Below are 46603 nucleotides of genomic sequence, written 5' to 3'. Positions count from 1 at the left end.
GCCAGCTTGTCGTTGTCGTCGACCGCGCCGACGGTCAGGGCGGCGTCCGCGCTGCCGGGCGAGCCGACGGAGCCGGGCCTGCCGTCGTTGCCCGCGGCGATCGCGAAGAGGATGCCCTTGTCCTTGGAGACCTTGTCGACCTGCGCTTCGAGGGGGTCGACACCGGGGGTGTCGACGCCGCCGAGGCTGAGGTTGACGACGTCGGCGCCTTCGGCGGCCGCCCAGTCCATGGCGGCGATGATGCCGGAGTCGTCGCCGTAGCCGTCGTCGCCGAGGACCTTGCCGTTGAGGAGCTTGGCGCCGGGTGCGACGCCCTTGAACTTGCCGCCGGACTTGGCGCCCGTACCGGCCGCGATGGACGCGACGTGGGTGCCGTGGCCGTAGTGGTCCTTGGCGGTGGCCGACTGCGAGAAGTTCTTCTCGGCGACCACCTGGTCCTTGAGGTCCGGGTGGGTGGCGTCGATGCCCGTGTCCAGCACGGCGATCTTGACGCCCTTGCCGTCGTACCCGGCGGCCCAGGCCTTGTCGGCGCCGATCTGCTTGACGCTCTTGTCGAGGCTCGCCTTGCGGACGCCGTCCAGCCAGACGTGGCTGATGCCGGACGCCGCGGTGCGGGCGCCTTCCTTGCCGCTGGTGAGCGCGGCCCACAGGTCGGTCGCGTCCTGCTTGGGCGTGGTGACGGCGTCGGCGTTCAGCGACTTCAGGGTCCGGCGGACCGTGGTGTCGCCCGCGGCGCGGACGTCGGCCCTGGCGCTGCCGGCGGCCCCCTTGTAGCCGACGATGACCTTGAGGCCCTTGTGCTGGGCCGCACGGTTGCGCTTCTTGTTCAACTCCGTGACGTCGAACAGGCGTTGGTCGACCTTGCCGTCCGCTATCAGGCGCCGCGCGTCGGCGGGTATCAGCAGCGTGTGGCCGCCGGTGCGCCGCAGCTGTACGGGTATGTGTTCCCGTCCCTTGGCGCGGTCGAGCCCGATCACACGGCCGCCGGCGTCGAGGACGGCCCGGTCTCCGGTGATCAGCGTGAGGTGGGTCGTGCCGGTGGACGTGCCGACCGGGCCCCCCGCCGTGGCCGCCTGTCCCTCCGTGGCCGGGTCCGCGGATGCCGGGCTGGTCATGCCCGCCGCGAGGGCCACGGCCACCGCTGCGGCGATGCCGGCTCCGTACGCTCTCTTCACTTGTCTGTGCAAGTCTCCCCCTGGAGGTTAAGGGGCAGCCGCCCCTCGGACATCGAAGTATGCCGAGAGGCGAACACCTGCTCAATAGTGAGACAGAAGTGCAGAGTTGGCGCGACCGAAATTCATTCCGCCGTTACGCCGGCTGGCCGGATCAGGTCAATTCCGGAATGCGGATCGACCCATTCCCCGGGGCCCCGAATACGCGAGAGCGGCCCGCACCCCCGCAGGGGCACGGGCCGCTGTCGTGCACGACGACGACCGTGGGCCGTGGATCAGACGGCGGAGCCGGCCTTCCACTGCGCCCAGTCCATGTTCCAGCCGTTGAGGCCGTTGTCCGGCGCGACGACCTTGTCGCCGGTGTTACGGACGTCGACGACGTCACCGGTGATGGAGTTCTCGTAGAACCAGGAGCCCGGGGTGCTCTTGTCGTTCGCGCCCTTGGCGTCCTGCAGGCCGATGCAGCCGTGGCTGGTGTTGGCGCCGCCGAAGATCGAGGGCGAGCCCCAGTAGTTGCCGTGGATGAACGTGCCGGAGTTCGACAGACGCATGGCGTGCGGCACGTCCTTGATGTCGTACTCGCCCTTGCCGTCGCCGTCCTTGAAGCCGACGGTCGCGCCGTCCATGCGGGTCTCCTTGAACTTCTCGGAGATCACCATCTTGCCGTTGTACGTCTTGTTCTGGGGCGAGCCCGCGGAGATCGGAATGGTCTTCACGACCTTGCCGTCCCGCATGACCTTCATCTGCTTCGTCTTGGCGTCGACGATGGAGACCTGGTTGCGGCCGACCTTGAACTGCACGGTCTTCTGCTGCACGCCGTAGACGCCGTCGGCGCCCTCGACGCCGTCGAGGTTCAGCTTCAGCGTGACCGTGGAGTTGCCCTTCCAGTAGTCCTCGGGGCGGAAGTCCAGGCGGTTGTTGCCGAACCAGTGCCCGACGATCTCCTGCCCGCCGGTGGAGGACACCTTGACCGCGGACTGGACTTCCTTCTTGTTGGTGATCGCCTTGTCGAAGTTGATCGACACGGGCATCCCGACACCGACCGTGGAGCCGTCCTCGGGGGTGAAGTTCCCGATGAAGCTGTTGGCCTTCGAGACGGTCGTGAACGCCGAGTTCTCGTGCGCCTTGCGGCCCTCGGAATCCTGGGCGGTCGCCGAGATCTTGTACTTGGTGGCGCGCTCGAGCTGGCCGGTGGGCTTCCAGCTCTTCTTGTCCGCGGCTATCTGCCCCTTGACGGCGGCGCCGCCGTCGGCGGGCGTCATCGTCACCTCCGTGAGGGTGCCCTCGCTGACGGTGACCTTGGCCGCGCTGTTGATGCTGGCGTTGTCGGAGCCGTTCTTCGGCGCGATCTTGATCTGGGCGGCGGAGGACTTCTTGGCGGCCGCCTCGTCGACCTGGTTCTGCGACTCCTTGCCGCCCGAAGCCTTGTCGCCGTCGTCGCTGCTGCACGCCGAGAGCACGAGCACGCCGCCCACGAGGGCGGACACGGCTGCGACGCCCTTGCGTCCACGCCCGAGCTTGCGACGCCTACTGTCCGTCATCACACGCATCTCCATAGTTGCCGAATCCCCAAGTCAACCCCCGAGAGTCCCCCGTAACCCCGCATAACGTCCTGCCCGGTTCGTCCCGTTCCACTATCGCGAAGAGTGTGGGGAACACCACGTTCGCGGTACTGGACTGACCCCGGCCGACCACCGTGCACGGTGAGACGACTGAACCCCGGGCGGCGGTTGCTGCCCGGGGTTCCCGTTTCCGGATTCTTCAATCCGGGCTACAGCTCGTCGTCCTCGGCGTCATCATCCTCGTCCGGCTCCCAATCCGGCGAATCGGGGTCGTAGTCGATCATCTCGCTGCTCCACGAGGCCTGCGTGAGCTCGGTCCCGGGCACCTGGCTGACCAGGTCGAAGGGGTCCACGAGGTAGGCAAGCGCCTCGGCGACGTCCTCCTGCACGGCGGCCTCGGCGTGCGCCCGCTCCTCCGAGGGCATCTGCTCGTCCTCGGCGATATGGCCGAGCGCTGCCGCGGTCAGCTTCTCGGCGTCACCGACCTCGACGACCATTTCGACCCTGAGCCGTACAAACCGTGATGTCTCGTCTCCACTCATACGACGGAGCGTACGGCCCGTCGGCTTCGCGACTTTCCCGCGACCCGCACCTTTCATTAGCATCGCCCCACACGGCCAATTCGCCAGCGCCACAAGGGGGATCCGATTCCGTGTCCGCACGCCGATCGTTGCTGACCACAGCCGCCGCCGGAGCCCTGCTCGGCGCCCTGTGCTTCGTCCCCTCCGCGAACGCGACCTCCCCCGCGCCGCACGACGCCCCCGCCGACACCCGTCCCGCGACCTCCGCGGCACCCCACCACGAGACGACGGCCACGGGCCGCCTCGCGGAAACGGGCACGGGCTTCGATACGACCCCGTACGTGATCGGCGGGACGGCGTTCCTGGGCCTGGGGGCGGGCTTCGTGGTGTTCTCGGTCCGCAGGGAGCGCGATGGGGGCGACGCGGCGTACTGATCGCTGGCTCGGGCTCCGCGGTGCGGTGCCGCTTCGCTAGTGCGGTGCCGCTTCGCTGGTCACTCCGGACGGTGTCCTACGGATGCCCGATATCCCCGCTGAGCGGGGCGGGGCGACTTCGAGTCCCCGGCGATGTGGCGGTACCGGGGCCGCCCGGCTTTTTGCGGAGTGTGGCGGTTCCGGGCCGGGAGTAAAGGGCGCCCTTCGGGCGTCGGCTGCGCCGATTCCGCTGCGCTCCACCCTTGACTCCCGTCCCTCCACCGCACGTTGACCTTTGACCCGGACGGCCAGGGTGGGGCGGCGGGCTGGCCTAGGAGGGTCATCCCCTTTCGCTGCCGGGTGCGGTCCGGCCCATCGTGTGCGAGTGCCACGGTTCGCGCTCGGCCAGCCGCCCGGCCTCGCCGCTCGGGCCATCCCCCTTCATCGCCGGGTGCGGACCGGCCCATCGTGGCCGACTGCCCCGGTTCGCGGCTCGGCCAGCCCTACGGCCTCGCTGCTCGGGTCATCGGCTCTCGCTGCCGGGTGCGGTCCGGCCCATCGTCGGTGGCCGTCACCGTTGCGGCTCGGTCAGCCGCTCGGCTCATCGAGTCACATCTCCGGGGGGGACCGGGTATCAACTTTTTGAAAGTTGCGAAGGGGGTCGCCGTGCGCCCCCCAGGTCACGCCCCGCGCGCCCCCGCAGACACCGCCCACCACGAGGTGTTGGGCGATCGGGCTCGCACAACTGGCGGCGCATGGAGCATGACGGGGGGCGCGCGACACACCCCTTCGCAACTTCCAAAAAGTTGATGACCCGGAGCCCAGGGTGCCAGTGCCTTGCGGCCGCGCACGGAGCCCGGCGACCGGCGCATCCGCCATAACGGGGGGCGCGCGGCAGGTCCCTTCGCAACTTTCAAAAAGTTGATGACCCATCCCCCCTCCCTCCCGAGTGGAGGGGCCGTGGTCCAGTCCGGGGTGCCTGCCGGCGCGCACCGACCGTGGCACCTACCCACGATGGACCGATCCGCACCCGGCAACGAAAGCCGATGACCCGAGCAGCGCGGCCGCACGGCTGGCCGAGCCGCGACCGTGGCACCCGCCCACGATGGGCCGGACCGCACCCGGCAGCGAAAGGTGATGACCCGAGCAGAGAATCCCGCCGCCCCACCCTGGCCGTCCGGGTCAAAGTCAACGTGCGGTGGAGGGACGGGAGTCAAGGGTGAAGCGGAGCGGAATCGGCGTAGCCGACGCCCGCAGGGCGCCCTTTACTCCCGGCCCGGAACCGCCACACTCCGCACAACACCGGGCGGCCCCGGTAACCGTCAACGTCCCCGGCCCACCGAAGCCCCCGCCCTCCCCCCACCCCTTGGACCCGGCCGCACCGAGCGATCGGGTGACCCTCGCGCGTGGCCGACATAGCAGGACGGGACGGCGGCTCATCATGCGGGTATGAGTATCGAGCTCCGGCCCAAGAAGTCCGGCACCCCGCGCGCCCGCCACCTCCGTATCGTCGGCACCGTATGCGCCATCGTGGCCTCGGCCGCCCTGGTCGCGGGGTGCGGGGACAGTGACAGCGAGACGTCCGCGTCGTCGGCGTCCGGCGCGGCCAAGTCCGCCCCCAAGGAGGCGCCCACCCCGTCGGAGAGCCCGTCCGGCAGCGCGTCCCTCACCCAGGACCAGCAGGAGCGCAAGGCGCTGCTCACCACCACCAAGGTCACCTACGACAAGGCGGCCGCCACGGCGTTGAAGAAGGTCGACGGCGGCATGCTGACCGAGCTGGACCTGGAGGGCGTGGACGACGACGACAACGACGACGCGAGCGCGAGTGCCAGCGCGAGTACCCGCGCGAGTGCCAGCCCCAGCGGCAGCGCGAGCTCGGCCGGTCCGCGGTGGATCGCCGACGTCGCCGAGAAGAACGGCACCGTGCACAAGGTCAGCATCGACGCGGTCTCGGGCGAGGTGATCAGCTCCACCCCGGACAAGGACCAGGACGCCGGCGACAAGCGCGAGACGGCCGACTGGCTCTCCCGCAGCAAGCAGACGGCGGAGCAGGCCGCCAAGGTCGCCACGGACAAGAAGAAGGGGACCGTCACCTCCGTCAGCCTGGACGACAACGACAGCGGCGGTCTGGTCTGGAACGTCGACGTCGTCACCGACGACTGGAACAAGACCGACTTCGACATCGACGCGGTCAAGGGCAAGGTCACCCGCGAGCACGTCGACCGCGACTGACGTGCCGCGTAAGACGTCGAAGGGGTGCCGTCAGGTCGGTCCGACCTGACGGCACCCCTTCGTAGTGTTGCTAGGCCAGCGCTCCCGTGACCGGCTCCACGGCCGCCACCAGCGCACCCGCCCGTACGAACGCGTCCGCCGCCGCCAGGTCCGGCGCGAGGAAGCGGTCCGGGCCCGGGCCCTCGACACCCGCCTTGCGGACCGCCTCGATGACCGCGCGCGTCGCGGGCGCCGGGGTGAGGCCCTCGCGCAGCTCGACCGCGCGCGTGGCGGCGTACAGCTCGATGGCCACGATGCGGGTGAGGTTGTCGACCGCGGTGCGCAGCTTGCGGGCCGCGGACCAGCCCATGGAGACGTGGTCCTCCTGCATGGCGGAGGAGGGGATGGAGTCGGCCGACGCCGGGACGGCGAGCCGCTTCATCTCACTGACCAGGGCCGCCTGCGTGTACTGGGCGATCATCAGGCCGGAGTCGACGCCCGCGTCGTCCGCGAGGAACGGCGGCAGGCCGTGCGAGCGGTTCTTGTCGAGGAGGCGGTCCGTGCGGCGTTCGGCGATGGAGCCGAGGTCGGCCGCGGCGATGGCGAGGAAGTCGAGCACGTACGCGACCGGGGCGCCGTGGAAGTTGCCGTTGGACTCGACGCGGCCGTCGGGCAGCACGACCGGGTTGTCGACGGCGGCGGCCAGCTCGCGCTCGGCGACCAGGCGCGCGTGCGCCATGGTGTCGCGGCCCGCACCCGCGACCTGCGGGGCGCAGCGCACCGAGTACGCATCCTGTACCCGCGGCGCGTCGTCCTGGTGATGCCCGGTGAGGCCCGAACCGCTGAGGACGGCGAGCATGTTGGCGGCGGAGGCGGCCTGGCCCGGATGCGGGCGGATGGCGTGCAGCTCGGGCGCGAGGACCTTCTCGGTGCCGAGCAGCGCCTCCAGCGTCAGCGCGGCCGTGATGTCCACCGACTTGTAGAGGTTCTCCAGATCGGCGAGGGCCATGATCAGCATGCCGAGCATGCCGTCGGTGCCGTTGAGGAGGGCCAGGCCCTCCTTCTCGCGGAGCTCGACGGGGGTGATGCCGTGCGCGGCGAGCAGTTCGCCCGCGGGCTTCAGCTCGCCGTCGGGGCCCTCGGCGTCGCCCTCGCCCATCAGCGTCAGCGCGCAGTGGCTCAGCGGCGCGAGGTCGCCGGAGCAGCCGAGCGAGCCGTACTCGTGGACGACGGGCGTGATGCCCGCGTTCAGGACGTCGGCCATCGTCCTGGCGACCTCGGGGCGCACGCCCGTGTGGCCGGAGCAGACCGTCTTCAGGCGCAGGAACATCAGCGCGCGGACGACCTCGCGCTCCACGCGCGGGCCCATGCCCGCCGCGTGCGAGCGGACGATGTTGCGCTGCAGCTGGGCGCGGAGGTCGGGGCCGATGTGGCGGCTGGCCAGGGCGCCGAAGCCGGTCGAGACGCCGTACACGGGCTCGGGCTTGGCCGCGAGCGCGTCGACGATCTCGCGGGAGGCGGCGAGCGCCGTCAGCGCCTCGTCGGAGAGTTCGATCCGTGCGTTGCCGCGCGCGACGGCGATGACGTCCGCCGCGGTCGTCCCGGAGGTCCCAAGGGCCACGGTGCCCACGCTGTGCATATCCATATTCAGCAGCGTACGGACTGAATCGCCAGGTGTCACGGGTGGAGTCGGTACGGGCCTCTTACACCGGACCCCGCCCCCGGAACTTCCGCCGCTCCCCCGCCGCGGGCGACCCCTCGGGCGCGTCCGCGAGGCGGATGACCGGGTCGTCCACGCCCTCACGCCCCGCCACCACCGGCTTCGCCGCGCGCGCCGCCTTCGCGCGGTACTGCGCCGCGTCGGCGAGGCGGAAGAGGCGGCGGGCCGAGCGCACCGGACCGATCGGGTCCCCGGTCGACGCGACACCGCACGCGACACCTTCCCCGAGCTCCAACTCGGCGGCGCGTACGCAGAGTTCGTCGGCGACCCGGACCACCTCGTCGGCGGTGGGACCCACGCAGAGGAGGCTGAACTCGTCGCCGCCGAGCCGTGCCGCCAGCGTCCCCGGCAGCATCGCGCCGCAGAGCGAGAGGACCGAGCCGAAGCGCTCAAGGAGCCGGTCGCCGACGGCGTGGCCCTGGGTGTCGTTGACCCGCTTGAGCCCGTTCACGTCACAGACGACCAGACTGACGATGGTCCCCGCGGCGAGGTGCCGCTCCACCGCCTCGTCGAGCCCGAGGTCGACCGCGCGGCGGTTGGCGAGCCCCGTCAGCGCGTCCGTGAAGGCCAGCTGACGGGCCTCCTCCAGGCGCTCGGTCTGCGCGATCCCGGCGGCCACCACCGCCGCGAGGACCGTCGCGAGGTCGGCGTCGGCCCGGGCGAAGACCGGGGCGCCCGGCGAGCGCGCCACGTACAGCTCGCCCCACGCGCGCCCGTGCAGCACGATCGGGGCGATCACGCAGCAGCCGCGGCCCCGGCGGCGCAGCGCGGCCACCCGCTGGTGGCAGTAGCCGGCGGCGCGGGCACCCGCGGGGCCCTCGGCCGTCTCGACCCAGGCGTGCGGCTCGCCGCCGCCCGCCCAGTGCTCGTGCAGGAACTCGGTGATCTCCGGGAACTGGTGCACGGGATACGCCTCGTTCTCCGGGAACTCCTCCTCGCCCGGGGCGCGTTCGCCCGCGTTCACCAGGACCCGCAGCCTGCCCATGTCCCGCTCCCACACGGACAGCGCGGCGAAATCGCCGTCCAGGGCGCGGCAGACACCGACGGCGGCGGCCCGCCAGGACTCGCGCGGAGTGTGCGCGGCGGCCATTCCCTGCGCCAGCTCCACCACGGCCCGCAGCCGGACGTCCTCTCCCATTTCCCCAGATTATGGGGTTTGCCGGATTTTAGAACTTCGGGGCGTCACGCACCCCTCCCCCGTACCGGCCCTTACTCGCCGGGCCACTGCGGCTTGCGCTTCTCGTTGAACGCCGCGACGCCCTCCGCCCGGTCCGCCGAGAACGCCACCGTGCGCCACGCCGCGTCCTCGACCTCCAGGCCGGCCCGCAGGTCGAGGCCGTGCCCCAGACGCAGGGCGCGCTTGGCCGCGCGCAGGCCGACGGGCGAGTTGGCCGCGATACGGGCGCCGAGCGCGAGCGCCTCCGTACGGGCCCCGCCCTCCTCCACGAGGAGGTCGACCAGGCCCAACTCCCTTGCCTCCGCGGCCTCCACGCGGCGCGCGGAGAAGATCAGCTCGGCGGCGCGGGCCGCGCCCACCCGGCGCGGCAGGAGCTGGGTGCCGCCGCCGCCCGGGATGACGCCGACGGAGACCTCGGGGAGGCCGACGACCGCGGTCGGATCGGCGACGATCATGTCGCAGGCGAGGGCGAGCTCGAAGCCGCCCCCGAGCGCGAAGCCGTGCACGGCGGCGACGGTCGGCATGGGCAGGTCGAGCACGCCGGTGTAGGAGGCGCGCGTGGTGGGGCGCTGGCGGCGCAGCTCGGCGTCGCCGAAGGAGTTGCGCTCCTTCAGGTCGGCGCCCACGCAGAAGGCCCGCTCGTGGGTGGAGGTCAGGACGACCACGCGGGCGTCCCCGTCCTCGGCGAGGGCGGCGCAGGCGGCGGCGATGGAGCGGGCCATCTCCGTGGAGACGGCGTTCATCGCCTTGGGCCGGTCGAGGACGAGCTCGACGACGTGGCCGTGCCGCCTGACCGCCACGTACTCCCCGTACCGCTGCTCGTCGCCCATGACGCTCCTCCACCTCCGGTTAACGACCGTTACCCGGCGATCATGTCAGCCGGGCCCGGGCTCGGGAAGGGGTCAGCCCCGGCGGGCGAGCAGCCACGGTTCGACGACGCCAAGGCCGCGCACGGGGCGCTGCCACATCGGCTGGAGCGCGAAACGGTAGGAAGGCGGCTCCTCGCCCTCCTTCTCCGCCTGGGCGGCCTCCTCCGCGGCGTCCGCCTCGGAGGCGGGCGCATCGCCGGTCCGCGTCAGCTCCTCCGCGAGGGCGCCGTCGACGAGGACGGCGTCCCGTGGAGCTATCGACGTGAGGCGGCTCGCGAGGTTCACGGTCGTGCCGAAGACGTCGCCCATGCGGGTCGTCACGGTTCCGAAGGCGATGCCGACGCGGAGCTCCGGCATCGTCTCGTCGTTGGCCATGGTCTCGATGAGCCGCAGCGCGATCTCCGCGGCGACGCCCGCGTCGTCGGCGGCGTAGAGCACCTCGTCGCCGAGGGTCTTGATCAGCCGGCCGCCGTGCGCGGCGACCAGGTCGGCGGCGGTGGTCTCGAAGGCCTCGACGAGCTCGCCGAGCTCCTCCTCCTCCATGCGGCGCGTCAGCCGCGTGAAGCCGACCAGGTCGGCGAAGCCGACGGCGAGCCGCCGGTCGACCATCTCCTCGTCGTCCGCGGCCTGCACCACCCGGCCGGTGGCGGCGGCGAGCTGGCGCCGCCAGACGTAGACGAGGAACTCCTCCAGCTCGGGCAGGAGCAGCTCGATCAGCGGATACGTGACCTCGGTGCGGGTCATGCCGGGCTCGGGCGGCTCGGTGAGCCCCTCCAGGAAGGAGTCGATCTGCCACTCGGCGAGCCGCGCCGTGGTCTGCCCCGTGGACCGCGCCACCTGCACGGCCATCGCCTCGCTGAGCAGGCCCGCCTCGACGAGACCGGCGAGACGGCGCAGAGCGAGCACGTCGGCCTCGGTCAGCGCCTTGGCCTGGCCGATGTCGGGGAAGCCCATGGCCCGCCAGAAGCGGGACGCCAGCTCCATCGATACGCCCGCGCTGCGGGCCGCCTGGAACGGTGTGTACCTGCGGTCGGCGCCGAGGATGAGCTGTTCGAGGCGCAGGGCCAGCGGGTCCCTCTCCGCCTCGCCCTCGCCCCTGTCGTCCACCTCGGGCACCTCGGGCACCCCGGAGACGTCCGGCACCGCACCCTCCGCCCCGCCGTCACGGGCGGCCGCGGACCCACCGGTACGGCCGGACCCGCCGTGGGAGGCGGGGTGCACACCCTCGCCGGAGCCCGTGTCGTCGACGGTCACGCCTGCTGCCCTTCCGATCTGCCGCGGTCAGGTATCGACCGGCGCCAACTTTACGGCAGGTGTGCCGCAGCTCACTCCCGACTCCCACGACCGGCTCATTGACGGCCGGGGGTCCGGGGGTCGCCCCCGGGCAAACACAGCACGGCAGGTGTGCCGCAGCTCACTCCCGCCCCCCCATGACCGGCCCCCGACCCGGCCGGAAGTCCCTGGGTCACCCGAAGCGGACGGCCCTCACTCCGCACCCCTCAGATGCACGATGTCCCCCGCCCCCACCGGCTCCTGCACGCCCTCCTCCGTGGCGAGAACCAGGCGGCCGTCGCCGTCCACCGCGACCGCCTCGCCCACGATCGACCGGTCGCCGGGGAGCTCCGCGCGCACGCGGCGGCCGAGCGTGGCGCAACCGGCGGCGTAGGCCTCCTGGAGCCGGGACGCCGCGGGGTCGCCGCCCGCGTCGCGCCACTCCCCGTACCACTGCTCCAGGGAGCGCAGGACGGCCCGCAGCAGCGGGTCACGGTCCGTGGTGCCCGCACCTGCCAGGGCGAGGGAACCCGCCGTGGGCACCGGCAGCTCGTCCTCGCGGAGCGTGACGTTGATGCCGACGCCGACGACGACGCCCCCGCCGGACGCGGACCCCGCCCGCTCCACGAGAATGCCGCCCGCCTTGCGCTCCTCGTCGCCCACGGTCACCAGGAGGTCGTTGGGCCACTTGAGTGCGGTGTCCACGCCGGCCACCCGGGAGAGCCCCGTGGCGACGGCGACACCGGTGAGCAGCGGCAGCCAGCCCCACCGCTCGACCGGCACCTCGTCGGGCTTGAGCAGGACGGAGAAGAAGAGGCCCGAGCGGGCGGGCGCGGACCACCGGCGGTCCAGGCGCCCGCGGGCCGCGCTCTGCTCCTCGGCGACGAGCACCGCGCCCTCGGGCAGCTCGTCGGCGCGCGCCGCGAGGTCGGAGTTGGTGGAGCCGGTGGCGGCCACCACGTCCAGGGAGGACCACAGACCGCCCTCCCGCAGCAGCGCCCGCCGCAGCGATGCGGCGCCGAGCGGCGGCCTGTCGAGGTCGGACCAGCGATTGTCTTCAGCATCTGGCGGCGTCATGCAAGCCACCTTAGGTGTGGTAAACGCCGCACTGCCGAACGGTATCGGCGCCGATACGCTACGGGTCAGTAGCCAGCCGCACCGCCGTTAGACAAGCCCCTTTGAGCAGGCAGGGAGCCGCATCCCGATGTCCGAGCCGGAAGAGCCCAACGTGCCCGCGTCAGACCGCAGCGCCGACCATGGCGCCATCGACATCCATACGACCGCGGGAAAGCTCGCCGATTTGCAGCGCCGCATCGAGGAGGCCAAGCACGCCGGTTCGACCCGCGCGGTCGAGAAGCAGCACGCCAAGGGGAAGCTGACGGCCCGCGAGCGGATTGAACTCCTGCTCGACGAGGGCTCCTTCGTCGAACTCGACGAGTTCGCGCAGCACCGTTCGACCAACTTCGGCCTGGAGAAGAACCGGCCGTACGGCGACGGCGTGGTGACCGGCTACGGCACGGTCGACGGCCGCCCGGTCGCCGTCTTCTCGCAGGACTTCACCGTCTTCGGCGGCGCCCTCGGCGAGGTCTTCGGCCAGAAGATCGTCAAGGTCATGGACTTCGCGCTGAAGACCGGCTGTCCGGTGATCGGCATCAACGACTCCGGCGGCGCCCGCATCCAGGAGGGCGTCATGGCCCTCGGGATGTACGGCGAGATCTTCCGCCGCAACACCCACGCCTCCGGCGTCATCCCGCAGATCAGCCTGGTCGTCGGCCCCTGCGCGGGCGGCGCCGTCTACTCCCCCGCGATCACCGACTTCACGGTGATGGTCGACCAGACCTCGCACATGTTCATCACCGGGCCCGACGTCATCAAGACGGTCACCGGCGAGGACGTCGGCTTCGAGGAGCTCGGCGGCGCCCGTACCCACAACAGTGCCTCCGGTGTCGCGCACCACATGGCGGGCGACGAGAAGGACGCCATCGAGTACGTCAAGTCCCTTCTCTCCTACCTGCCTTCGAACAACCTCAGCGAGCCGCCCGCCTTCCCCGAGGAGGCCGACCTCGCGCCCACGGACGAGGACCTGGCGCTCGACACGCTGATCCCGGACAGCGCCAACCAGCCGTACGACATGCACGGCGTCATCGAGCACGTCCTGGACGACGCCGAGTTCTTCGAGACGCAGCCGCTGTTCGCGCCGAACATCCTCACCGGCTTCGGCCGGATCGAGGGCCGCCCGGTGGGCATCGTCGCCAACCAGCCGACGCAGTTCGCCGGCTGCCTGAACATCGACGCCTCCGAGAAGGGCGCCCGCTTCGTCCGCACCTGCGACGCGTTCAACGTCCCGGTCATCACCTTCGTCGACGTGCCGGGCTTCCTGCCGGGCGTCGAGCAGGAGCACACGGGCATCATCCGCCGCGGCGCGAAGCTCATCTACGCGTACGCGGAGGCCACCGTCCCGCTGATCACGATCATCACGCGCAAGGCCTTCGGCGGCGCGTACGACGTGATGGGCTCCAAGCACCTGGGCGCCGACCTGAACCTCGCCTGGCCGACCGCGCAGATCGCGGTCATGGGCGCGCAGGGCGCGGTGAACGTGCTGCACCGCCGCACGATCGCCGCGGCCGGTGACGAGGCCGCCCAGGAGGCGACCCGTGCGCAGCTCATCCAGGAGTACGAGGACGCGCTGCTCAACCCGTACACGGCGGCCGAGCGCGGCTACGTGGACGCGGTGATCATGCCGTCGGAGACCCGGTCGCATCTCGTCCGCGGCCTGCGTCAGCTGCGCACCAAGCGGGAATCCCTCCCTCCGAAGAAGCACGGCAACATCCCCCTCTAGTCCCTCAGGGAGGGCTCATGATCAAGGTCGTACGGGGCAACCCGACCCCGGAGGAGCTGGCCGCCGCCCTGGCGGTGGTCCAGGCGCGCGCCGCGGCCCTGGCCGACGGAACGGCCGGCGCGCCCGCGCTGCCCGACTCCTGGGCCGACCCGGCGCGAGTGGCCCGCCACCGGCTCCCCGCCCCCTCGCCCACCGCGTGGGGCCGCACCTACTGGCCCGGCTAGGGCACTCGGGCCGGGGAACTTGAGTACGCGTACTCAGGCGCCCCGGCCCGTCCGCTCGCACCATCGATTGCATGCTGTGGTCGGACCCTGAGGACAACCCTCCCAAGGACATGCGGGACCTGCAGGCGAAGATGCGCCGCGCGGGCCTCGTGCTCGCCCTGGCCATGGTCGTGGCGATGTTCGTGCTCGGCATCCACTGAGCGCCCGGAGGGGGCGCGAGGGGTGCGGGGAACCGCGCGGCCAGCCACCCCCTGCCCGCACGAACGCGGCACATGCAGCCCGGCACAGCGCCTACGCTGACCCGCATGAGTGATCAGCCCCGCCGTCTCGTCCTCGCCTCCCAGTCGCCCGCCCGGCTCGGCCTGCTCCGGCAGGCGGGCCTCGCCCCCGAGGTGATCGTCAGCGGCGTCGACGAGGACAAGGTGTCCGCGCCCACCCCCGCCGAGCTCGCCCTCGCCCTGGCCGAGGCCAAGGCCTCCGTGGTCGCCGCGCGGCCGGACGCCAAGGGCGCGCTGGTCATCGGCTGCGACTCGGTCCTCGAGCTCGACGGCCAGGCCCTCGGGAAACCGGCCGACGCCGAGGAGGCCACCGCCCGCTGGAAGTCCATGCGCGGCCGCGCGGGCGTACTGCAGACGGGCCACTGCGTCTACGACACCGCCTCCGGGCGGTACGCGTCGGCGACGGCCTCGACGGTGGTCCGTTTCGGCGAGCCGTCCGACGACGAGATCGCCGCGTACGTCGCGAGCGGCGAACCGCTGCACGTGGCCGGGGCGTTCACGCTCGACGGCCGCTCGGCGCCGTTCATCGAGGGCATCGAGGGCGACCACGGCAACGTCATCGGCCTCTCGCTGCCGCTGCTCCGCCGCCTCCTGGGCGAACTGGGAGTGGGCATCACGGAGTTGTGGCAGCGGTAGACCACCGGGCCGCGCGAGACGGCTCGGACGTGGCCGCGCGAGACGGCTCAGGCGGGCTGCGGGGCGCCGTTCCCTGGCGCCCCCTCGCCCTCCGCGGCGCCGTCCCGCCGCGCCTTCTTCTCGTACGCCACAAGGGGCAGCACGATCAGGCCGAGCGCGACCATCATGAAGACGAACGCGGCCCAGCCCACCAGGCCGACGCAGAAGGCACCGAGCAGCCCGTGCACGACGGCGCAGCTGATCAGGAGCAGCCGCCCGAAGGTGCCGGGGGCGCGGTCGCGGGCGGCGGTGCGGGCCAGGACGACGGCGCACAGCGCGAGGTAGCCGCCGAAGAGGACGCCGGCGATCCAGGTCGAGACGGTCATCGCGTGCGGGTCGAGGCCCGCGAGGGACATGTCCTGCTTGTCGACGACGAGGCCGAGGAACCAGTTGAGGAGTGCGATCCCGACCGCCTCCGCGAGAAGAACGATCGCGCCCACCCAGGCCACCGGTCTGCGCGCCACGGCGCCCCACCCTCTTTCCGCTGCCGATCCGCTGCTGTTACCCCAAGTACGTTCGAGCCACGGTGAACGCTACTAACCGGTAAACCCCGGGACAAGAGCCGTGCCGCAGGCAAAGAATCATTGGGCCATTCGTAGGGACTCCACAAAGAAAGCGGCACCTCCGCAGCGCGGACGCACAGAGACCTTGACCACACCGGCGGGCTACGCTGCCGTGGAGAGACCCCGTCTACTCCGGTACGACAAGGGATTTCGCGGACCTAGCCGGCCTCGAGTCACACTCCGTGTGGGCAAGCTCACCATTGGGGACGGGTCGTAAGCCCGTGTCGGCAGTCCCTAAACTCGGCTTGTTTCAAGGAGGGAGCCATCGTGCGCAAGGTGCTCATCGCCAACCGTGGCGAAATCGCTGTCCGCGTTGCCCGGGCATGCCGGGACGCAGGGATCGCGAGCGTAGCCGTCTACGCAGACCCGGACCGGGACGCTCTGCATGTACGGGCAGCCGATGAGGCGTTCGCGCTGGGCGGTGACACTCCGGCCACCAGCTACCTGGACATCTCCAAGGTGCTGGCCGCGGCCAAGGACGCGGGGGCGGATGCCATCCACCCCGGCTACGGCTTCCTTTCGGAGAACGCCGACTTCGCGCAGGCCGTCATCGACGCGGGCCTGAACTGGATCGGCCCGCCGCCGCAGGCCATCCGCGACCTGGGTGACAAGGTCGCCGCGCGGCACATCGCGCAGCGCGCCGGCGCCCCGCTGGTCGCCGGCACCCCCGACCCCGTGTCGGGCGCCGACGAGGTGGTCGCCTTCGCCCAGGCGAACGGCCTGCCCATCGCCATCAAGGCCGCCTTCGGCGGTGGCGGGCGCGGCCTGAAGGTCGCCCGCACCCTCGAAGAGGTCCCCGAGCTGTACGACTCCGCGGTCCGCGAGGCCGTGGCGGCCTTCGGCCGCGGCGAGTGCTTCGTCGAGCGCTACCTCGACAAGCCCCGGCACGTGGAGACCCAGTGCCTGGCGGACAAGCACGGCAACGTGGTCGTCGTCTCGACCCGTGACTGCTCGCTGCAGCGCCGCCACCAGAAGCTCGTCGAGGAGGCGCCCGCGCCGTTCCTGACGCCCGAGCAGAACGCCGAGCTGTACGCCGCGTCGAAGGCCATCCTCAAGGAGGCCGGCTACGTGGGCGCGGGCACCGTCGAGTTCCTCGTCGGCGTCGACGGCACGATCTCCTTCCTGGAGGTCAACACGCGTCTGCAGGTGGAGCACCCGGTCACCGAAGAGGTCGCGGGCATCGACCTGGTCCGCGAGATGTTCCGCATCGCCGACGGCGAGGAACTCGGCTACTCAGACCCGGAGCTGCGCGGTCACTCCTTCGAGTTCCGCATCAACGGCGAGGACCCGGGCCGCGGCTTCCTGCCCGCGCCCGGCGCCGTCACCACGTTCGCGCCGCCGAGCGGCCCCGGCGTCCGCCTGGACGCGGGCGTGGAGTCCGGCTCGGTCATCGGCCCGGCCTGGGACTCGCTCCTGGCCAAGCTGATCGTCACCGGCGCGACGCGGGAGCAGGCGCTGCAGCGTGCCGCCCGCGCGCTGGACGAGTTCAACGTGGAGGGCATGGCCACCGCCATCCCCTTCCACCGTGCCGTCGTCAGGGACTCGGCGTTCGCGCCGGAACTGACCGGCTCCAGCGACCCGTTCACGGTCCACACCCGGTGGATCGAGACCGAGTTCGTCAACGAGATCCCGCCGTTCACGGCCACGGGGGACGCCGAGACGGACGAGGAGCCGGGCCGCGAGACGGTCGTCGTCGAGGTGGGCGGCAAGCGCCTCGAGGTCTCGCTGCCGTCCTCCCTCGGCATGACCATCGCGCGCACCGCGGCGGCGGGCGGCGCCCGTCCCAAGCGCCGCGCGGCCAAGAAGTCCGGCCCGGCCGCCTCCGGCGACACCCTCGCCTCGCCCATGCAGGGCACGATCGTCAAGGTCGCGGTCGAGGAGGGCCAGGAGGTCAACGAGGGCGACCTGGTCGTCGTCCTGGAGGCCATGAAGATGGAACAGCCCCTGAACGCGCACCGCTCGGGCACCATCAAGGGCCTCACCGCGGAGGTGGGCGCGAGCCTGACCTCCGGGGCGATGATCTGCGAGATCAAGGACTGACGGTCGACGTCGCGAGGTCTCCCGGGGCTCCGCCCCGGACCCCGCTCCTCAATCGCCGGAGGGGCTGATTTCTCAGCCCCTCCGGGTGATTCCAGCCCGCCCGGCGATTGAGGACGAACTCGGCGAAGCCGGTGATCGACCGAGCCCCGCTGCGGAGCACTCGCAACCACCCCGCTCCCGCCCCGCGTCCTCCCCCTCGTAGAGCCGAAGACCACGGGGGGACTTCAGTGAAACGCACGGGGGACATGTTCGGGCTGCTCGCCGCGGCGGGCGCCATCGGCGCAGGCGGCTGGCTCGCGGCGACCGCCGACGCCGGGCAGCGCTACGAGGCGGGACTCGTCCTGGGGCTGGCCGCAGGCCTCTCCGTGGCGCTCCTACGCCGCTTCACGCATCTGCCACTGGGCAGGCGCCGCCCCTACACCTTCGCCCTGCCGCTGCCCGCGCCCGACTGGCGCGCACCGCTGCCGGACCCGGGGTGCGACCCCGAGGCCCTGCGCCCGGACGCCGAGCGGCGCGCGGGACTCCTCAGCGACGCGGCCGCGCTCGGCGACGCGCTGCACCACACCTGCTCGCTCTCGGAGCAACTGCGCGCCGAGCTCGCCTCGTTCGCCGTCACGGCGGCCATCCAGGCGAGCAACTCGGTGATCCGCCCGGCCTGCGACGGACCGCTGAGCCCGGACCCCGCCTACGACTCCGCGTACGCCCTGGGGGAGCTGGTCGCGGCGGTCGAGTTCAGCCGCATCGGGATGCGCGCCCTGGCGGCCCTGGTGACGGAGCAGCCGCTGCGGCCCGACCCGCCCTGCTACTTCAACCCGCTGCACGAGCGCGGGCACGCGCGCGTGGCACCCCCGGGCGTCCCGGGCATCACGGACGGCGTCGAGGAGATCGCCGCCTGCCACGCCTGCGCCCGGCGGCCCGCACCGCTCCTGGTGCCGTCGACGGCGGGCCCGGTGCCGTACTACGAGAGCGACGCCGTCGACGTCCGCTGGCGGCTGCTCGGCTACGGCGCGGTGGTCCCGGACAACGGCGCCACGATGATCGAGACGGCCCGCGACGGCTCCCACCGCCCCGCCAGACCCGGGAAGGCTACCGAACCCGGGAAGGCCACCGCCCCCAGGCACACCACCGAACCCGGCCACACCGACCCCGGGCACGCCACCAAAAAGCTCCGCACGAAAGCGAGTTGATGATCATGAGCGAGTTGGCCGCAGGAGTGCTGAGCGGCGCGCTCATCGGCACCTGTGTCACGTATCCGCTGGTCCTGTGGCTGACCCGGAACCTGCGCGGCGGCGCCCTGCCGCCGCACCGGCGCGAGCGCAGGGCCAGGGCCGAGCTGGACGCGTTCTTCACCCGCGGGGAGCCCTGACCGGACCCGTCCGCGCCCCTGCCCTCACCCGAGAGGGCGGCGCGGTGAGTGGCATCCTTGAGGTACGCGTACGTTCACGAAGGGTGCGGGGATGACGACCGGCATGGGCCAGCAGGCGAGAGCGCCGCAGCAGACGGCACAGTCGGCGCGGGCCATGCGGGCCGACGCCCGCCGCAATTACGACCGGCTCCTCGCCGAGGCGCGCTCCGCCTTCGCCGAGCACGGCACGGGCACCTCCCTGGAGGACGTGGCGCGCCGGGCGGGCGTCGGCATCGGCACGCTCTACCGGCACTTCCCCAACCGGCACGCGCTGATGAGTGCGGTGTGGGAGGACGCGGTGAGCGATCTGCTCGCGCGCTCGCACGCGCTGCTCGACGACCCGCAGCCCTGCGCCGCGCTGGTGGCGTGGCTGCGCGCCATCATCACTCATGCGGGTGAGTATCGCGGCCTGTCGAGCGCCCTCATGACGGCGTCGCACGACGACACTTCGGCGCTCGCGCGGTGCAGCAAGCCCATGCGCGAGGCGGGCGCGGCGCTCCTTGCCCGCGCCCAGGAGGCAGGGGCCGTGCGCCCCGACGTCTCCATCTCCGACCTGCTCCAGCTGACCAACGCGATCTCGCTGGCGGCCGAAGAGACCCCGGACGATCCGGAGTTGGCCGACCGCCTGCTCACGCTGACCCTGCGAGGCCTGAAGGCGGACGGGCAGTCGACGACGTAACACCCTCGCCCCACCGCCACGCCACCCACCGCCAGACCACGCGCCGTCGCGCCACCTACCGTCGCGGCCGGGGACCCGGCACGGGCTCTCAGTGGCGGCGCAGGTCGGCGACGCGCGCGGCCCGCTCCCCGGGCGGCTGCTCCCCGAGGACGGCGCTCCGCAGCTGCTGGCCCGGTCCCGCCCCGTGGTTGCGGCGCTGCCCCGGCAGGGGCACGTCCCGGCGCTGCTGACGCCCCTTCTGGGCGGCCTCGGCACCGGGCCCCGCGCCGGGGCCGACGGCACCGCCCGCCACCGCGATCTGTACGCCCTGGTCGGCCAGGGCCTGCAGTTCCGTGGCCGCGCGGTCGTCGTGCCCCGGCGGCTCGTCGGTGACCAGGCGCGTGATGACGTCCGTCGGCACCGTCTGGAACATCGTGTCGGTGCCGAGCTTGGTGTGGTCCGCGAGGACCACGACCTCGGCCGCCGCCTGGACCAGCGCGCGGTCCACGCTCGCGGAGAGCATGTTGGACGTGGAGAGCCCGCGCTCCGCGGTCAGACCACTGCCCGACAGGAAGGCCCGCGTCACCCGCAGCCCCTGGAGGGACTGCTCGGCTCCGCTGCCCACGAGCGCGTAGTTCGAGCCGCGCAGGGTGCCGCCGGTCATGACGACTTCGACGCGGTTGGCATGGGCCAACGCCTGCGCCACCAGAAGGGAGTTGGTGACGACGGTCAAGCCGGGAACCCGCGCGAGCCGTCGGGCCAGCTCCTGCGTGGTCGTACCCGCCCCGACGACGATGGCTTCGCCCTCTTCGACGAGACCCGCCGCGAGATCGGCGATAGCCGTCTTCTCGGCGGTCGCGAGATGTGATTTCTGCGGAAAGCCGGACTCCCGCGTGAATCCGCCCGGCAATACCGCACCGCCATGTCGGCGGTCGAGGAGTCCTTCTGCCTCCAGCGCGCGCACGTCCCGCCGTACGGTCACTTCGGAGGTCTGGACGACGCGGGCGAGCTCACGGAGCGATACCGCCCCGTTGGCCCGCACCATTTCGAGGATCAATTGGCGACGTTCTGCAGCGAACACGAAACTGACAGTAACCCCAACGACCGTCTGCTTTCAGCAGTTTGCGCCGAATTACAGAAGTTGTTCGCACGACAGGGTGGGAAGTGGTATAGGTGCTTACGCCCGGCGCCTATGCCGCGCGAATGGGCGACAACACTCCGTGACCTGCGAAGAGTTGTTTCAGGCCGCAGCCCGGATCAACCCTCGCCCGCCGTCTTCCGCGTGTGGAGCTGACGCGCCACCTCGGCGATCGACCCCGAAAGCGATGGGTACACGGTGAACGCATTCGCGATCTGCTCGACCGTCAGATTGTTGTCGACCGCGATCGAGATGGGGTGGATCAGTTCCGAGGCGCGCGGTGCGACGACCACACCGCCGACCACGATTCCCGTACCCGGGCGGCAGAAGATCTTGACGAAACCGTCGCGGATGCCCTGCATCTTCGCGCGCGGATTGCGCAGCAGCGGCAGCTTGACGACACGGGCGTCGATCTTGCCGCCGTCGACATCGGCCTGGCTGTAACCGACGGTCGCGATCTCCGGGTCGGTGAAGACATTCGCCGAGACGGCCTTCAGATTCAGCGGCTGCACCGCGTCGCCCAGGAAGTGGTACATCGCGATGCGCCCCTGCATGGCGGCGACGGAGGCCAGCGCGAAGATCCCGGTCACGTCACCGGCGGCGTACACACCGGGGGCGGAGGTCCGCGAGACCTTGTCGGTCCAGATGTGGCCCGAGTCCTTCAGCTTGACCCCGGCCTCCTCCAGACCCATGCCGCTGCTGTTCGGGATGGCGCCGACGGCCATCAGGCAGTGGGTGCCGGAGATGACGCGGCCGTCGTTGAGCGTGACCTCGACCCGGTCCCCGACCCGCTTGGCGGAGGCGGCGCGGGAGCGGGACATGACGTTCATGCCGCGGCGGCGGAAGACGTCCTCCAGGACGGCGGCCGCGTCCGGGTCCTCGCCCGGCAGCACGCGGTCACGGCTGGAGACGAGCGTGACGTTGGACCCGAGGGCCTGGTAGGCGCCGGCGAACTCGGCACCGGTGACACCCGAGCCGACCACGATGAGCTCCTCGGGCAGCTCGTCGAGGTCGTACACCTGGGTCCAGTTCAGGATCCGCTCGCCGTCGGGCTGGGCGTCCGGCACCTCGCGGGGGTGGCCGCCCGTCGCGATCAGCACGGCGTCGGCGACGAGGGTCTCCTCGCTCCCGTCGGCGGCGCGCACCACGACCTTCCGCGAGCCGTCGGTGTCCTGCTGGCCCTCGAGGCGGCCCCGGCCGCGCAGCACGCGCGCGCCCGCACGGGTGACGGACGCGGTGATGTCGTGGGACTGCGCGAGCGCGAGCCGCTTCACACGGCGGTTGACCTTGCCCAGGTCGACGCCGACCACGCGCGCGGGGGTGTCGATGTGGGGGGTGTCGTCCGCGACGATGATCCCCAGCTCCTCGTACGAGGAGTCGAAGGTGGTCATCACCTCGGCCGTGGCGATCAGTGTCTTGGACGGCACGCAGTCGGTGAGCACCGACGCCCCGCCCAGACCGTCGCAGTCGACGACGGTCACCTCCGCGCCGAGCTGGGCGGCCACAAGAGCCGCCTCGTATCCGCCGGGTCCGCCGCCAATGATCACGATCCGAGTCACGTACTCCATTGTCCCGCACGCTTCAAGGTGCTTACGCGCCGGGGCCCTCCGTCCGTGGAACGCCCCCCGTCCGGGCGGTCCTCCCGCTACGTGAGGGGCGTACGTGATTGCTGCCGTACCCTCGACGACATGTCGCTCTACGCCGCGTACGCCGGCAATCTGGATCCGCGGCTCATGTCACGCCGCGCCCCGCACTCACCGCTGCGCGCGACCGGCTGGCTGACCGGCTGGCGGCTCACGTTCGGCGGGGAGCACATGGGCTGGGAAGGCGCGCTCGCCACCCTCGTCGAGGCTCCGCGCTCCCAGGTCTTCGTCACGCTCTACGACATCGCTCCCATGGACGAGGACTCCATGGACCGGTGGGAGGGCGTGGGCCTGGACATCTACCGGCGCATGCGGGTCCGCGTCCACACGCTGGAGGGCGAGGAACCCGCCTGGGTGTACGTCCTGAACGGATACGAGGGCGGGCTGCCCTCCGCGCGGTACCTGGGCGAGCTGGCCGACGCGGCGGAATCGGCGGGCGCCCCCCACGACTACGTGATGGAACTGCGCAAGCGCCCCTGTTAGGGCCCACGGCTCCCGCCCCCGTGCGGCCGCCGCCCTAGTCCACCCTCGTCGGCCCTCGTCGGCCCTCGCCCACCCGCGCCCGCCCTCGTCGGAAACGACAAGACAACGATCGCAATCCCGTAAGCATCGTCATCTACGCGCGTAGGCCATGAGCGGCTACTCTCGTCCGCGTGAACGCTTCAGTTATTCCGGACCACATCCAGGGCGACCCCTACGCCGCCGCCGACGACGCCGCCGCGCGTCTGCGTGAGCTGACGGGCGCCGAGACCCACGACGTCGCCCTCGTGATGGGCTCCGGCTGGGCGCCCGCCGTCGACGCGCTCGGCGAGCCCGAGGCCGACTTCCCCGTCACCGAGCTGCCCGGCTTCCCGCCCCCCGCGGTCGAGGGCCACGGTGGACGCATCCGCTCCATCAAGATCGGCGACAAGCGCGCGCTGGTCTTCCTGGGCCGCACCCACTACTACGAGGGCCGCGGCGTCGCCGCCGTCGCCCACGGTGTCCGCACCGCGGTGGCCGCCGGCTGCAAGACCATCGTCCTGACCAACGGCTGCGGCGGCCTGCGCGAGGGCATGCGCCCCGGCCAGCCGGTCCTGATCAGCGACCACCTCAACCTGACGGCGACGTCCCCGATCGTCGGCGCGAACTTCGTCGACCTCACGGACCTGTACTCGCCGCGGCTGCGCACCCTCTGCAAGGAGATCGACCCCTCCCTCGAAGAGGGCGTCTACGCGCAGTTCCCCGGCCCGCACTACGAGACGCCCGCCGAGATCCGCATGGCCCGCACGATCGGTGCGGACCTGGTCGGCATGTCGACCGTCCTGGAGGCCATCGCCGCGCGCGAGGCGGGTGCGGAGGTCCTCGGCATCTCCCTCGTCACGAACCTCGCCGCGGGCATGACGGGCGAGCCCCTGAACCACGAAGAGGTCCTCCAGGCGGGCCGCGACAGCGCCACCCGCATGGGCAATCTCCTCGGCAAGGTCCTCGGCCGCATCTGACCGCGGGACGGCCCCATCGACGACGCCTGGGCACAGCCCCCGTCACACACCCCCGACGGGGGCTGTGCCCACCGCCCAGCGGCACGATGACCGATGACCGATGGCCGATGACCGATGGCCGATGGCCGATGGCCGATGGCGGACGGACCACCGGCCCGCAGCCGCCGAACCGGCCTGAGGGGCCGTGGCGGTATGTCCGCCCGGAGCACAGTGGCCACGTGCCGAGGTGCATGACCACGACAGGGAACCGGGATAGCGAGGACGGACATACCGCCACGGCCCCGCCCCACACCCGAACCGAAGGCGACACCAGCCGCCGCCACCCCACCCGAGAGGTGAGCACACGTGCAGGACCACTCCGAACTCATCGCACGGGCCAAGGCCTGGCTCGCCGAGGACCCTGACCCCGAGACCCGCGAAGAGCTGGCCAAGCTCATCGACGCCGAGGACACCGCCGAACTGACCGCCCGTTTCGCCGGCACCCTCCAGTTCGGCACCGCAGGACTCCGCGGCGAACTCGGCGCGGGCCCCATGCGCATGAACCGCTCCGTGGTCATCCGCGCCGCCGCGGGCCTCGCCGCGTACCTCAAGGCGAAGGGACAGACCGACGGCCTGGTCGTCGTCGGCTACGACGCCCGCCACAAGTCCGCCGACTTCGCCCGCGACACGGCCGCCGTCATGACCGGCGCCGGTCTGCGCGCGGCCGTCCTCCCCCGCCCCCTCCCGACCCCCGTGCTCGCCTTCGCCATAAGGCACCTCGGCGCGGTCGCGGGCGTGGAGGTCACGGCCAGCCACAACCCGCCCCGCGACAACGGCTACAAGGTGTACCTCGGCGACGGCTCCCAGATCGTGCCGCCCGCCGACGCGGAGATCGCCGCCGAGATCGACGCGATCACGAGCCTCCACGACGTGCCGCGCCCCGAGGCCGGCTGGGAAACCCTCTCCGACGACGTCCTGGCGGCCTACCTGGCCCGTACGGACGCCGTCCTCGCCCCGGACTCCCCGCGCACCGCCCACGCCGTCTACACGGCCATGCACGGCGTCGGCAAGGACACCCTCCTGGCCGCCTTCGCCCGCGCCGGCTTCCCCGCGCCCACGCTCGTCGCCGAGCAGGCCGAACCGGACCCGGACTTCCCCACGGTCGCGTTCCCGAACCCGGAGGAGCCGGGCGCGATGGACCTGGCCTTCGCGACGGCGTCCCGCACGACGCCCGCCCCCGACCTGATCATCGCCAACGACCCGGACGCGGACCGCTGCGCGGCGGCCGTCAAGAACGGCGAAGAATGGCGAATGCTCCGCGGTGACGAGGTGGGCGCCCTCCTCGCCGCACACCTGGTAGCCCGCGGCGCCCGAGGCACCTTCGCCGAGTCGATCGTCTCCTCGTCCCTCCTCGGCCGCATCGCCGACAAGGCGGGCCTCCCGTACGAGGAGACCCTGACCGGCTTCAAGTGGATCGCCCGCGTGGACGGCCTGCGCTACGGCTACGAAGAGGCACTCGGGTACTGCGTGGACCCCGAGGGCGTCCGCGACAAGGACGGCATCACCGCCGCCCTCCTCCTCACGGAACTCGCGTCCGAGCTGAAGGAGCAGGGCCGTACGCTCCTCGACCTGCTCGACGACCTGGCCGTGGAGCACGGTCTGCACGCCACCGACCAGCTGTCGGTGCGCGTGGAGGACCTGTCCCTGATCGCCGACGCGATGCGCCGCCTGCGCGAGCAGCCGCCGACGGAGCTCGCGGGCCTGCCCGTGAGCAAGGCGGAGGATCTGACGCAGGGAACGGACGCCCTGCCGCCCACGGACGGCCTGCGCTACACGCTCGACGGCGCCCGGGTGATCGTGCGCCCGAGCGGTACGGAGCCGAAGCTCAAGTGCTACCTGGAGGTGGTGGTCCCGGTGGCGTCCAAGGCGGACCTCCCCGCGGCCCGAGCCGAGGCGGCGCGGACGCTCGCGACGATCAAGCGCGACCTGTCGGCCGCGGCGGGCATCTGACGGGAGCGCGGCACCAGCGGCGCACCCGAGGCGCACCCGAGGCCACCCGTGCGAGTGGTTCCGCTAGCGCAGCTGCCGCAGTGATCCGGTGCGCTGCCGGTCCCCCAGGAAGGGACGACCGGTAGCGCACGATCACGTTCCGGGGAGCTGCCGCAGTGCCGTACGGAATCTCCGACTCTTCCACCGCCACCGCCACCGCCGCCCCGTCCCGCGTACCCCCGTCCAGGAGCCCCGGCGGCGTCGCCCGCCCGCCCGCGGGCTTCGGCGGCCGCGTGGCCCGGGCCCTGCGGCACGCCTCCCCCGCGCTCCTCGCGTACGCCGCCGTGCGCGTCCTCGGCCTGCTCGTCCTCACCGAGTGGGCGCACCGGGAGCACCGCGGGGTCCGGCATCTGCTGATGAGGTCCTGGGACTGCGACTGGTACCTGAAGATCGCCGCACACGGGTACACGGACACCCTCGGGACCCGGATCGACGCGAACAACCTGGCGTTCTTCCCGCTGCACCCGATGCTCGTCAGGGCGGGCGACACGCTGTTCCCCTGGCTGCCGCGCGGCGCGGCGGGCCTGGGCATCGCGCTGGTCTGCTCGTTCCTCGCGGCGTGGGGGATCTTCGCGGTGGGCGACCGGCTGTACGGCCGCCGGGCCGGGGTCGTCCTCGCGGTTCTCTGGGGCAGCCTGCCGGTCGCGCTCGTGCAGTGGATGGGCTACACGGAATCGCTCTTCACGGCGCTCACCGCCTGGTCGCTGTACGCGGTACTCACCGGCCGATACATGTGGGCGGGCTCTCTGGCCGCACTCGCGGGGCTCACCCGCCCCACGGGGGTGGCGCTCGCCGCGGCGGTGTCCGTGACGGCGCTCCTGTCGCTGTGGGGCCGCTTCTCCGTACCCCGCTCCCCCCACCCCCTGCGCCCCGTCCTGGGCGCCCTGCTCGCCCCGCTCGGCTGGCTCGCGTACGTCGCGTGGGTGGGCCTGCGCCTGGGCCGCTGGGACGGCTACTTCGCCGTGCAGAAGCTGTGGCGCAACGACTGGGACGGCGGCGTGGAGACGCTGCGCCGGATGCAGGGCCTGCTCGTGGTCGAGCGGCCGCCGCTGTTCCTGGCCATGGTGACGGCGACGCTGCTGGGGGCGGTGGTCCTCTTCGCGCTCTGCGCGGGGGACGGCCAGCCGGTGCCGTTGCTGCTGTTCACCGGCCTGTTGCTGCTGATCGTCCTGGGCAGCAGCGGGGTGTACTTCCCGCGGGCCCGCTTCCTGCTGCCCGGTTTTCCGCTGCTGCTGCCGCTCGCCGTGACGCTCGCGCGGGCGAGGACGCGGGTGACGGTGACGGTGCTGACGGCGGCGGCGCTCGGCTCGGCGGCGTCCGGCGGCCACATGCTCCTGGCGTGGCTGGGCCCGCCGTAAACCAACCGGACTCGCACCCACGTCAGCCCACGTTCAGGTCAGGTCAGCTCAGCCCACATCAGCTCAGATCAGCCCAAGCCATCTCAGCTCAGGTCACGGCGAGCAGCACCGCAAGCAGCACCGCGCCCGCGAGAGCCGGCGCGATGATCTCGTACGCCCAGCGCACCACGGGATCGCCCTGCGCGGACTCGGCGCTCGCCTGGCGTTCGGCCAGTTCGCGGAGGTCGTCCATGGACTGGTCGCCCGCGGAGCGCGTGGACGGCGCGTTGGGGTCGAGGAAGGGGCGGCCCGTCGTCGGGTCGCCGGCCGCGGCGGCCTGCGACTGCCTGCGTGCCGCCCGCTTGCGGCCGCGCAGCGAGACGGGGATCGCCCAGAGCTGGAACTTGGCGCCGGTGCCGGTCAGGACCTCGTTGGAGTATCCGGAGCGGAGCGTCGCGACGGACGCCCACGGCAGCGTGATGGTCCGGAACGGGTTGCGGATGCGGAGCCGGTCGTCGTTGGCGGACACGACGGGCCGCAGGGTGTACGCGATGACCAGCGGCACCGCGATCAGCAGTCCGGCGAGCGCGAGCCACGGGGTGCGGCCCTCGCCGCGGGCGACGGCGTCGATGCCGAGCCAGGCGCCCAGGGCGAGCAGCAGGATGCCGCCGGCGATGCCGGCGGGGGACCGGAAGGTGCGGTCCTTGTACGCGGGCTCCGCCACGGGGTTCTGGGGGTCGCTCATACCCTGATTCTGCCTGAAGCCCGCCCGGCCCCCCAGCGCCGGTACCCACCCGTACCGGGAAGCGGCCCCGCGACAGGCGCGCCCGCGCCACTCGCCCCCGCTCGCCCGCGCCACTCGCCCCCGCCCCGGAGGCGGCCCCGCCCCCACCCCTGTACAGCAGCTACGCGCGTAGATATGCTCCCCTCGTGACCATGCCCACTGCATTCGCTGACGTGACCGCGTCCGAGAGCACGCTCCGCCGCTTCCTGCACGGACTGCCCGGCGTCGACGCGGTCGGCCTGGAGGCGCGTGCCGCCTCGCTCGGTACCCGTTCGATCAAGACCACGGCCAAGGCGTACGCCATCGACCTGGCCATCTCGATGATCGACCTGACGACGCTCGAGGGCGCCGACACCCCCGGCAAGGTCCGGGCGCTCGGCGCGAAGGCCGTGCATCCGGACCCGACCGACCGCGGGACCCCGCGCACCGCGGCCGTCTGCGTCTATCCGGACATGGTCGCCACCGCCAAGGAGGCCGTCGCGGGCAGCGGCGTGAAGGTCGCCTCCGTGGCGACCGCCTTCCCCGCGGGCCGCGCCGCCATCGACGTCAAGCTCGGCGACGTGCGCGAGGCCGTCGCGGCGGGCGCCGACGAGATCGACATGGTCATCGACCGGGGCGCCTTCCTCTCCGGGGACTACATGACGGTGTTCGAGCAGATCCGCGCCGTGAAGGAGGCCTGCGGCACCGCCCGTCTGAAGGTCATCTTCGAGACCGGTGAGCTCTCGACGTACGACAACATCAAGCGCGCCAGCTGGATCGGCATGATCGCGGGCGCCGACTTCATCAAGACGTCGACGGGCAAGGTCGGCGTCAACGCCACCCCGTCCAACACGCTGCTGATGCTGGAGGCCGTCCGCGACTTCCGCGCGCAGACCGGCGTGCAGATCGGTGTGAAGCCCGCGGGCGGCATCCGCTCCACCAAGGACGCGGTGAAGTTCCTCGTCCTGGTGAACGAGACGGCGGGACCCGACTGGCTGGACAACCACTGGTTCCGCTTCGGCGCCTCGTCGCTCCTCAACGACCTGCTGATGCAGCGCCAGAAGCTGGCCACAGGACGCTACTCCGGCCCTGACTACGTGACGGTGGACTGACCCATGACCTCCACTCCTTTCGAGTACGCACCCGCGCCCGAGTCCCGCTCCGTCGTCGACATCGCGCCCAGCTACGGCCTGTTCATCGACGGCGAGTTCACCGAGGCCGCCGACGGCAAGGTCTTCAAGACGGTCTCCCCGTCGACCGAAGAGGTCCTCTCCGAAGTCGCGCAGGCCTCCTCCGAAGACGTCGACCGCGCCGTGAAGGCCGCCCGCAAGGCCTTCGAGAAGTGGTCCGCGCTGCCGGGCGCCGAGCGTGCCAAGTACCTCTTCCGCATCGCCCGGATCATCCAGGAGCGCAGCCGCGAACTGGCCGTCCTGGAGACGCTGGACAACGGAAAGCCCATCAAGGAGACGCGCGACGCCGACCTCCCCCTGGTCGCCGCGCACTTCTTCTACTACGCGGGCTGGGCCGACAAGCTCGACCACGCGGGGTACGGCGCGAACCCGGCCCCGCTCGGCGTCGCGGGCCAGGTCATCCCGTGGAACTTCCCGCTCCTGATGCTGGCCTGGAAGATCGCCCCGGCGCTCGCCACCGGCAACACGGTCGTCCTGAAGCCCGCCGAGACCACCCCCCTGAGCGCCCTGTTCTTCGCGGACATCTGCCGCCAGGCGGGCCTGCCCAAGGGCGTCGTCAACATCCTTCCCGGGTACGGCGACGCGGGCGCGGCGCTGACCTCCCACCCCGACGTGAACAAGGTCGCCTTCACCGGCTCGACCGCCGTCGGCAAGGCGATCGCCCGCCAGGTCGCGGGCACGGACAAGAAGGTCACGCTCGAACTGGGCGGCAAGGGCGCGAACATCGTCTTCGACGACGCCCCCATCGACCAGGCGGTCGAGGGCATCGTCACGGGCATCTTCTTCAACCAGGGCCAGGTCTGCTGCGCGGGCTCGCGTCTCCTCGTACAGGAGTCGGTCCAGGACGAGGTACTCGACGCGCTCAAGCGGCGCCTGGCCACCCTGCGCCTGGGCAACCCGCTCGACAAGAACACCGACATCGGCGCCATCAACTCCGCCGAGCAGCTCGCCCGCATCACCGCGCTCGCCGAGACCGGCGAGGCGGAGGGCGCCGAGCGCTGGTCGGCGCCGTGCGACCTGCCGTCCTCCGGCTACTGGTTCGCGCCGACGCTCTTCACCAACGTCACGCAGGCGCACACCATCGCCCGCGACGAGATCTTCGGCCCGGTGCTCTCGGTGCTGTCCTTCCGCACGCCGGACGAGGCGGTCGCCAAGGCCAACAACACCCAGTACGGGCTCTCCGCCGGCATCTGGACGGAGAAGGGCTCGCGCATCCTCGCGGTCGCGAACAAGCTCCGGGCGGGCGTCGTCTGGGCCAACACTTTCAACAAGTTCGACCCGACGTCGCCGTTCGGCGGATACAAGGAGTCGGGCTTCGGCCGCGAGGGCGGCCGGCACGGGCTGGAGGCGTACCTCGATGTCTGACCGACTCACGGTTCTCAAGACCTACAAGCTGTACGTCGGGGGCAAGTTCCCCCGCTCCGAGAGCGGCCGGGTGTACGAGGTGACGGACTCCAAGAGCAAGTGGCTGGCCAACGCGCCGCTGGCGTCCCGCAAGGACGCGCGTGACGCCGTCGTGGCCGCGCGCAAGGCGCAGGGGGGCTGGGCCGGCGCGACCGCGTACAACCGCGGCCAGGTCCTCTACCGCGTCGCGGAGATGCTGGAGGGCCGCAAGGACCAGTTCGTACGGGAGGTGGCGGACGCGGAGGGCATCTCCAAGTCCAAGGCCGTCGCCCAGGTCGACGCGGCGATCGACCGCTGGGTCTGGTACGCGGGCTGGACCGACAAGATCGCCCAGGTCGTGGGCGGGGCGAACCCGGTCGCGGGCCCGTTCTTCAACCTGTCGACGCCGGAGCCGACCGGTGTGGTCGCGGTCGTCGCGCCCCAGGAGTCGTCGTTCCTGGGCCTGGTCTCCGTGGTCGCCCCGGTGATCGCGACGGGTAACACGGCCGTCGTCGTCGCCGCCGAGAAGTCCCCGCTGCCCGCGCTCTCGCTGGGCGAGGTCCTCGCGACATCCGACGTGCCCGGTGGCGTGGTCAACATCCTGACCGGGAAGACCGCCGAGATCGCGGCCCCGCTCGCCGCCCACCAGGACGTCAACGCGATCGACCTGACGGGTGCGGACGCGGACCTGGCGCGCGATCTGGAGATCGCGGCCGCGGACAACCTCAAGCGCGTGCTGCGTCCACAGCCTGTGGACTTCTCCGCCGACCCCGGGACGCACCGCCTGACGGCCTTCCTTGAGACCAAGACGGTCTGGCACCCGACGGGTTCGCTCGGCGCGTCCGGTTCGGCCTACTAGCCGCTCCCGCACCGCGAAGCCCCGGCCTCCTTTCGTCCAGGAGACCGGGGCTTCGTCGTCATACCTCTGGATACCTCTGGGCGGTTCACAGCCCGAAACGTGCCGCGATCCCGTCGAGCACGCACTCCAGGCCCGTCTCGAACTCCCAGGACGGGTCGTCCTTGCGCGTCGCCTCGTGGGTGTAGCGCCGGTACGTGGGGTAGCGCCCGGTCTCGATCAGGTAGGTCATCTGCGGGGCGAGGCCGATCCTCATCTCGTCCGGAGACTTCCAGTCCTGCCGCCGCAGGTACTCGCTCAGCGTCACCTCGGACCGGACCATGCCGCCCACGTAGGCGGTGACGGTGCGGAAGACGGCCATCATCGTGTCGACGTCGAGGCCGTGCCCGTCGAGCGCGGCGAGCTGACGCTCCGCCGACTCGAACCGGTTCGGCGTCAACGCGTGCAGCGGGGTGGGCAGTTCGGCCATCCACCGGTGCCGCAGCGTCATCTCGCGGGTGGCGCGCGCGGACTCCCGCAGCACGTCGCGCCAGCCCGTCACCTCGGCGGGCGGCCCCAGCTCGGCCGAGACCGTGTCGACCATCAGCGCCAGCAGGTCGTCCTTGCCCGAGACATGGCGGTACGCGGCCATGGGCGCGACGCCCAGCTCGGTGGCGAGGCGGCGCATGGTGACGGCCGCGATGCCCTCGGCGTCGGCGACCCGGACCGCGACGGCGGCGATGCGCTGGGGAGTGAGCGCCGTGCGGGGCGCGGACGCGGGGCGTTCCAGGCGCTCCCAGAGGGTGACCTCCGGTTCGTCCTTCTTCTGCGTGACCATGCGTACAGCGTATCCCTTGTGGACGCCGTACACACTGGAGTGTACGTTGTACGCAACTCGATACGCCGTACACGGCCGTGCCGTCCACACCAGGGGGTCCCCATGAACAGTCAGCCGCAGCAGCTCCGCGTCGCGGTCCTCGTCGGCTCCACCCGCGAGGGCCGCTTCGCCCCCGTCGTCACCCGCTGGGTCAAGCGCCACCTGGACCAGCGCGACGACATGCGCGTCGACGTCGTCGACCTCGCCGAGACCCCGCTGCCCACGGTCATGCCCCCCTTCGGCGGACCGGCCGCGCCCGGCACCGAGGAGGCCCTCGCCCTGGTCTCGCCGCGCCTGGCGGCGGCCGACGCGTTCGTGTTCATCACGCCGGAGTACAACCACAGCTTCCCGGCGAGCCTGAAGAACGCCATCGACTGGCACAACGAGCAGTGGCACGCCAAGCCCATCGGCTTCGTCTCCTACGGGGCCATCTCCGGCGGCCTGCGGGCGGTCGAGCAACTCCGCCTCGTGATGGCCGAGTTGAACGCGACGACCATCCGCAACACCGTCAGCCTGCACAACGCCTGGGGCCTGTTCGACACCGACGGACACATGACGGAACCGGCCAGCGACGCCGCCGTCAAGACCATGCTCGACCAGCTCGCCTGGTGGGCGCTCGCGCTACGCGACGCGAAGGCCGTCCGCCCGTACGCCGCCTGACGCACCGTCGACCCCACCGCGAGGACGTCATGAACCAGCGCACGGAAACCACCACGCCCACCGCCCAGGAACCGGCGCCTGCGCGGGCCCCGGCGGGCACCCCGGAACCGCCCTCCCGCCTCGCCGTCCTCGGACTGCTCCTCGGCATCATCCTGGCGACACTCGACGGCACGATCGTCGGCACCGCGCTCCCGACGATCGTCGGTGACCTCGGCGGCCTCGGCCACTTCTCCTGGGTGGTGACGGCCTATCTGCTCACCGCCGCCGTCTCCACCCCGATCTGGGGCAAGCTGGGCGACCTCTACGGTCGCAAGGGCAGCTACCAGACCTCCATCTCGGTCTTCCTCGTCGGCTCCGTGCTCTGCGGACTCGCCCAGAACATGGAGCAGTTGATCGCCTTCCGCGCCCTGCAGGGGCTCGGCGCTGGCGGACTCTTCGTGGGGGCGATGTCGCTCATCGGGACACTGCTGCCGCCCGCGCAGGCGGGACGTTCCCAGTCGATGATCGGCGTGCTGCTGCCCGTCGCGATGATCGGCGGCCCGCTGCTCGGCGGCTTCCTCACCGACCAGCTGGACTGGCGCTGGGTCTTCTACGTCAACGTGCCCGTCGGCGTGGCCGCGCTCCTGATCGTCGGCCTCCTCGTCCAGGTGCGCGGCGAACGCAGCACGGCCCGCGTCGACGTCGCGGGCGCCGCCCTCCTCACGCTGGGCATCCTGGCCCTGACGCTGCTCGGAACCTGGGGCGGCACGACGTACGACTGGCTCTCCCCGCAGACCGGCTCCCTCGCGCTGCTCGCGGCGGCCGCGCTCGCCGCCTTCGCCCTGGTGGAACGGCGCGCCCCCGAACCGGTCATCCCGCCCCGCCTGTTCCGCGACCGCAACTTCACGCTCGCGCAGGTGCTCACCTTCCTCGCGGGCGCGGCGATGCTGGGCGCGGCCAGCTACCTTCCGCAGTACATGCAGTTCGTGCGCGGCCAGTCGTCGACGGCGAGCGGCCTCCTGCTGCTTCCGCTGATGCTGGGCATGATGGGCGCGCAGCTGTACATCGGGCGGGCGGTCGGCAACGGCGGCGGGTACCGCGCGTACCCGATCGCGGGCGGCGCCGTCGCCACGGTGGGCGCCCTGGCCCTGCTGACCGTCGACGTGGACACGCCCACGGCCGTCGCCTCCGCGCTGACGTTCGTGCTCGGCGCGGGCCTCGGCTGCCTGATGCAGCCGTCACTGCTGATCACCATGAACAGCGCGGAGCCCCGCGACATGGGCGCCGCCAGCGGCACCACCACGCTGCTGCGCACCATCGGCGGCTCGCTCGGCGTCGCCGTGCTCGGCTCCGTCTACACCGACCGCATGACCGACACCGTCACCGACCGGCTCGGCCCGGACGGCGAGCGCCTCGCGGGCGGCCACGAACTGACCCCCGCGGTCCTGCACGGCCTGCCCGAACCGGTGCGGGACGCCTTCCGGTCCGGGGTCACCGGCGGACTGCACGGCGTCATGGCCGGCACGGCCGTCCTGTGCGCCGCCACCTTCGCGACCGCCTGGCTGATCCGCGAGGTGCCGTTGCGGTCGCGGACGGACACGAAGGCGGAATCCGGGGACTAGGGGCCTAGGGGCCTAGGGGCCTAGCCGGGCAGCAGACCCGCCACCGGGCCCACCACGGGAAGCTCGGCCAGCGAAGCGCCCTGGGTCAACGGGCCGGTGACGAACCCCGTGTCGAGCGGCTTGAAGTCGGCGATCTGCGTGCCGAGCGTGTTGTCGAGCGGGTCGGCGCTGGTGTTCGCCAGCGGGTCGAGCTGGAGGTTCTTCGCCGGCCCGAGCCCGCCCGCCGTCGAGTGGTGCACGGCCGACGCGAGGACCTTGAGGGGCATCGCCGCGTCGACGGCGCCGAGCGGCGTGGCGAACCCGGCCGGGGGCGCCGCCGGCCCCGGCTCCACCGCGGCGGCGGCCCCCGCGCCGCCCACTCCGAGAGCGGCGCCCGCGGCCGTGACGGTGAGGCCGGCGCGCAGCAGGGCGCGCTTGGCGGGACGGTGTGACGAGGTTGCTGCGTGTCGTGCCATGGGTACCGCCCATATCCGTGCGTAGTGAGTGACCGAGCGAGCACGTAGCGTAGTTGAGTGGCGAGGCGGGAGCCAAAGGCCGACTCGCCCGGTGCGGGCCGTGGCCGCAGCCCGCGGACGGCGCGCGGACCGTGCGGACACCGTGGGCGAGGGGCCAGCTGCATCACGAAGCCCGACGGGGCCCGTTCGCGGTGGCGCCGTCCTTCGGCGTGGAGGGCACGGCCGCCGTCGCCCGTACGAGCGGCTCACTCAAGTCGACGCCCGCGGGGGCACTCAGCAACCAGGTCCCGCACCGACCCCGAGTGAGCGTTTCGAGGTGGCTGGTCTTCCAGATCGTCGGCGGCCGCGTACAACAAGCCGGTCGTCGCGCCGGCCTCCTCTGGCACGGCGAGCCCGATCCGCACTGCATCCGGTTCGGGCACACCGTCCAGCACCTGCTGCCGTGTCAGCCGGAACCGCCCAGCCGAAGGGCCTGTGTTCCTCGTCTTCTTCGCCAGCTCCGAGAGCTCCCCGAGCCTCACACCTTGTGGGGGACCGGGTCTTCGACCGGAGACGCCGTGCCGGTCGTGGGCTGTGGTGTGTGCGTTCCGTGGGCGGCCTCCGCGCGGCGGGCCAGCGGGACGGCGCCCGCCGCCGCCACGGCGTACATCAGGCCGATGATGAGCCAGCCCGTGGCGTTGAGCGTCGAGAGGGCCAGGGTGACCAGGAAGGGGCCGCAGGAGCGGATGAGCTGAGTTCCGACGCTCCAGGCACCCTGGTACTCGCCGAGGCGTGCGGCGTCGGCGAGGTCGTAGGACAGGCCCCAGGAGCCCGCCGATTGCAGGAGTTCAGTGAGGGTGAGCAGCACGACGGCGGCGAACAGGGCCGTCAGGCAGAGCAGGGGGCTGAGGGTCTCGGCGAGGGCGAAGAGGGCTGAGGCGGTCAGCAGGCAGTAGCCGCCGCGGCGCAGGACGCGGGCCGCCGAGGACACGGTGGTGACGGTGCGTCCGACGCGCATCTGGAAGCCGATGGCCACCAGGACGTTGGTGAACAACAGGGCGGAGGTGGCCCAAGCCGGCGCCCGGGTGTGGTGGGTGACCCAGAGCGGCATGCCGATCTCCAGGAGCTCCATGTGCATGATCAGGACGCCGTTGAGGAGGGAGAGGGTCAAGTAGGGCCGGTCGCGCAGGACCCCGCTCCACATGGCCCCCTTCGAGCCTCTCCCCTGCGGGCTGGGCCTCTTCGGGCGTTGCGTTCCCTCGGAATCGGGCCCGGCGGTGACGGTTTCCGGCAGCCGGGTGGCGACCAGTGCGACGATCAGGACACTGACCGCTCCCAGGCCGACCAGGGCACGGAAGGCCACAGGCGTGTCCAGCGCGAGGGCGACCCCGAGGGCGGGAGTGCTCAGGGTGGCGCCGATATTGCGCACGACGCGGTTGAACGCGAGCGTCCGCACGCGGTTCTCCGGCGTGGTGATGGTGCCGAGGTAGGCCTGACGTACGGGCGCCACGGCGCTTTCCGCGAAGCCCGCCAGGCACGCCACCACCAAGAACGCCGGGTAGGAGTCGACCAGTTGGTATCCGGCGAGGATCAGGCCGCGCAGCAGGCTGATGCCGATGAGCAGGCGGCGGTGTCCGACGCGGTCTCCCAGGCGGCCGGCCGGAACGGCCACGGCCAGTCCGGCGAGCGCGGCCAGGGACAGGCCGCTGCCGACCTCCACCGCGCCCAGGTGGGCGACCTTGGTGAAGAACAGGACGCCGCCGGCGAGCATGATGCCGGGCACCAGTGAGTCGAAGAAGGTCAGGGTGGCATAGACCCGCAAAGGGCCGCGCGGAGGCAGGATCATGCCTCTCACTGAAACCGTCGTACCCGGGCGGGTGACAGAGATTTAGGGTGGAGCTAAATCCATGCGGTTCGGCATCCGGGGGCGGCGGCGTGATCGAGATTGAACTCGGCGTGGAGGACCTGGCACGCGTGCGCTTCGCCATCTCCCCGCTGCAGGAGACGTGTCACAGCCTGTGGGCGCTGCGCGACCCGGGTGACTTCCCGCTGCACATGCGGTGGATGCGCCTGGTGCGCGAGCAGTTGGCGGGGTTGGACGGCGAACTGCTGCTCGCCCTGGTGAGCGATCGCCGGTGGCTGCCGGACTTCATCACCCCGCGCCCCTTGTCGCGGGTGCCGGAGATGAGCGAGGAGTTGGCCACCGTCCGGGCCACCGCGCCGGCCGTCGTACGCGCGGACATCGAGACCGCCTACCGGGACCAGCGCACGCCCGAGGTGCTGCGCGGCGACCCCGTCGTCCTGCGAAACCGGATCGCCGACGCGCTGGAGGCCTACTGGCATGTGGCGCTGGAACCGCACTGGCGCCGGATGCGGGCGGTACTGGAGGCCGACATCCTCCACCGGGCACAACAGCTCACCGACGGCGGCGCGGAGGCCCTCTTCGCCGATCTGCACCCCAACGTGCGCTGGGAGGCCGGGGTCCTGCGGCTGCACCCCATGGGGACCCGCAGCCGGGTGCCGGCCGGTGGCGGGCTGACCCTGTGCCCGACGCTGTTCGGACGCAAGGCGACGGCGCCCATCGGCGAAGTGCCGCGCGTGGACTACCCCGCGCGCGGGGTCGCCACCCTGTGGGAAACCGTCGCGCCGCCGCCCGCCGACGCACTCGCCGCACTGGTCGGACGCCCGAAAGCCGCCCTGCTCGCGGCCCTGGACACCCCGGAGACGACCGGGACCCTCGCCCGGACACTCGGCGTCACCCCCAGCGCCGTCTCCCAGCACCTGGCCGTCCTCGCGGCGTGCGGCCTCGTCAGCCGGGCACGGGCCGGACGAAGCGTCCTCTACGCCCGCAGCGAGCTGGGCGACCGGCTCGCGACGGGCACCTGAACTCGCCTGACACTCCATTGGCAACGCCTTGCCACACATTGGCAATGTTACGTTGCCAGGGGTTGCCTGACCCCTCTACTGTGTCGCCATGACTGACCCCAAGCTCAGCATCGTCATCCCCTACAAGCAGCGGCTGCGCAATATCAAGGTGGTATTCACCTCCCTGCTCGAGCAGTCACTGGACTCGTCGGAGTTCGAGGTCGTGGTGGGTGCCATGGAGTACGACCCGCAATTCGTCGAGCTGTGCCGTGAGTTCACCGACCGGCTCCGGATCGTCTCGGTGCTCACCGCCGAGGACTGGAACACCAGCAGAGCCCGGAACCTCGGGATCAGGCATGCGACCGGACAGGTCGTAGTAGTCCTCGACGCGGATGTGGCCCTGGCACCGCAGGCTCTCAGCAACCTCTGGGAACGGCATTACCAGCACGGACAGAACGTATGTGTCCAGGGGCAGGTGTTCGGCTACGACGAGGTCATCGACGGCGAAGTCGGTGATGACGTCGAGGCCCACCCGTACAGCGTCTACCGCGACACGTTCGCCGAACTCGCCCGCTCGGAACGCGCCAGCCTCGACCCCCGTTGGTCACCCGCGCACGCTTCAGCTTTCGCGCGCTTCCCCTGGGCCTACGTACGGACCGGCTTCATGGCCCTGCCCGCGGCGACCATCCATCGGCACGGGCTGCTGCTCGATGAGGGATTCAAGGGGTGGGGCGCCGAGGACCAGGAGTGGGGCCTGCGCATCTCGCGCACCGGAACCCCCATCGTGCTGGGGCAGGACACCTACGGCATCCACCTCCCGCACGCACGCGACTTCGCCGCTCAGGATCAATCCGCGAACGTCACCAACCGCTACTACCTGGCCAAATGGCCCCGCCTCGAACTGGAGCTCGCGCTCGCCTTCGGCGGCTGGCAGGAGGCCGACCGCCAGTATCCCGACGCCGAGCGTGAGCTGGCCCGGGCCGGGGCCGGGCACCGCCTCGGCGTCGTCCTCGGCACCGTCGGCGGTGCGCGCGTCCTGGTCGTCGGCGCGCTGCTCGGAGACGAACGGGGCGACGGCCCTCCGGCCGTCCTCGACCCCGAGGTGAACGCCCTTCTGGGACCGGACGCACGCGCTTACGAGGGTGTGCTGCCGCTGGCCGGTTTCGCCCTGCCCTACGCCGACGCCGAGATCGACGAGTGCCATGTCCTGCCCCCCATCGCCCGCCTCGCCGACCGCTACCGCACCGCTGTGCACAGGGAGGCCGAACGCGTCGCGCGCAAGACCCTCTTCGCGCCCTCTGCCGTGCCCGCCTGATCAGCGGGCCTGCTCAGGCCCTGACCGCCCCGCCCTTGCACCCGTCTCCGTCGAACCCCTAGCTCTCCTTCCCCGGCCTCTCAGGAGCTGACATGAACGACTCCCCCATCCGCATCTCCGCCGCGGTGATGAGCCACCCCAGGCGGTCCTCCGCGGCCCGGGCTCTGGCCGCCCGCTTCCCCGAACTCGACATCAGTGTCGTACTGGACCCCGAGCCCGACGGCCCGCCCAACGCGCTGCGCGCCGCACGTCTGGCCTGGGCCGCCGTCTCCCCCGACGCGACCCACCACCTGGTACTGCAGGACGACGCACTGCCCGCCGAGAGATTCCTGGAGCGCCTGCACCACCTGGTCGCCGCGCGCCCCGAGGCGGCGCTGAGCCTGTTCACCGAGTGGGGGTCCCGATCGTCGTACGCGCTGCGCATCGCCGCCATGCTCGGGCACGATCTTGCGCCGGTCGTGGACGACTACGTTCCCTGCGTGGCCCTCGTGCTGCCCGCCGAGGTGGCCCGGGGCTTCGACGAGTACGTGCAGGCCAAGATCGAAGCAGAACAACCCGACGACCTCGCCCTGCTGCACTACCTCACGGACCAGGGCACCCCGACTCTCGTCCCGGTCGCGCAGCTGGTCGACCACGACAACGGCCCCAGCCTCGTCGGCAACAGCGTCCACGGCCCTCGCCGCGCGGCCTGCCTCGTGCCTCCGCAACACGCGCCACTGCCCCTGGCCCCCTCGCTCCTGACCGGCCTCGAAACGGTTCCCTACTACGACTTCTGGGGCCAGTACTCCGACGCCTGCGTCCCCGACCCGTCCAGCCTCGACGGCCGGGTACGCAGCTCCGCACGCGTCTACCTCGCCGAACGCGGAGTGCCACAGGAGGAGTTGTACTCGGGCCTGCGCGCGGCACTGGGCGGCTCCCCCGGACGGGCCCTGCTCGGCGACACGGTCAGCGAAGTGGTCCTGACCGAGATCTGGATCGTCTCCTTCCTGCTCGGTTTCATCGCCGCCGAACTCGAAGGGCGCGGCGGCACCACCCTGGACCTGACCGGTCCTGTGGCCGCCACGGCGCTGGCCACCCTGGCCCCCGGCGCCATCCGGCGCGTTGTTCCCACCCACCGGCTGCCGGCCGTCGGCGCGCTGATGACGTCATTGGTACTGGACGCGGTGCGCGACGGCATCGGCCGCGCGCCCTCGCGCGGCTGAACGCACACCCGGCGGACGAAGGGCCCGGCGAACCGGAACACCTCCGGCTCGCCGGGCCCTTTCGACTCTTCGGACGTCAGGCGTAGCTACGCGCTTGGAGGGAGAACAGGTCCGCGTAGAGACCGCCCAGGGCCAGAAGGTCGGCGTGGTCTCCGCGCTCCGCGACCGTGCCTCCTTCCAGAACCACGATCTGATCGGCCATCAGGACGGTGGAGAAGCGGTGCGAGACGAACAGGGTGACGCCGCCGTCCCGGATCACCTCGTGGGCCGATCCCGCGTACCGCTCGAAAACCGCGTGCTCGGCGGTCGCGTCCAGCGCCGAGGCCGGCTCGTCGAGCACCAGCATCAGAGGGTGGTCGCGCAGTGCGGCCCGGGCGAGCCCCAGCGACTGCCACTGCCCGCCGGAGAGTTCGCTGCCGTCCGTGTATCCCCGGCCGAGTGCTCCGTCCAGGCCGCCTGTCACCCTGCGCAGCACCCGCTCGGCCCCGGCCTTCTCGATCGCCGCGAGCAGGGCCGCGTCGTCATCCAGCCGGTGCCGCTCGCCCAGGCCCACGTTCTCGCGCAGGGCCAGTTCGAAGCGCGCGAAGTCCTGGAAGAGTGTGGCCACCCGGGCCTTCCACTCCTGGGGGGCGATGTCCTTCAGATCGACGCCGTCCACCAGGATGCGGCCGCTGGTCGGCTGGTAGAGCCCGCACAACAGCTTCACCAGTGTGCTCTTGCCGGCCCCGTTCTCGCCGACCAGGGCGACGGTGCTGCCGGCGGGCAGATGAAGGTTGACGTCGCGCAGAACGGGGCGGTCGGTTCCCGGATACGTGAAGCCGACGCCTTCCAGGCGGATTCCGTCGGTGAGCCGTGCGGGGACGGGCACGGCTGCGGTGTCCCCTGCTGTGGGGCGTGCCGGCCACGTGCGCAGCTTCTCGAGGCGGCGCGCGGTGTTGCCGGCAGTCTGGAGTGTGGAGAGCATGCCGAGTGCGGCGGCGACCTGCACGTTGATCTGCACCGCCATGGTGATGACCATGACGACGTCACCGATGCTCACGCCTCCGTCGGCGGCTCGGCGCAGGACGAGGAAGATGGCGGCGAAGCAGGCCATGGTGAAGGCGAGCTGGCCGAGGGAGCGCAGCGCGGCCCCTGCCACCTGTCCTCGGCCGATGAGGCCGGTGCCGGTGCGCCAACTCTGGTCGTGCAGGCGCACCAGGGCGTTGTCCGCGCCGAACAGGCGCGCCTCCTTGGCCGACTGGGAGGACGTGGCGACGTGCAGCAGGTGGCGGGCGCGCCGGTTGTGCTCGGCGGCGGCCTCCTTGCCCGCGTCGACCTTGCGCTGGGCATGGCGCCCCATGAAGACCGGTGGCAGCGCGGCGACCGGCAGCAGGAGAAGCCACGGGTCGAGGGAGCCGAGCAGCACGGTGGTCAGGGTGAGTTGTACGGTCAGCGCGGCGATCTGGAGCAGGGCCTCGATGTACCCGCGCATCTTCTGGATCTCTTCGCGGACCAGGACCATGGTGTCCGCGAACTCGGAGCTGTCCAGGTGCTCGACGCCGTCGGTTCCGTTGGCGTGGCGGATGAGTTCGTCGTTGATACGCCACTCGGCCTGTTCGCCCAGTTCAAAGTAGTAGAGGTGAGCGAAATGGCCCATCATGAGCTCTGCGGTGAGCGCGACGGCGATCAAGCCCGCGGTGACGAGGGCGGTGCTCAGGTCGTCGGCGAGCAGCCGGTCGGTGAACTCTCGCAGTCCGAGGGCGACGGCGGGGGTGGCGAGGTAGCCGAGCGACAGCAGGACGGCGGCCTTGAGGAAGCGGCCCCGATCGGTGCTCCAGGCAAGGGTGAACAGCCAGCGTGCGGTGTGCGTCACGTTCTTCATGAGGTGGTGTCCATCATCGTCGTCGGCGCCAGCTCTCGGGGCTGGTCGGGGTTGTCCGTGTCGTCTGTGAACCGCTCGGCCTGCAGCCGGAACAGCTCGGCGTAGCGTCCGCCCGCTGCCACGAGTTCGTCGTGCGTGCCTCGCTCTGCCACCCGGCCGCCGTCGAGGACGACGATCTGGTCGGCGCGGCGCACACTGGAGAATCGGTGCGAGATGATCACCGTGGTGAGTCCGCGGGTGAGGTCGAGGAAGCGGTCGAAGAACTCCACTTCGGCGCGTACGTCGAGCTGGGCGGTGGGTTCATCGAGCACCATGACCGAGGCGCCTGAGTGCACGGCGTGCAGGGCTCGGGCGAGTCCGATGCGCTGCCACTGGCCGCCGGACAGGTCACGGCCGTCGCGGTACTGGCGGGAAAGCACGGTGCGCAGTCCGTCGGGGAGTCGGCCGATGACGTCCTCGGCGCCCGCGCGTCGTGCGGCGTGCAGCAGGTCGTCGTCGTCAGTGGGCGTGTCCGGGGCGCCCAGGGCGATGTTGTCGGCGGCGCTGAGTTCGTAGCGCACGTAGTCCTGGAAGATCACGGCGAATCTGCGCTGCCAGTCCCGCACTTCGATGTCGGTGAGAGGGTGGCCGTCGACGGTGAGACGGCCTGCGGTGGGGTCGTAGAGCCGGGTGAGGAGCTTGACGAGGGTGGTCTTGCCGGCACCGTTGAGACCGACGATCGCGGTGGAGGTCCCGGCCGGCAGTTCGAGGTCGAGGCCGTCGATGACCGGGGCACTGTCCGGGGTGTAGCGGAAGCCGACGTTCTCGAAGCGGATGGAAGAGCGTGGCAGCCCCTCGGCCGGGATGTGGCGGCCGGCGGTGAGGGTGGGGTGGTCGTCCGCTCCGGTGCGGAAGGTGTGGAGGGCGTCGAGGGCGATGAGACCGTACTGGGTCTGGACGTCGGCTTCGGGGAAGTAGACGCCGAAGCGCATCAGGATCAGTACGGCTTGCAGGGCGATGCTCAGGTGCAGCAGGCTCAGGCCCTGGTCGGTGCCGGCCACGGCGAGCTGGGTGACGGTGGCGGTACCGCCGAGGAGTCCGACGAGGGCGAGGAAGACGAAGGGGCGGCCGAGGATGCGGCGCCTGCCCTCCCACATCCGGGTCAGGTAGGTGGTGGTGTCGGCGCGGTGCCGGTCGCGCATCCAGTCGACGAGGCCCAGGAGGCGGATCTCCTTGGCTGCGTGGGTTCCGGTGGCGAGGTTCTTGAGGTAGTTGGCTTTGCGCTTGTCGGCGGTGAGCCCGTCGTAGAAGTCACCGAACGTGCCGAGTGAGCCGCGCTGCCCGAAACGGACGATGAGCGCGGTGACCGCGATGACGACGCCGGCCGCGGGGTGGATGGCGTACCCCACCAGGGCCACCGCTCCGAGAAGTTGGGTGTAGCGGGCGATGAGGGCGAGAAATCCGGCGACGGCGTCTCCGGGCGAGGCCGAGGCCCGGTCGAAGGCCTCACGGGCCACATCGAGCCGGTCGAGCAACCGCTGGTCGTCAAGAGCCATGGCCGGTGCCTCCGCGAGGGCTGTGCGCATCAGTTCGCCGCGGCACCGCTGGTCGACCTGGCGTACGACGATTTCTCCCAGGGCCGCCTGGAAGGGGGCGAGCGCCTGTTGGGTGCCGAACGCCACGCCCGCCAGGACAAGGACCGTCACCAGAGCGGCCCAGGCGCCGGTCTGCGTGTCGGCGACAGCGTCGGGGACGCGTTGCAGGGTGAGGCTCATGGCGATCACGAAGGCCAGGGGCAGCAGGCCGAGCAGGATGTTGAGCAGCAGGGCCAGCGCCCGGGTGCCCGGGGGTACATGGCGCAGCAGCGCCGCGATGTCGAGCCAGCGCTGCGCGCGACGTCGGACGTGGAAGAGAGCGGTCACGGCATGAGCCCCTTCGAGTCGGTTGGGGTGGTGGGGAGTGGGGTTGGCGCACCCGGCGACGGGCAGCGCGCCGACGTGGAGTACGTGTGAACCGGTGCCGGCGAGTGTGAGTGCGGTCGCCGCCTGGAGGGCGGCACCCGATGTGGGGCGAGGCAGGGGTTCCGGTGCGCTCGTGGGGGTTGGTCCCGGGTGGCTCACGCCGGGGCCAGACGCAGGTCGACGACGGGACGCACCTTGCCGCTGGCGTCCCTGCGGCGTAGCGCTCCGTCGCGCAGGGAGATGACGTGGAGTTCGAAGACCGTAAGCCCGTCGTCGAACGTGTGATCGTCACGCAGGACGGGGAAAGCGTGCTGCAGGTGTTCGCGTACGGCCCGGGCGTTCAGTTCTCCGGAGGACTCCGTCAGGATGGTGAGCACTTCGCGGCCGCCCTCCGAGGCGATCTCGGCCTGCACCCGGCACACGCCCAGGTGGGCGAGTTCCCGCTCCATGTCGTCGTGCAGGACCACCTGCCCCTTGACATGAATGACGCCGTCGGCACGCCCGTGGTATTCCAGGACCCTGCCGGTCACACCGAAGGCACAGGCGTGGCGGAAGACCCGCCCGCGGTCGCCGGCCCGGTAGCGGATGAGGGGGCCCTCAAATTTCTGCAGCGTGGTCGTCAGGAGGTCTCCGACGGCGCCTTCGGCGACCGGGTTGCCCTCCGGGTCGACGACTTCGAGGTAGTTGAAGTCGTCGTTGACGTGGTGCAGGGCTCCGCTCATCTCGCCGCACTGGTAGCCGAGTTGCGCGACGTCGTTTGCCGCGAGGACGCTGGAGACGGTGTGTGTGTCCAGATGGGTGCGCAGCCATGCATCATCGGCGGTGCTCAAGGGCGTGCCGAGGTAGAAGATCTTGCTCAGACGCAGGTCGGGGTCCAGAGCGTGGGCCTCGCGCAGGAGCGGCATGATCAGAGTGGGTACGCCGATGAGCGCGTCGGCACCGAAGTCGCGTATGAGGCCGAGCAGCAGTTCGGGGGTGAGGGACTGGGCGGTGGTGTAGGTCTCGACCGGCATCCGGGTGCACTCGGTGAGTGTCGCGGTCAGGCCGCCGTAGAGGTCACCACCGAACAGGGTGTTGATCGGGCGGTCGCCCGGCCGCGACCCCATGGCATGGAACAGCGGAATCGCTTCGCGCACCATGTTGTCCCAGTCGGTGCGGGCATAGACGCTGATGCCGTGCGCCTCGGGCAGGGTGCGGTAGTTGGGGGCGCGGCGGGCGCGGTGCACGAGGTAGCGCAGTCGGGCGTCGAGGCGGCCGGTGGTGGCGTCCTCGCGTGCGCGGGCCAGGGCCGGCGGAATGCCGCGGAGATGGGTTGCCTGTCGCAGGGCACGGACCCAGTCGGCGCGGCAGTCCTCCCGCCACACCAAGGCGGTACCGGCCGCGAGGTGGGCGTCGGGCGGCAATGACATCGGCCGGGGCACGTGGACGTGGACGCCGGCGGCCGGGGAGCCGCTGGGCACCACTGCGGCGGCCGGCAGCAGCGGGGCGATCGACCTCAGTTGCCCGGTGAACTCCAGCCAGAAGAGCCGGCGTTCGGTGCGTATGACGACCTCGTTGCCAAGGGCCCAGCCGTGCAGGGTCGCCCTGAGCGTGGCGTCGGGGTACCGGTCGTCGACGACGATGGTACCGACGGGGCTGAATTCGTAGACGTCGTTGCTGTCGACGACGGGCTGCCAGGGATACTGGGCGATGCCCCCGCACAGGCCGTCGAGGCCCGCGGCGATCTCGTCGGCGTCGAACAGGTCCCGCAGGTACCTCAGGTGGGCTTCGCCCAGCAGGGCGGCCAGGCCTTCGTCCGGCGCCCCGTCCAGGGTGGCCCGCGCCTCGGACACGGCGATCACGAGATCTGTGGGGTAGTGGCGCGGGCCGTTCATGCGGCGAGCTCCCGTCCCAGGGGCAGAGCGTCGGCACACTCGTCCTCTCGCCGGGTGCGGGCCGGCACGCCGGTGATGAAGTCCTCGTCGGCAGGGATGACCAACCGGCAGCCTGCGAGCCCTGCGGGCAGGTCGGCCGGCCGGCCGTGATGCCCGATGTATGTCACCGCGTGCCGGTGGTGGTCGTTGGCGGCGGTGCAGTCGGCCTTCCGGCAGGGCAGTTGGTGCAGAATGAGGATCTTCACCTCGACTCCCGAAACTGTTGTTGTCACAAGTTGACCAGAGCTCTAACGATCCTGGATCACGGCCAGTCGATGGTCGAAGTGACGGCAAGTACGCTGGAAAACGGGCATCTCACGGAAATTCCTCACTGAACGTCACGGGTCGTTTCTACCGATGCCGACTGCGAAAAATTAGCAGCCCAGCGAAGCCGTTGGCAATAGATTGCCAACGGCTAGGCAAGCTCGTGATTAGCTGCGGGACGCGCATCCGTGCCCCCGACTCGACGCGGTGTCCGAGCACGCTGGAGCAAGACGGCGAACCGCACAGGGGCGGGGCCTGGCACACGACATCGTGTGCC

Annotated in this window: 41 protein-coding genes; 22 read left to right on the top strand and 19 right to left on the bottom strand. The window is 71.5% G+C overall.

Annotated features, from left to right (window positions below):
• The 3 genes from ACFVYL_RS35690 to ACFVYL_RS35680 all read right to left on the bottom strand — a co-directional run.
• A partial coding sequence (locus ACFVYL_RS35690; protein ID WP_389723729.1) for a S8 family serine peptidase occupies positions 1-1175 on the bottom strand: 1175 nt, incomplete at its 3' end.
• Positions 1176-1447: 272 nt separating this feature from the next.
• Positions 1448-2713, bottom strand: coding sequence for an Ig-like domain-containing protein (locus ACFVYL_RS35685; protein ID WP_389723726.1), 1266 nt, complete (start codon positions 2711-2713; stop codon positions 1448-1450).
• A gap of 230 nt (positions 2714-2943) precedes the next feature.
• Entirely contained in the window at positions 2944-3276 is a 333-nt protein-coding gene (locus ACFVYL_RS35680) for a hypothetical protein (RefSeq protein WP_389723723.1), read from the bottom strand.
• 110 nt (positions 3277-3386) lie between these two features.
• On the opposite strand from ACFVYL_RS35680, the gene ACFVYL_RS35675 reads away from it, so the two are divergent.
• Together ACFVYL_RS35675 and ACFVYL_RS35670 are read left to right on the top strand one after the other, a co-directional pair.
• Complete coding sequence (locus tag ACFVYL_RS35675) at positions 3387-3689, top strand: LPXTG cell wall anchor domain-containing protein (protein ID WP_389723720.1); 303 nt, start codon at positions 3387-3389, stop codon at positions 3687-3689.
• Positions 3690-5117: 1428 nt separating this feature from the next.
• Complete coding sequence (locus tag ACFVYL_RS35670) at positions 5118-5900, top strand: PepSY domain-containing protein (RefSeq protein WP_389723717.1); 783 nt, start codon at positions 5118-5120, stop codon at positions 5898-5900.
• 70 nt (positions 5901-5970) lie between these two features.
• On the opposite strand, the gene hutH is transcribed toward ACFVYL_RS35670, so the two are convergent.
• From hutH to ACFVYL_RS35645, 5 genes are all read right to left on the bottom strand, one after another.
• The gene (gene hutH / locus ACFVYL_RS35665; protein WP_389723739.1) at positions 5971-7509 is read right to left on the bottom strand and encodes a histidine ammonia-lyase; all 1539 of its coding nucleotides are present in this window, start codon (positions 7507-7509) and stop codon (positions 5971-5973) included.
• Between the two features lie 73 nt (positions 7510-7582).
• The gene (locus tag ACFVYL_RS35660; protein WP_389723714.1) at positions 7583-8737 is read right to left on the bottom strand and encodes a diguanylate cyclase domain-containing protein; all 1155 of its coding nucleotides are present in this window, start codon (positions 8735-8737) and stop codon (positions 7583-7585) included.
• A gap of 71 nt (positions 8738-8808) precedes the next feature.
• Positions 8809-9606 carry an enoyl-CoA hydratase/isomerase family protein gene (locus ACFVYL_RS35655; RefSeq protein WP_389723711.1) on the bottom strand — a complete coding sequence of 266 codons (798 nt, stop codon included), beginning with the start codon at positions 9604-9606 and terminating at the stop codon, positions 8809-8811.
• Positions 9607-9678: 72 nt separating this feature from the next.
• Positions 9679-10899: an adenylate/guanylate cyclase domain-containing protein gene (locus ACFVYL_RS35650; RefSeq protein WP_389723708.1), complete on the bottom strand. Its 1221-nt coding sequence runs from the start codon at positions 10897-10899 to the stop codon at positions 9679-9681.
• A 231-nt stretch (positions 10900-11130) separates the two neighbouring features.
• Positions 11131-11994 (bottom strand): biotin--[acetyl-CoA-carboxylase] ligase, encoded by an 864-nt coding sequence (locus ACFVYL_RS35645; protein WP_389723706.1) that lies wholly within the window; start codon positions 11992-11994, stop codon positions 11131-11133.
• A gap of 127 nt (positions 11995-12121) precedes the next feature.
• Here ACFVYL_RS35645 and ACFVYL_RS35640 point away from each other — a divergent pair, with 127 nt between their 5' ends.
• From ACFVYL_RS35640 to ACFVYL_RS35625, 4 genes are all read left to right on the top strand, one after another.
• Positions 12122-13756 (top strand): acyl-CoA carboxylase subunit beta, encoded by a 1635-nt coding sequence (locus ACFVYL_RS35640; RefSeq protein ID WP_389723703.1) that lies wholly within the window; start codon positions 12122-12124, stop codon positions 13754-13756.
• 17 nt (positions 13757-13773) lie between these two features.
• Positions 13774-13980, top strand: coding sequence for an acyl-CoA carboxylase epsilon subunit (locus ACFVYL_RS35635; RefSeq protein ID WP_389723700.1), 207 nt, complete (start codon positions 13774-13776; stop codon positions 13978-13980).
• Positions 13981-14051: 71 nt separating this feature from the next.
• The gene (mmpB, locus tag ACFVYL_RS35630; RefSeq protein ID WP_361170439.1) at positions 14052-14180 is read left to right on the top strand and encodes a morphogenic membrane protein MmpB; all 129 of its coding nucleotides are present in this window, start codon (positions 14052-14054) and stop codon (positions 14178-14180) included.
• A gap of 105 nt (positions 14181-14285) precedes the next feature.
• Positions 14286-14894, top strand: a complete 609-nt coding sequence (locus tag ACFVYL_RS35625) for a Maf family protein (RefSeq protein WP_389723698.1) — start codon at positions 14286-14288, stop codon at positions 14892-14894.
• Positions 14895-14941: 47 nt separating this feature from the next.
• Here the strand turns inward: ACFVYL_RS35625 and ACFVYL_RS35620 are convergent, their stop codons facing one another.
• The gene (locus ACFVYL_RS35620) at positions 14942-15397 is read right to left on the bottom strand and encodes a hypothetical protein (RefSeq protein ID WP_389723695.1); all 456 of its coding nucleotides are present in this window, start codon (positions 15395-15397) and stop codon (positions 14942-14944) included.
• Positions 15398-15763: 366 nt separating this feature from the next.
• On the opposite strand from ACFVYL_RS35620, the gene ACFVYL_RS35615 reads away from it, so the two are divergent.
• The 4 genes from ACFVYL_RS35615 to ACFVYL_RS35600 all read left to right on the top strand — a co-directional run bounded on the left by ACFVYL_RS35615 (position 15764) and on the right by ACFVYL_RS35600 (position 19620).
• A complete protein-coding gene (locus ACFVYL_RS35615; protein WP_389723692.1) occupies positions 15764-17536 on the top strand; it encodes an acetyl/propionyl/methylcrotonyl-CoA carboxylase subunit alpha in 1773 nt (590 codons plus the stop codon).
• 227 nt (positions 17537-17763) lie between these two features.
• Positions 17764-18723 (top strand): hypothetical protein, encoded by a 960-nt coding sequence (locus ACFVYL_RS35610; RefSeq protein WP_389723689.1) that lies wholly within the window; start codon positions 17764-17766, stop codon positions 18721-18723.
• Positions 18724-18728: 5 nt separating this feature from the next.
• Positions 18729-18902, top strand: a complete 174-nt coding sequence (locus ACFVYL_RS35605; protein WP_361716011.1) for a hypothetical protein — start codon at positions 18729-18731, stop codon at positions 18900-18902.
• A gap of 154 nt (positions 18903-19056) precedes the next feature.
• Positions 19057-19620: a TetR/AcrR family transcriptional regulator gene (locus ACFVYL_RS35600; RefSeq protein WP_389723736.1), complete on the top strand. Its 564-nt coding sequence runs from the start codon at positions 19057-19059 to the stop codon at positions 19618-19620.
• An 88-nt stretch (positions 19621-19708) separates the two neighbouring features.
• On the opposite strand, the gene ACFVYL_RS35595 is transcribed toward ACFVYL_RS35600, so the two are convergent.
• Together ACFVYL_RS35595 and ACFVYL_RS35590 are read right to left on the bottom strand one after the other, a co-directional pair.
• Positions 19709-20680, bottom strand: coding sequence for a DeoR/GlpR family DNA-binding transcription regulator (locus ACFVYL_RS35595; protein WP_389723686.1), 972 nt, complete (start codon positions 20678-20680; stop codon positions 19709-19711).
• Between the two features lie 176 nt (positions 20681-20856).
• Positions 20857-22305 (bottom strand): NAD(P)H-quinone dehydrogenase, encoded by a 1449-nt coding sequence (locus tag ACFVYL_RS35590; RefSeq protein WP_389723683.1) that lies wholly within the window; start codon positions 22303-22305, stop codon positions 20857-20859.
• A 120-nt stretch (positions 22306-22425) separates the two neighbouring features.
• Here ACFVYL_RS35590 and ACFVYL_RS35585 point away from each other — a divergent pair, with 120 nt between their 5' ends.
• The 4 genes from ACFVYL_RS35585 (at position 22426) to ACFVYL_RS35570 (ending at position 27244) form a co-directional block, all read left to right on the top strand.
• A complete protein-coding gene (locus ACFVYL_RS35585) occupies positions 22426-22863 on the top strand; it encodes a gamma-glutamylcyclotransferase (protein ID WP_389723680.1) in 438 nt (145 codons plus the stop codon).
• 170 nt (positions 22864-23033) lie between these two features.
• Positions 23034-23858 (top strand): purine-nucleoside phosphorylase, encoded by an 825-nt coding sequence (locus tag ACFVYL_RS35580; protein WP_389723677.1) that lies wholly within the window; start codon positions 23034-23036, stop codon positions 23856-23858.
• Between the two features lie 345 nt (positions 23859-24203).
• Positions 24204-25847, top strand: a complete 1644-nt coding sequence (locus ACFVYL_RS35575; protein WP_389723675.1) for a phospho-sugar mutase — start codon at positions 24204-24206, stop codon at positions 25845-25847.
• A 155-nt stretch (positions 25848-26002) separates the two neighbouring features.
• The gene (locus tag ACFVYL_RS35570; RefSeq protein WP_389723672.1) at positions 26003-27244 is read left to right on the top strand and encodes a hypothetical protein; all 1242 of its coding nucleotides are present in this window, start codon (positions 26003-26005) and stop codon (positions 27242-27244) included.
• Positions 27245-27332: 88 nt separating this feature from the next.
• Here the strand turns inward: ACFVYL_RS35570 and ACFVYL_RS35565 are convergent, their stop codons facing one another.
• Positions 27333-27968: a PH domain-containing protein gene (locus ACFVYL_RS35565; RefSeq protein WP_389723669.1), complete on the bottom strand. Its 636-nt coding sequence runs from the start codon at positions 27966-27968 to the stop codon at positions 27333-27335.
• Positions 27969-28159: 191 nt separating this feature from the next.
• On the opposite strand from ACFVYL_RS35565, the gene deoC reads away from it, so the two are divergent.
• From deoC to ACFVYL_RS35550, 3 genes are read left to right on the top strand one after another with little or no spacing between them, the layout of a single operon-like run.
• Positions 28160-29098 (top strand): deoxyribose-phosphate aldolase, encoded by a 939-nt coding sequence (deoC, locus tag ACFVYL_RS35560; protein WP_389723732.1) that lies wholly within the window; start codon positions 28160-28162, stop codon positions 29096-29098.
• Positions 29099-29101: 3 nt separating this feature from the next.
• Positions 29102-30541, top strand: coding sequence for an aldehyde dehydrogenase family protein (locus tag ACFVYL_RS35555; protein ID WP_389723667.1), 1440 nt, complete (start codon positions 29102-29104; stop codon positions 30539-30541).
• Positions 30534-31418, top strand: a complete 885-nt coding sequence (locus tag ACFVYL_RS35550; RefSeq protein WP_389723664.1) for an aldehyde dehydrogenase family protein — start codon at positions 30534-30536, stop codon at positions 31416-31418. Before ACFVYL_RS35555 ends, ACFVYL_RS35550 begins: the two co-directional genes overlap by 8 nt.
• An 85-nt stretch (positions 31419-31503) precedes the next feature.
• On the opposite strand, the gene ACFVYL_RS35545 is transcribed toward ACFVYL_RS35550, so the two are convergent.
• Positions 31504-32232, bottom strand: coding sequence for a TetR/AcrR family transcriptional regulator (locus tag ACFVYL_RS35545; protein WP_389723661.1), 729 nt, complete (start codon positions 32230-32232; stop codon positions 31504-31506).
• Between the two features lie 102 nt (positions 32233-32334).
• On the opposite strand from ACFVYL_RS35545, the gene ACFVYL_RS35540 reads away from it, so the two are divergent.
• Together ACFVYL_RS35540 and ACFVYL_RS35535 are read left to right on the top strand one after the other, a co-directional pair.
• Positions 32335-32931, top strand: a complete 597-nt coding sequence (locus ACFVYL_RS35540; protein WP_389723659.1) for an NADPH-dependent FMN reductase — start codon at positions 32335-32337, stop codon at positions 32929-32931.
• Between the two features lie 29 nt (positions 32932-32960).
• Positions 32961-34532 (top strand): MDR family MFS transporter, encoded by a 1572-nt coding sequence (locus tag ACFVYL_RS35535; protein ID WP_389723656.1) that lies wholly within the window; start codon positions 32961-32963, stop codon positions 34530-34532.
• 20 nt (positions 34533-34552) lie between these two features.
• On the opposite strand, the gene ACFVYL_RS35530 is transcribed toward ACFVYL_RS35535, so the two are convergent.
• Together ACFVYL_RS35530 and ACFVYL_RS35525 are read right to left on the bottom strand one after the other, a co-directional pair.
• Positions 34553-34987 (bottom strand): hypothetical protein, encoded by a 435-nt coding sequence (locus ACFVYL_RS35530; protein ID WP_389723653.1) that lies wholly within the window; start codon positions 34985-34987, stop codon positions 34553-34555.
• Positions 34988-35504: 517 nt separating this feature from the next.
• Complete coding sequence (locus tag ACFVYL_RS35525; protein ID WP_389723651.1) at positions 35505-36812, bottom strand: MFS transporter; 1308 nt, start codon at positions 36810-36812, stop codon at positions 35505-35507.
• Positions 36813-36901: 89 nt separating this feature from the next.
• Between ACFVYL_RS35525 and ACFVYL_RS35520 the strand changes: the two genes are divergently transcribed.
• The 3 genes from ACFVYL_RS35520 (at position 36902) to ACFVYL_RS35510 (ending at position 40348) form a co-directional block, all read left to right on the top strand.
• Positions 36902-37852: an ArsR family transcriptional regulator gene (locus ACFVYL_RS35520; protein WP_389723648.1), complete on the top strand. Its 951-nt coding sequence runs from the start codon at positions 36902-36904 to the stop codon at positions 37850-37852.
• An 88-nt stretch (positions 37853-37940) separates the two neighbouring features.
• Positions 37941-39146, top strand: a complete 1206-nt coding sequence (locus tag ACFVYL_RS35515; protein WP_389723645.1) for a glycosyltransferase family 2 protein — start codon at positions 37941-37943, stop codon at positions 39144-39146.
• 92 nt (positions 39147-39238) lie between these two features.
• On the top strand, positions 39239-40348 hold the full coding sequence (locus ACFVYL_RS35510; protein ID WP_389723642.1) for a hypothetical protein: 1110 nt from the start codon (positions 39239-39241) through the stop codon (positions 40346-40348).
• 76 nt (positions 40349-40424) lie between these two features.
• On the opposite strand, the gene ACFVYL_RS35505 is transcribed toward ACFVYL_RS35510, so the two are convergent.
• From ACFVYL_RS35505 to ACFVYL_RS35490, 4 genes are all read right to left on the bottom strand, one after another.
• Positions 40425-42209, bottom strand: coding sequence for an ABC transporter ATP-binding protein (locus ACFVYL_RS35505; protein WP_389723639.1), 1785 nt, complete (start codon positions 42207-42209; stop codon positions 40425-40427).
• Positions 42206-44110, bottom strand: coding sequence for an ABC transporter ATP-binding protein (locus ACFVYL_RS35500; RefSeq protein WP_389723636.1), 1905 nt, complete (start codon positions 44108-44110; stop codon positions 42206-42208). Before ACFVYL_RS35500 ends, ACFVYL_RS35505 begins: the two co-directional genes overlap by 4 nt.
• A 194-nt stretch (positions 44111-44304) precedes the next feature.
• Entirely contained in the window at positions 44305-46023 is a 1719-nt protein-coding gene (locus tag ACFVYL_RS35495; protein WP_389723633.1) for a phenylacetate--CoA ligase family protein, read from the bottom strand.
• The gene (locus ACFVYL_RS35490; RefSeq protein WP_389723630.1) at positions 46020-46268 is read right to left on the bottom strand and encodes a hypothetical protein; all 249 of its coding nucleotides are present in this window, start codon (positions 46266-46268) and stop codon (positions 46020-46022) included. The genes ACFVYL_RS35495 and ACFVYL_RS35490 overlap by 4 nt, the downstream gene beginning before the upstream one ends.
• Between the last annotated feature and the right edge of the window lie 335 nt (positions 46269-46603).

This window comes from Streptomyces sp. NPDC058308 (assembly GCF_042880275.1).
Classification (GTDB): Bacteria; Actinomycetota; Actinomycetes; order Streptomycetales; family Streptomycetaceae; genus Streptomyces.
Note: the sequence above shows the minus strand (reverse complement) of the source record. Positions and strands in the feature narration are given on the sequence as shown.

Coding starts and splice junctions, on each gene's coding strand:
- ACFVYL_RS35685 (WP_389723726.1), bottom strand. CDS start 2,713: ATGACGGACAGTAGGCGTCGCAAGCTCGGGCGTGGACGCAAGGGCGTC.
- ACFVYL_RS35680 (WP_389723723.1), bottom strand. CDS start 3,276: ATGAGTGGAGACGAGACATCACGGTTTGTACGGCTCAGGGTCGAAATG.
- ACFVYL_RS35670 (WP_389723717.1), top strand. CDS start 5,118: ATGAGTATCGAGCTCCGGCCCAAGAAGTCCGGCACCCCGCGCGCCCGC.
- ACFVYL_RS35660 (WP_389723714.1), bottom strand. CDS start 8,737: ATGGGAGAGGACGTCCGGCTGCGGGCCGTGGTGGAGCTGGCGCAGGGA.
- ACFVYL_RS35655 (WP_389723711.1), bottom strand. CDS start 9,606: ATGGGCGACGAGCAGCGGTACGGGGAGTACGTGGCGGTCAGGCGGCAC.
- ACFVYL_RS35645 (WP_389723706.1), bottom strand. CDS start 11,994: ATGACGCCGCCAGATGCTGAAGACAATCGCTGGTCCGACCTCGACAGG.
- ACFVYL_RS35640 (WP_389723703.1), top strand. CDS start 12,122: ATGTCCGAGCCGGAAGAGCCCAACGTGCCCGCGTCAGACCGCAGCGCC.
- ACFVYL_RS35635 (WP_389723700.1), top strand. CDS start 13,774: ATGATCAAGGTCGTACGGGGCAACCCGACCCCGGAGGAGCTGGCCGCC.
- mmpB (WP_361170439.1), top strand. CDS start 14,052: ATGCTGTGGTCGGACCCTGAGGACAACCCTCCCAAGGACATGCGGGAC.
- ACFVYL_RS35625 (WP_389723698.1), top strand. CDS start 14,286: ATGAGTGATCAGCCCCGCCGTCTCGTCCTCGCCTCCCAGTCGCCCGCC.
- ACFVYL_RS35605 (WP_361716011.1), top strand. CDS start 18,729: ATGAGCGAGTTGGCCGCAGGAGTGCTGAGCGGCGCGCTCATCGGCACC.
- ACFVYL_RS35600 (WP_389723736.1), top strand. CDS start 19,057: ATGCGGGCCGACGCCCGCCGCAATTACGACCGGCTCCTCGCCGAGGCG.
- ACFVYL_RS35590 (WP_389723683.1), bottom strand. CDS start 22,305: ATGGAGTACGTGACTCGGATCGTGATCATTGGCGGCGGACCCGGCGGA.
- ACFVYL_RS35585 (WP_389723680.1), top strand. CDS start 22,426: ATGTCGCTCTACGCCGCGTACGCCGGCAATCTGGATCCGCGGCTCATG.
- ACFVYL_RS35565 (WP_389723669.1), bottom strand. CDS start 27,968: ATGAGCGACCCCCAGAACCCCGTGGCGGAGCCCGCGTACAAGGACCGC.
- deoC (WP_389723732.1), top strand. CDS start 28,160: ATGCCCACTGCATTCGCTGACGTGACCGCGTCCGAGAGCACGCTCCGC.
- ACFVYL_RS35555 (WP_389723667.1), top strand. CDS start 29,102: ATGACCTCCACTCCTTTCGAGTACGCACCCGCGCCCGAGTCCCGCTCC.
- ACFVYL_RS35550 (WP_389723664.1), top strand. CDS start 30,534: ATGTCTGACCGACTCACGGTTCTCAAGACCTACAAGCTGTACGTCGGG.
- ACFVYL_RS35545 (WP_389723661.1), bottom strand. CDS start 32,232: ATGGTCACGCAGAAGAAGGACGAACCGGAGGTCACCCTCTGGGAGCGC.
- ACFVYL_RS35540 (WP_389723659.1), top strand. CDS start 32,335: ATGAACAGTCAGCCGCAGCAGCTCCGCGTCGCGGTCCTCGTCGGCTCC.
- ACFVYL_RS35535 (WP_389723656.1), top strand. CDS start 32,961: ATGAACCAGCGCACGGAAACCACCACGCCCACCGCCCAGGAACCGGCG.
- ACFVYL_RS35530 (WP_389723653.1), bottom strand. CDS start 34,987: ATGGCACGACACGCAGCAACCTCGTCACACCGTCCCGCCAAGCGCGCC.
- ACFVYL_RS35525 (WP_389723651.1), bottom strand. CDS start 36,812: ATGATCCTGCCTCCGCGCGGCCCTTTGCGGGTCTATGCCACCCTGACC.
- ACFVYL_RS35515 (WP_389723645.1), top strand. CDS start 37,941: ATGACTGACCCCAAGCTCAGCATCGTCATCCCCTACAAGCAGCGGCTG.
- ACFVYL_RS35510 (WP_389723642.1), top strand. CDS start 39,239: ATGAACGACTCCCCCATCCGCATCTCCGCCGCGGTGATGAGCCACCCC.
- ACFVYL_RS35505 (WP_389723639.1), bottom strand. CDS start 42,209: ATGAAGAACGTGACGCACACCGCACGCTGGCTGTTCACCCTTGCCTGG.
- ACFVYL_RS35495 (WP_389723633.1), bottom strand. CDS start 46,023: ATGAACGGCCCGCGCCACTACCCCACAGATCTCGTGATCGCCGTGTCC.